Origin of the sequence: Phenylobacterium sp., assembly GCF_031181185.1 — a bacterium.
In the GTDB taxonomy this organism is placed as follows: Bacteria; Pseudomonadota; Alphaproteobacteria; order Caulobacterales; family Caulobacteraceae; genus Phenylobacterium.
Genome location: NZ_JAPSKZ010000001.1, coordinates 1 through 55,634, shown reverse-complemented (window position 1 = coordinate 55,634; position 55,634 = coordinate 1). Strand labels below are relative to the sequence as shown.

The 55,634-nt window shown below is 70.8% G+C and carries 46 protein-coding genes and 1 pseudogene; 23 read left to right on the top strand and 24 right to left on the bottom strand.

The window, feature by feature from the left end; genetic code table 11:
- Positions 1-708, bottom strand: a pseudogene (locus RIF93_RS00235) (cyanophycin synthetase); the annotation flags it as partial.
- 93 nt (positions 709-801) lie between these two features.
- On the bottom strand, positions 802-1,077 hold the full coding sequence (locus RIF93_RS00230) for a hypothetical protein (protein ID WP_309087263.1): 276 nt from the start codon (positions 1,075-1,077) through the stop codon (positions 802-804).
- A gap of 112 nt (positions 1,078-1,189) precedes the next feature.
- Between RIF93_RS00230 and RIF93_RS00225 the strand changes: the two genes are divergently transcribed.
- From RIF93_RS00225 to RIF93_RS00200, 6 genes are all read left to right on the top strand, one after another.
- Positions 1,190-2,152: a pepsin/retropepsin-like aspartic protease family protein gene (locus RIF93_RS00225; RefSeq protein ID WP_309087261.1), complete on the top strand. Its 963-nt coding sequence runs from the start codon at positions 1,190-1,192 to the stop codon at positions 2,150-2,152.
- A 45-nt stretch (positions 2,153-2,197) separates the two neighbouring features.
- On the top strand, positions 2,198-2,821 hold the full coding sequence (locus RIF93_RS00220; protein ID WP_309087259.1) for a DUF4142 domain-containing protein: 624 nt from the start codon (positions 2,198-2,200) through the stop codon (positions 2,819-2,821).
- Between the two features lie 148 nt (positions 2,822-2,969).
- Positions 2,970-3,539 carry a hypothetical protein gene (locus tag RIF93_RS00215; protein ID WP_309087257.1) on the top strand — a complete coding sequence of 190 codons (570 nt, stop codon included), beginning with the start codon at positions 2,970-2,972 and terminating at the stop codon, positions 3,537-3,539.
- 14 nt (positions 3,540-3,553) lie between these two features.
- The gene (locus tag RIF93_RS00210; RefSeq protein WP_309087255.1) at positions 3,554-4,729 is read left to right on the top strand and encodes a zinc-dependent alcohol dehydrogenase; all 1,176 of its coding nucleotides are present in this window, start codon (positions 3,554-3,556) and stop codon (positions 4,727-4,729) included.
- Between the two features lie 72 nt (positions 4,730-4,801).
- Positions 4,802-5,056, top strand: a complete 255-nt coding sequence (locus tag RIF93_RS00205) for a DUF378 domain-containing protein (RefSeq protein WP_309087253.1) — start codon at positions 4,802-4,804, stop codon at positions 5,054-5,056.
- A gap of 99 nt (positions 5,057-5,155) precedes the next feature.
- Entirely contained in the window at positions 5,156-6,382 is a 1,227-nt protein-coding gene (locus RIF93_RS00200) for an MFS transporter (RefSeq protein WP_309087251.1), read from the top strand.
- A gap of 6 nt (positions 6,383-6,388) precedes the next feature.
- Here the strand turns inward: RIF93_RS00200 and RIF93_RS00195 are convergent, their stop codons facing one another.
- The gene (locus RIF93_RS00195; protein ID WP_309087250.1) at positions 6,389-6,691 is read right to left on the bottom strand and encodes a hypothetical protein; all 303 of its coding nucleotides are present in this window, start codon (positions 6,689-6,691) and stop codon (positions 6,389-6,391) included.
- A gap of 58 nt (positions 6,692-6,749) precedes the next feature.
- Positions 6,750-9,143 carry a heavy metal translocating P-type ATPase gene (locus RIF93_RS00190; protein ID WP_309087248.1) on the bottom strand — a complete coding sequence of 798 codons (2,394 nt, stop codon included), beginning with the start codon at positions 9,141-9,143 and terminating at the stop codon, positions 6,750-6,752.
- A gap of 126 nt (positions 9,144-9,269) precedes the next feature.
- Between RIF93_RS00190 and RIF93_RS00185 the strand changes: the two genes are divergently transcribed.
- Both RIF93_RS00185 and RIF93_RS00180 read left to right on the top strand, forming a co-directional pair.
- Positions 9,270-9,545, top strand: a complete 276-nt coding sequence (locus RIF93_RS00185) for a metal-sensitive transcriptional regulator (protein ID WP_309087246.1) — start codon at positions 9,270-9,272, stop codon at positions 9,543-9,545.
- 72 nt (positions 9,546-9,617) lie between these two features.
- Positions 9,618-9,836 (top strand): ammonium transporter family protein, encoded by a 219-nt coding sequence (locus tag RIF93_RS00180; protein ID WP_309087244.1) that lies wholly within the window; start codon positions 9,618-9,620, stop codon positions 9,834-9,836.
- Positions 9,837-9,838: 2 nt separating this feature from the next.
- Here RIF93_RS00180 and RIF93_RS00175 read toward each other — a convergent pair whose 3' ends face one another.
- Positions 9,839-10,552: a PepSY domain-containing protein gene (locus RIF93_RS00175; RefSeq protein WP_309087242.1), complete on the bottom strand. Its 714-nt coding sequence runs from the start codon at positions 10,550-10,552 to the stop codon at positions 9,839-9,841.
- A gap of 34 nt (positions 10,553-10,586) precedes the next feature.
- On the opposite strand from RIF93_RS00175, the gene RIF93_RS00170 reads away from it, so the two are divergent.
- Together RIF93_RS00170 and RIF93_RS00165 are read left to right on the top strand one after the other, a co-directional pair.
- The gene (locus tag RIF93_RS00170; protein ID WP_309087240.1) at positions 10,587-12,362 is read left to right on the top strand and encodes a copper resistance system multicopper oxidase; all 1,776 of its coding nucleotides are present in this window, start codon (positions 10,587-10,589) and stop codon (positions 12,360-12,362) included.
- Positions 12,359-13,324: a copper resistance protein B gene (locus tag RIF93_RS00165; protein WP_309087238.1), complete on the top strand. Its 966-nt coding sequence runs from the start codon at positions 12,359-12,361 to the stop codon at positions 13,322-13,324. The genes RIF93_RS00170 and RIF93_RS00165 overlap by 4 nt, the downstream gene beginning before the upstream one ends.
- Before the next feature lie 166 nt (positions 13,325-13,490).
- Here the strand turns inward: RIF93_RS00165 and RIF93_RS00160 are convergent, their stop codons facing one another.
- Genes RIF93_RS00160 through RIF93_RS00150 form a run of 3 tightly spaced genes read right to left on the bottom strand, consistent with a single transcriptional unit; the run spans position 13,491 to position 15,535 of the window.
- Positions 13,491-14,357, bottom strand: coding sequence for a DUF3618 domain-containing protein (locus tag RIF93_RS00160; RefSeq protein ID WP_309087237.1), 867 nt, complete (start codon positions 14,355-14,357; stop codon positions 13,491-13,493).
- Position 14,358: 1 nt separating this feature from the next.
- Positions 14,359-14,754, bottom strand: coding sequence for a phage holin family protein (locus RIF93_RS00155; protein ID WP_309087235.1), 396 nt, complete (start codon positions 14,752-14,754; stop codon positions 14,359-14,361).
- A 4-nt stretch (positions 14,755-14,758) separates the two neighbouring features.
- Positions 14,759-15,535, bottom strand: coding sequence for a hypothetical protein (locus RIF93_RS00150; RefSeq protein ID WP_309087234.1), 777 nt, complete (start codon positions 15,533-15,535; stop codon positions 14,759-14,761).
- Between the two features lie 195 nt (positions 15,536-15,730).
- On the opposite strand from RIF93_RS00150, the gene RIF93_RS00145 reads away from it, so the two are divergent.
- The gene (locus RIF93_RS00145; RefSeq protein WP_309087232.1) at positions 15,731-17,404 is read left to right on the top strand and encodes a M28 family metallopeptidase; all 1,674 of its coding nucleotides are present in this window, start codon (positions 15,731-15,733) and stop codon (positions 17,402-17,404) included.
- Positions 17,405-17,495: 91 nt separating this feature from the next.
- On the top strand, positions 17,496-17,888 hold the full coding sequence (locus RIF93_RS00140) for a hypothetical protein (RefSeq protein WP_309087230.1): 393 nt from the start codon (positions 17,496-17,498) through the stop codon (positions 17,886-17,888).
- A gap of 413 nt (positions 17,889-18,301) precedes the next feature.
- Here the strand turns inward: RIF93_RS00140 and RIF93_RS00135 are convergent, their stop codons facing one another.
- Together RIF93_RS00135 and RIF93_RS00130 are read right to left on the bottom strand one after the other, a co-directional pair.
- Complete coding sequence (locus tag RIF93_RS00135) at positions 18,302-29,377, bottom strand: type I secretion C-terminal target domain-containing protein (protein ID WP_309087228.1); 11,076 nt, start codon at positions 29,375-29,377, stop codon at positions 18,302-18,304.
- A 209-nt stretch (positions 29,378-29,586) separates the two neighbouring features.
- Entirely contained in the window at positions 29,587-30,627 is a 1,041-nt protein-coding gene (locus RIF93_RS00130) for an alpha/beta hydrolase (protein ID WP_309087226.1), read from the bottom strand.
- A gap of 32 nt (positions 30,628-30,659) precedes the next feature.
- Between RIF93_RS00130 and RIF93_RS00125 the strand changes: the two genes are divergently transcribed.
- The gene (locus RIF93_RS00125; RefSeq protein ID WP_309087224.1) at positions 30,660-31,037 is read left to right on the top strand and encodes a helix-turn-helix transcriptional regulator; all 378 of its coding nucleotides are present in this window, start codon (positions 30,660-30,662) and stop codon (positions 31,035-31,037) included.
- A gap of 185 nt (positions 31,038-31,222) precedes the next feature.
- Positions 31,223-32,338, top strand: a complete 1,116-nt coding sequence (locus RIF93_RS00120; protein WP_309087222.1) for a LuxR C-terminal-related transcriptional regulator — start codon at positions 31,223-31,225, stop codon at positions 32,336-32,338.
- Here the strand turns inward: RIF93_RS00120 and RIF93_RS00115 are convergent.
- Genes RIF93_RS00115 through RIF93_RS00095 form a run of 5 tightly spaced genes read right to left on the bottom strand, consistent with a single transcriptional unit; the run spans position 32,335 to position 35,834 of the window.
- Positions 32,335-32,640: a hypothetical protein gene (locus tag RIF93_RS00115; protein ID WP_309087220.1), complete on the bottom strand. Its 306-nt coding sequence runs from the start codon at positions 32,638-32,640 to the stop codon at positions 32,335-32,337. The genes RIF93_RS00120 and RIF93_RS00115 overlap by 4 nt on opposite strands.
- 43 nt (positions 32,641-32,683) lie before the next feature.
- On the bottom strand, positions 32,684-33,541 hold the full coding sequence (locus RIF93_RS00110; protein WP_309087219.1) for a hypothetical protein: 858 nt from the start codon (positions 33,539-33,541) through the stop codon (positions 32,684-32,686).
- Complete coding sequence (locus RIF93_RS00105; protein WP_309087217.1) at positions 33,538-33,993, bottom strand: hypothetical protein; 456 nt, start codon at positions 33,991-33,993, stop codon at positions 33,538-33,540. The genes RIF93_RS00110 and RIF93_RS00105 overlap by 4 nt, the downstream gene beginning before the upstream one ends.
- Before the next feature lie 31 nt (positions 33,994-34,024).
- A complete protein-coding gene (locus tag RIF93_RS00100) occupies positions 34,025-35,176 on the bottom strand; it encodes a hypothetical protein (RefSeq protein ID WP_309087216.1) in 1,152 nt (383 codons plus the stop codon).
- Between the two features lie 10 nt (positions 35,177-35,186).
- A complete protein-coding gene (locus tag RIF93_RS00095; protein ID WP_309087214.1) occupies positions 35,187-35,834 on the bottom strand; it encodes a hypothetical protein in 648 nt (215 codons plus the stop codon).
- A 428-nt stretch (positions 35,835-36,262) separates the two neighbouring features.
- On the opposite strand from RIF93_RS00095, the gene RIF93_RS00090 reads away from it, so the two are divergent.
- The 4 genes from RIF93_RS00090 to cydB all read left to right on the top strand — a co-directional run bounded on the left by RIF93_RS00090 (position 36,263) and on the right by cydB (position 39,834).
- Positions 36,263-36,685, top strand: coding sequence for a response regulator (locus RIF93_RS00090; RefSeq protein WP_309087212.1), 423 nt, complete (start codon positions 36,263-36,265; stop codon positions 36,683-36,685).
- 139 nt (positions 36,686-36,824) lie between these two features.
- A complete protein-coding gene (locus tag RIF93_RS00085) occupies positions 36,825-37,406 on the top strand; it encodes a GbsR/MarR family transcriptional regulator (RefSeq protein WP_309087210.1) in 582 nt (193 codons plus the stop codon).
- A complete protein-coding gene (locus RIF93_RS00080; protein ID WP_309087209.1) occupies positions 37,406-38,830 on the top strand; it encodes a cytochrome ubiquinol oxidase subunit I in 1,425 nt (474 codons plus the stop codon). The genes RIF93_RS00085 and RIF93_RS00080 overlap by 1 nt, the downstream gene beginning before the upstream one ends.
- Positions 38,827-39,834 (top strand): cytochrome d ubiquinol oxidase subunit II, encoded by a 1,008-nt coding sequence (gene cydB / locus RIF93_RS00075; protein ID WP_309087207.1) that lies wholly within the window; start codon positions 38,827-38,829, stop codon positions 39,832-39,834. Before RIF93_RS00080 ends, cydB begins: the two co-directional genes overlap by 4 nt.
- 123 nt (positions 39,835-39,957) lie before the next feature.
- Here cydB and RIF93_RS00070 read toward each other — a convergent pair whose 3' ends face one another.
- Positions 39,958-41,286, bottom strand: coding sequence for a dicarboxylate/amino acid:cation symporter (locus RIF93_RS00070; protein WP_309087205.1), 1,329 nt, complete (start codon positions 41,284-41,286; stop codon positions 39,958-39,960).
- Positions 41,287-41,408: 122 nt separating this feature from the next.
- Between RIF93_RS00070 and RIF93_RS00065 the strand changes: the two genes are divergently transcribed.
- Together RIF93_RS00065 and RIF93_RS00060 are read left to right on the top strand one after the other, a co-directional pair.
- Positions 41,409-42,650, top strand: coding sequence for a serine hydrolase domain-containing protein (locus RIF93_RS00065; protein WP_309087203.1), 1,242 nt, complete (start codon positions 41,409-41,411; stop codon positions 42,648-42,650).
- Complete coding sequence (locus RIF93_RS00060; RefSeq protein WP_309087201.1) at positions 42,647-43,657, top strand: hypothetical protein; 1,011 nt, start codon at positions 42,647-42,649, stop codon at positions 43,655-43,657. The genes RIF93_RS00065 and RIF93_RS00060 overlap by 4 nt, the downstream gene beginning before the upstream one ends.
- Positions 43,658-43,673: 16 nt before the next feature.
- On the opposite strand, the gene RIF93_RS00055 is transcribed toward RIF93_RS00060, so the two are convergent.
- Complete coding sequence (locus tag RIF93_RS00055) at positions 43,674-44,915, bottom strand: hypothetical protein (protein WP_309087200.1); 1,242 nt, start codon at positions 44,913-44,915, stop codon at positions 43,674-43,676.
- Positions 44,916-45,272: 357 nt separating this feature from the next.
- On the opposite strand from RIF93_RS00055, the gene RIF93_RS00050 reads away from it, so the two are divergent.
- The gene (locus tag RIF93_RS00050) at positions 45,273-47,795 is read left to right on the top strand and encodes a TonB-dependent receptor domain-containing protein (RefSeq protein WP_309087198.1); all 2,523 of its coding nucleotides are present in this window, start codon (positions 45,273-45,275) and stop codon (positions 47,793-47,795) included.
- A gap of 155 nt (positions 47,796-47,950) precedes the next feature.
- On the top strand, positions 47,951-48,766 hold the full coding sequence (locus RIF93_RS00045) for a hypothetical protein (protein ID WP_309087196.1): 816 nt from the start codon (positions 47,951-47,953) through the stop codon (positions 48,764-48,766).
- On the opposite strand, the gene RIF93_RS00040 is transcribed toward RIF93_RS00045, so the two are convergent.
- A complete protein-coding gene (locus tag RIF93_RS00040; RefSeq protein ID WP_309087194.1) occupies positions 48,763-49,113 on the bottom strand; it encodes a hypothetical protein in 351 nt (116 codons plus the stop codon). The genes RIF93_RS00045 and RIF93_RS00040 overlap by 4 nt on opposite strands.
- Complete coding sequence (locus RIF93_RS00035) at positions 49,110-49,451, bottom strand: hypothetical protein (RefSeq protein WP_309087193.1); 342 nt, start codon at positions 49,449-49,451, stop codon at positions 49,110-49,112. Before RIF93_RS00035 ends, RIF93_RS00040 begins: the two co-directional genes overlap by 4 nt.
- A gap of 168 nt (positions 49,452-49,619) precedes the next feature.
- On the opposite strand from RIF93_RS00035, the gene RIF93_RS00030 reads away from it, so the two are divergent.
- Positions 49,620-49,778: a hypothetical protein gene (locus RIF93_RS00030; RefSeq protein ID WP_309087191.1), complete on the top strand. Its 159-nt coding sequence runs from the start codon at positions 49,620-49,622 to the stop codon at positions 49,776-49,778.
- A 25-nt stretch (positions 49,779-49,803) separates the two neighbouring features.
- Here RIF93_RS00030 and RIF93_RS00025 read toward each other — a convergent pair whose 3' ends face one another.
- The 5 genes from RIF93_RS00025 to RIF93_RS00005 all read right to left on the bottom strand — a co-directional run bounded on the left by RIF93_RS00025 (position 49,804) and on the right by RIF93_RS00005 (position 55,062).
- Positions 49,804-50,085: a hypothetical protein gene (locus RIF93_RS00025; protein ID WP_309087189.1), complete on the bottom strand. Its 282-nt coding sequence runs from the start codon at positions 50,083-50,085 to the stop codon at positions 49,804-49,806.
- 77 nt (positions 50,086-50,162) lie between these two features.
- Positions 50,163-51,938: a PAS domain-containing protein gene (locus tag RIF93_RS00020; RefSeq protein ID WP_309087187.1), complete on the bottom strand. Its 1,776-nt coding sequence runs from the start codon at positions 51,936-51,938 to the stop codon at positions 50,163-50,165.
- A gap of 49 nt (positions 51,939-51,987) precedes the next feature.
- On the bottom strand, positions 51,988-54,498 hold the full coding sequence (locus RIF93_RS00015) for an ATP-binding protein (protein ID WP_309087185.1): 2,511 nt from the start codon (positions 54,496-54,498) through the stop codon (positions 51,988-51,990).
- Between the two features lie 50 nt (positions 54,499-54,548).
- Positions 54,549-54,758: a hypothetical protein gene (locus RIF93_RS00010; RefSeq protein ID WP_309087183.1), complete on the bottom strand. Its 210-nt coding sequence runs from the start codon at positions 54,756-54,758 to the stop codon at positions 54,549-54,551.
- Between the two features lie 85 nt (positions 54,759-54,843).
- Entirely contained in the window at positions 54,844-55,062 is a 219-nt protein-coding gene (locus tag RIF93_RS00005; RefSeq protein ID WP_309087181.1) for a hypothetical protein, read from the bottom strand.
- Positions 55,063-55,634: the final 572 nt, after the last annotated feature.

Below are 55,634 nucleotides of genomic sequence, written 5' to 3'. Positions count from 1 at the left end.
GCCGATGAACGACGTCTTGCCGGTGATGCTGGCGCGAATCCGCTGCTGCTTGCGACCCCAGCCCAGCTGGATCAGCGACCGGTCGTCCAACCGGATCACCGGCACGTCTCGGCGGCGCGCCTCGGCCACGATCGAGCCCGTAGTGGGTCCCAGCCCGACACGGCGCTCCAGGCGCTTCAACTCCTCAACGGCGACGGCGAGCTGGAATGGCCTCTTCAGCCCCTCGTGCACGACGCTCAGGCCCTGGACGCCGGCCAGTTCCGCTGGCAGCAGACTGTCCACGAGCTCAAGGGCTAGACGGCCGGCGAGCAGCCCCACCTCTTCCTCATCGTAGGCGAAGAGCACGTCGTAGACGCCGGGCCGGCCTTTCACCGATCGGGTCTTTCCTCGGGTGACGTCCGCGCCGGCTTGCCGCTGCAGATCGATGGCCACATGTTCGGCCACGTGCCCTAGCCACGTGCCCTCGCGCAGCCGTTCGCCGAAACCGCCCCTGTGGCCCAGGCTGCAGGCGTGGTCGCCGACGGTCGGCAGCAGGTCCAGCAGCCGTTCGACGAACCCGGGCAGCGTGTGGCTGGGGTGCTCTTCGAGGCTGCCGAGGTCGACCCGGATGCGGACCATGGGCGTGTCGCCGAACACGTGCGGGCCGCGATAGACCGCACGCTCCAGCACGCGCATCGGCCGGAGCGTGGGCTGATTGTCGTTTGTCACAAGGGGTTCCCCGGTTTGTCTCCCGGCAGCTTCAACGTTGCAGCTGGGGCGACGTTTCCCAGACAAACAAATGAGATGGTTGAGGAATCGACCTCAGCCATAGCCGCGGTCGTCATAGTCGCCGTCGGGCCGATCCTGGTCGCCCTGCTGGCCCTCGCCGGCTGTGGGCTCGCCGCCCTCTTCCTGGCCGCGCCCGCTCATCGAGCCGCCGCCTTCACCCTCCGGCGCGGTATGGCCGGGCTCGCGCGGGGCGAAGCTGCGTTCGCCGGCCTGGCTGCCGCCGTTGGTGAGCGTGCCTTCGATCCGCTCGCCCTGCGGACCGCCGCCGGTGTGCTGGCCGCCGTCCGGTTGGCCGGTTTCCTGTCCCATGGTCGTCTCCTTCTGCTGACCTGGAGACCGGCGGGCCGGCGTCGGCGTTCCCGACCTGATCAAAAATGAGCCGGCCCTTCTTCCGCCCGAACCTTCCCGCTAGAGACCAGGCGTGATCTCCCGCCGCGCCCTTCTCTCCCGCCTGGGTCTCGTCGCCGCCGGCGGCGGCGCCCTCTGGCTCGTGCGCGACCGCATCCCCTGGCCGCCGCCGAAAGCGACCTTCGCGCGCGGCGACGCCACGCCCTGGATCCGGCTGCCGCGCGACGCCCGCCTGATCGAGATCGCTGGCGAAGCGGCGGGCGCGCCGGTCCGTATCGTGGTGGATTCCGGGGCCCAGTTCTCGGCCATCGACCGAGGCCTCGCCCAGCGGCTGGGCCTGCCCCAGTCCATGACCCTGCCGATGCTGGCCTATGGCGTCAGCGGTCAGCCCAGCCTGACCCACACCGTCCGCTTCGACCTGTCGCTGCCGGGACTGTCCGTCAGGGGCATGCGCGCCGCCGTGCTCGACATCGCCGGCCTCTCCGCGGCCACCGGCCGCGCGTTCCAGCTGCTGCTGGGCCGCGACGTCCTGCGCGAGCTGGTGCTGGACGCCGACTTCCCCCGCGATCGGGTTCGCTTCCACCGGCCCGACACCTTCGTAGCGCCGCCCGACGCTCGGGCCGTGCCCCTGAAACTCACCGGCGGCGCGCCGATGACCCCCGTACGCGTGGAAGGCTCCGCAGCCTTCGACGTCCTGGTCGACACCGGCGCCACCGGGGCCTTGGCGCTCTCGACCGAGGCCGCCCGCAACGCCGGCCTGCTGGCGCCCGGGCGGCCTGTCACGCGCGCCCACTCCGTCAGTCTGGGCGGCGTCAGCCTCGACCAGATGGTCCGCGCCCGCACGGTGGAGGCGGCCGGCATGACGCTGCGCGGCGTCGACGTGCAGATCTACGCCCCCAGCGCCCGCGGCCCGATCCCGCAGGGCCTGCTGGGCACGGGTCTCCTCGGACGGTTCCGGGTGATCCTGGACCTGGACGCGGGCCGTCTGCTGCTGGTCGCCCCCGGTCCCCTGCTGGTGCGGGAACCAAGGCCGTAGCGCGGCATTCCGACAGGACGACTTTCGGACAGGGAGATGCCGTCCATGAAACGCGCCTATTTGATCGCCGCTGCCGCCGTCTCGGCGCTGGCGCTCACCGCCTGCAGCCGCCAGGAGGCCGCCAACAACGAAGCCAACCCGGGCCAGAGCCAGCCTGTGAACGCCGCCCAGGACGCCGTCGGCGCGGCGGTCGGCCAAGTCTCCGCGTCCACCATGGGCGCGAACTCGACCGAAGCCTTCGTGGCCAACGCCGCGATGAGCGACATGTACGAGATCCAGGCCGGCAAGTTGGCTCAGGAGAAGGGCCAGTCGGCGGACGTGAAGGCGTTTGGCAAGATGATGGTCGCCGACCACACCGCCATGTCGAACGAGATGAAGGCGGCCGCCCAGGCCGCGGGCGTCACGCTGCCGACGGAACTCGACCAGCGCCGCAAGGGCATGATCGACAACCTGAACGCCGCCAACGGCGCCGACTTCGACAAGGTCTACATGGCCCAGCAGGACGCGGCGCACGCCGAGGCCCACACGCTGATGACCGGCTACGCCGAGAACGGCGACAACGCGACCCTGAAGGCGCTCGCCCAGAAGGCCGCGCCCAAGATCCAGGCCCACCACGACCGCGTGAAGCAACTGCAGCAGGGCGGCCAGGCCGCGCCCGCCAAGAAGTAGCGGTCGGGCACAGCCGACACTCCGACGCCCGCCGGTCCTCCGGCGGGCGTCTTCGCATGTGCGCGACAATCTTCCGAGGGGTCCGGGAACAGAAGCTGCGCCTCGCGGGTCTCAGTGTGGATCCCCACCAAGCGAGAGGAGCCCGGACGTGTCGCTCTCAGACTCCCTATCCGAGACGCCGTCGTCGCGCGGCGATGGCGGCCCCTCCGCCGCCGGCCGCCGCGAACCGCGTAGCTGGATGACCGGCGAGGCCTTCCAGAACTTCGCCCGTTCGCCGTCGGCCGCGATCGGCCTGCCCGGCGGCAAGCGGGCGCGCCTCAGCACCGACCGCGTCCGCGCCGCCCCGGCGCTGACGCCGACCCTTTCCGGAACGCTGGGCCAGAACGCCCTAGGGCTCGCGGTATGGGGGCTGGCGGCGCCCAACAGCGTCAACCGGTTCCTGGGCATGAACGCCAACCCGCAGGCGATCCAGCTGCTGTTCGGCGCCCGCGAGCTCGCCACCGGCCTGCGCCTGGTCAGCGACCCCACCTGCAAGATGACCCTGTGGGCACGCGTCGCCGGCGACATCTTCGACATCGCCGTCCTGCGCTCGCTGGACAAGCCCGAGAACCCCAAGCGCCGCAACGTGCGCACCGCGCTCGGCGTCGTGCTCGCCGTCACTGCCCTCGATGCGCTCGCCGCCGTGCGGATGAGCACCGTCAAGCGCACCTGCGACTAGGAGGAGGACCCGCAATGAAAGCCATCTGCTGGCAAGGCAAGAAGGACCTCCGCTGCGAGGAGGTGCCCGACCCGATCATCGAGGATCCGAAGGACGCGATCATCAGGGTCACCTCGACCTGCATCTGCGGCTCGGACCTGCACCTGATGAACGGTTTCGTGCCGACCATGTGCAAGGGCGACGTCCTGGGCCACGAACCCATGGGCGAGGTCGTGGAGGTCGGACCTGAGGCCCGCGCGCTCGGCCTGAACGTCGGCGACCGGGTCGTGGTCCCGTTCCAGATGACCTGCGGCCAGTGCGAGCAGTGCCGGGCCGGCAACTTCTCGGTCTGCCAGGTGACCAACCGCAACGCCGATCTGGCCAAGGCCTTCTTCGGCGACACGACCGCGGGCCTGTTCGGCTATTCCCACATCACTGGCGGCTACGCCGGCGGCCAGGCGGAGTACCTGCGCGTGCCCTACGCGGCCACCACCGTCATCAAGGTGCCGAAGGGCGACCCGGACGAGAAGTACCTGTTCCTGTCCGACATCCTGCCCACCGGCTGGCAGGCGGCGGCCTTCGCCGACATCCAGCCGACGGACACGGTGGCGGTCTGGGGCTGCGGGCCCGTCGGCCTCTTCACCATCCTGTCGGCCATCGTCATGGGCGCCGAGCGCGTCATCGCCATCGACGACGTGCCCGAACGGCTGGAGATGGCCGCGAGCCTCGGCGCCCAGGTGCTGGACCGCCGCGGGACCAACGTCCTGCAGGCGCTGAAGGACATGACCGGCGGCCACGGCCCCGAAAAGTGCATCGACGCCGTCGGCATCGAGGCGCACGGCCCCACCGCCGTGCTCGAGCTGATCGACCGCGTGCAGACCGCCTTCAAGCTCGAGACCGAGCGGCCCATCGTGCTGCGCGAGGCGATCATGGCCTGCAAGGCCGCCGGCACAGTCTCGATCCCCGGGGTCTACGGCGGCATGTCCAACATGATCCCGATGGGCGCGGTGATGAACAAGGGCCTGACCATCCGCACCGGCCAGACGCACGTCCGCCGCTGGGCCGACGACCTGCTGCGCCGGATCGAGGAGGGCGAGATCGATCCCACCTTCGTGGTCACCCACACGGCGCCGCTTGGACAGGGCCCCGAGCTCTACAAGATGTTCCGCGACAAGCAGGACGGCTGCGTGAAGGTGGTGCTGAAGCCCTGAACTCGCATTTGAGTGTTCGGGAAACTTTGTTGTCCGCCGCCGGGTTGAGCTGGACCAATCCAGGAGACGAAAATGAAGTGGCTCAACGTGATTACCCTGGCCCTGGTCATCATCGGTGGCCTGAACTGGGGCCTGGTCGCCCTGGGTGGCCCTGAGATGGACCTGGTGGCCAATCTCTTCGGCGGTCAGGACTCGGCGATGTCTCGCGTGGTCTATGGCCTGGTGGGTCTGTCGGCGCTCTGGCAGCTCATGCCCTTCTTCAAGGCCATGCGGATCGGCGAAGTCGACGCCGAGGCCAACCGCCACGGCCACATGACGACCCGCTAAGCCGTCCCGCCTTGGCGGAAAGACGAGGCTCCGGCTCCGGCCGGGGCCTCGTTTGCTTTTGGGGTGGAGGGCGCGGGCTCCCGGCGGTAATCCCACCCCATGGCGCCCTCCGAACCCCAGCAGACGACCACAGCGGCGCCGAAGGGCGCCCTGCCCGTCCTGCTGCTCCTGGTGTTCCTCAGCCTGATCGGCTTCGGCGTGGTCATCCCGCTGCTGCCGTTCTTCGCCACGGTCTTCGAGGCCGAGGCGTGGCAGGTCACCCTGCTGTTCTCGGTCTTCTCGGCCGGCCAGTTCCTGGGCGAGCTCACCTGGGGTCGCCTGTCGGACCGGATCGGCCGCCGGCCGGTGCTGCTGATCACCATCATCGCCTCGGCCCTGGGCTATGTGGCCCTGGCCTTCGCGCCGAACATCTGGCTGGCCGTCGCCGCACGCGCCTTCGCCGGCTTCTTCTCGGGCAACATGTCGGCCATCCAGGGCTACATCGTTGACGTCTCCCCGCCCGAGCGGCTGGCCGGACGGCTCGGCCTGGTGGGTTCGGCCTTCGGGGTCGGCTTCGTGGTGGGGCCCGCCATCAGGCCGCCGATGGCCCGGCCCGAACTCGGCGCCGCAGGCTTCCGTCCGCCGCTCCTGCTGGCCGCCGGCCTCTGCTTGGTCGCGGTGGTCGGCATCCTCGTCTTCGTCCGCGAGTTCCGCCAGCCGGACCGCTCCCCAAAGGTGCGCCGCAGCCCGCTCGCGGGGCTCAAGGAAGTCGCCGGCCACCCCGTCCTGACGCTGGTCTTCGCCACCATCTTCTTCGGCTTCTTCGCAGGCTCGGGCCTCTGGGCGGTGCTGGGCCTGTGGCTGGACGCCCGGTTCGACTGGGGTCCGCGCCAGGTGGGTCTGGCCTTCGCCCTGACCGGCGTCGCCGCGGCCCTCACTCAGGGCGTGTTCTCCGGCATGATGGTCCGCCGCATCGGCGCCGGCGCGACGATCGCCGTGGGCCTCGTGACCTCTGCGGTCGCCACCATCGCCATGGCCGGCGCGCCGTTCGGCTGGATCGCCACCATCCTGCTCCTGGCCTCGGTGACCGGCCACGCAGCCTGGCAGCCGGCCGCCATGTCCCTGGCCTCGCGCTCGACCACCGCCGACCGCCAGGGCGCGGTGCTGGGCGCCGCCACAGCCTCAGGCTCGCTAGCGCGCGTCATGGGCCCGCTGCTGGGCGGGGCCCTCTTCTCGGAAGTGGGATCCTGGGCGCCCATCGTCGCCGCGGGCGCGCTGATGCTGCCCGGCGCCTGGCTGGGCTGGCGTGCGGCGGCGGCGCTCCGGGCGTGGAGCGCCGCACGCTAATCGGTCTTACTGGGGCGTCGTCGCGCCGCCGGTCGTCGTCCCGCTGGCGGCGTTGCCGGTCGTGGGCGGCGGGGTCACGACCACCGAGGTGTTCGAACCCTGCGGCGTCTCGGCCACCGCAGCCGCGCCCTCGGCGGCGGCCTTCAGTTGCGCGTCGCTCACCTGGCTCTCGGGAAGGTCGGTGCTGACCTCGGCCTGCGCCGTGCCCGTGTCGACCTCGGCTTCGCGCTCCCCGCTGCAGGCGGTGATCAGTCCCGCGCTGGCCAGCAGGGCCGCGGCGGCGACCGCGGTGTTCCGCATCCTCGTCATAGGTCCCTCCTGAGTTGGACCGAACGCTGAAGCCGCTGCCCCCGCCTCGGGTTCCGCCTCAGAGCCGCACCGCCCGCAGACGCAGGGCGTTGGCCACGACGCTGACGCTGGAAAGCGCCATGGCGCCGGCCGCCACCGCCGGCGACAGCAGCCAGCCGAACAGCGGATAGAGCATCCCCGCCGCCAGCGGCACGCCGGCCGCGTTGTAGGCGAAGGCGAAGAACAGGTTTTGCCGGATGTTCGCCATCACCGCCCGCGACAGCCGCCGCGCCTTCACCAGGCCCTGCAGGTCGCCCTTCAGCAGGGTCACGCCGGCGCTCTCGATGGCGACGTCCGCGCCGGCGCCCATCGCGACGCCCACGTCTGCGGCGGCCAAAGCCGGCGCATCGTTGACGCCGTCGCCCGCCATGGCCACGCGACGGCCCTCGCCCCGCAGCTTCTCGACCACGGCGGCCTTGTCCTGCGGCAGCACCTCGGCCTCGACCTCATCGATGCCCAGCTTGCGCGCCACCGCCAGCGCCGTCGTGCGATTGTCGCCGGTCATCATCACCAGCCGCAGCCCGTCCGCCTTCAGCGCCCGGATCGCCTCGGCCGTGGTCGCCTTGATCGGATCGGCGATGGCGAACACCCCGGCCGCCTTCCCGTCCACGGCCATGAAGATCGCCGTGGCGCCGTCGGCCCGCAGCGCCTCGGCCTCGGCGTCCAACGCGGTCGTGTCCACGCCCTGCTCGGCCAGGAAGCGGCCCGAACCCAGCATCACGCGGCGGCCGTCCACGACGCCCAACACGCCCTTGCCCACCGGCGAGTCGAAGTCGGCCGGCTCCGAGAGCGCCAGTTCCCGCTCGCGCGCCGCCCGAAGGATCGCCTCGGCGAGGGGATGCTCGCTGCCGCGCTCGAGGCTGGCGGCCAGCCGGAGCGCCTCGGCCTCGTCCATCCCCTGCGTGCGGATCGCCGTCACCGCCGGCCGGCCTTCCGTCAGGGTGCCGGTCTTGTCGACCACCAGGGTGTCGATCGTCTCGAAGCGCTCCAGCGCCTCGGCGTTCTTGATCAGCACGCCCGCCTGGGCGCCGCGGCCCACGCCCACCATGATCGACAGCGGCGTCGCCAGCCCCAGCGCACAGGGACAGGCGATGATCAGCACCGACACCGCCGCCACCAGGGCGTAGCCCAGCCGCGGCTCGGGTCCCCACGCCGCCCAGCCGGCGAAAGCCAGGCCCGCGGCCACGATCACCGCCGGCACGAACCAGCCCGAGACCAGGTCGGCCAGCCGCTGGATCGGCGCCCGGCTCCGCTGCGCCTGGGCCACCATCTGCACGATCTGCGACAGCAGGGTCTCGGCGCCGACCTTCTCGGCCCGCATGACGAACGAGCCGGTCTTGTTGATCGAGCCGCCGATCACACGGTCGCCGGCCGTCTTGGTCACGGGCATGGACTCGCCCGTCACCATCGACTCGTCGATCGCCACGCGGCCGTCCAGCACCTCGCCGTCGACGGGGATCTTCTCGCCCGGCCGCACCCGCAGCCGGTCGCCGACCTGCACCTGGTCCAGGCCCACCTCCTCGTCGGCGCCGTCGTTGCGCACCCGTCGCGCGGTCTTGGGCGCCAGGTCCAGCAGCGCCTTGATCGCGCCCGAGGTCTGGTCCCGGGCCCGCAGCTCCAGCACCTGGCCCAGCAGCACCAGCACCGTGATCACCGCCGCGGCCTCGAAGTAGATCGGGACCGCCCCGTCCGGCCCGCGGAACGCCGCCGGGAACACCTGCGGCGCCAGCGTCGCCACCAGGCTGTAGGTCCACGCCACCCCGACGCCCATGGCGATCAGCGTGAACATGTTGAGGTTGCGCGTGACCAGCGAACGCCAGCCGCGCTCGAAGAACGGCCAGCCCGCCCACAGCACCACGGGCGTGGCGAGCGCCAGCTGGATCCAGTTGGACGCCGTGGCCGAGACATAGTGGTGCAGGTTCGGGACGAGGTGCCCGCCCATCTCCAGCGCGAACACCGGCAGGGCCAGCACCAGGCCGATCCAGAACCGCCGGCTCATGTCCGCCAGCTCCGGGTTCGGCCCGGAGTCGGCGGTGACCAGCTCGGGCTCCAGCGCCATGCCGCAGATCGGGCAGCTCCCCGGCCCCTCCTGCCTCACCTCCGGGTGCATCGGGCAGGTGTAGATCGTTCCCGGCGGCGGGGGCGGCTCGGCCGCACGCTTGTCCTTCTCCAGGTACTTGGCCGGGTCGGCCTGGAACTTCGTCCGGCACCCCGCGGAGCAGAAATGGAAGGCCTCCCCAGCATGTTGGGCATGGTGCGGCGTCGTCGCCGGATCGACGGTCATCCCGCAGACGGGGTCCAGCGCCTTGCCCTCGGGCGCGCCCTGGCCCTGGTCGCCGTGACAGCAGGCGTGGCCGGACCCGTGAGCGTGGCCCGCGTGCGAGCCGTGGTGATGTTCGTGCGCCTTGGCCATCGTTCGGCCTCCATCCTTCTTATACCCCGGCGGGGCATCGGTTTGTGCGCTGCAGATATACCCCCGACGGGCATATTGCAATTACCGTCTGGGGGTATATGTTCCGGTCACGTCCTGGAGCGCCTGATGGAACGCGAGAACAAGCCCCGCCTGCTCAACCGCCTGAACCGCATCGAAGGTCAGGTCCGCGGCATCGCCCGCATGGTCGAGGAGGACCGCTACTGCATTGATGTGCTGACGCAGCTGCAGGCCGTCCGCGCCGCGCTCGCCAAGGTCGAGACCGAGATGCTGCGCGACCACCTGGGCCACTGCATCGAAGGCGCCATCATCGCCGGCGACAAGGACGAGCAGCGCAAGAAGGCGTCCGAGCTGATCCAGCTCCTGGAACGCACGGCCCGCTAGGCGCCGCGCCCTTCGCCGCCGCGGCCCCTTCCGCTATGATCCCGTTCAGCTCAACCCCTGGAGAGACCGAGCATGATGAAGCTCCTGAAGTCGGCCGCCGTCGGCCTGACCCTCAGCCTGATGGCCGCCGGCGCCGTGGCGGCCGCCGAGGAAATGGCCTGCTGCAAGGACAAGAAGCCCTGCTGCGACCAGATGAAGGACGGCAAGCCGATGCCGTGCTGCGATGGCCACAAGGCCCAGCCGAAGCCGGATGCGCCGAAGCCTGCGCCCGAGCCCCAGCACCAGCACTGACGTCAGGCGGCCCGCCGCCGCGCCCGAGCCGCGGCCAGGTCGCGTCTCAGCCGGATCCACAGCAGGACGAAGCCGGTGACCACCATCGGCAGGGTCAGGGCCGCGGCCCCGATCAGCAGCGGGTGGTTGAAGTCCTCGCCGTCCTTGAAGTCCAGGATGTGGATCCGCCAGAAGAAGTCGTAGAAGCGCCAGACGTTGGACCGGCGGCTCAAGAGCTCGCCGGTTTCCGGCGAAAGGTAGAAGGCCGTGCCCTCGGGGTCGTCGAAGTCGATCCGCCACAGCGGTCCTTCCTTCCCGGTCTCCTGGGGCGCCTCGTCATACCAGCGCGCAGCGACCGCCCGGCCGGGGCCCTGGTAGAGCGAGCCCGCGATCCGCACGGCCTCGTCCTTCGTCAGGCGCGGCATCGGCCGACCGGTGGCGGCGTCGACCGCGCGGGTCTCGCCACCTGCGTCCTTCAGCACCCAGAACGTCCCGCGCGGGGTCTGCTTCAGCGCCGCCTCAACCGGCTGCACACCCGCGGCGCGCCCCGCGGCGGCATGGTCCAGCAGGCCGCCCACCGGCAGCGGCGGCTTCGCCGCTTCCATCAGGCGGTGCTCGCTTCGCACGATCTCGATCGGTATGGCGGTCATCACCAGCCCGCCCAGGACCCAGCCCAGCACCTGCAGACCCACGACCAGCGCCAGCCATTTATGGATCTGGGTCGACCAGCGAAGCATCCGAATCCCCCGTCTCTCGTCCAGGACAGTACCCATGCGTTCGCCGCCCCGTGAAATCGACCGCCGCCGGCTGCTGCGGGCCGCCGTCGCCGGCGGAGGGCTGGCGCTGTCAGGCCTGCTGCCGGCCTGGGCGCGCAGCGCGAGCGCGGGTCTCCAGACCCTCTCGGGCGAGGACATCCGCCTCACCATCGGGCATGCGCACCACACGGTGCACGGCCGGTCAGGTCACGCGGTGACTATCAACGGCACGGTCCCGGGCCCGCTGATCCGCCTGAAGGAGGGCCAGAAGGTCCGCCTGCACGTGACCAACACCCTCGCCGAGGACACCTCGATCCACTGGCATGGCTTGCTGGTGCCCTTCCAGATGGACGGCGTGCCGGGCGTCAGCTTCCCGGGCATCCGGCCGGGCGAGACCTTCACCTACGAGTTCCCGGTCATCCAGAGCGGGACCTACTGGTACCACAGCCATTCGGGCCTGCAGGAGCCGATGGGGCACTACGCGCCGATGGTCATCGACCCCGCGGGCGCCGAGCCGCACCCGTACGACCGCGAGCACGTCCTGGTCCTCTCGGACTTCAGCTTCGTCCACCCGCACACGATCTTCCGACGCATGAAGGCCCAGGGCGGCGTCTTCAACTTCCAGAAGCAGACGCTGGCCGGACTGCTGGCCGGCAAGGACCAGACCCTGGCCGAGCGGCTCGAATGGGCGAAGATGCGCATGGACCCGACCGACATCTCGGACGTGACCGGCGCGGTCTACACCTACCTGATCAACGGCCACGGCCCCGACGACAACTGGACCGCGCTGTTCCAGCCAGGCGAGCGCGTGCGGCTGCGGATCGTCAACGCCGCCGCCCAGACGATCTTCAACATCCGCGTGCCGGGCCTGAAGCTGACGGTCGTGGCCTCCGACGGCCAGGACGTCCGTCCGGTCCAGGTGGACGAGCTGCAGATCGGCAACGCCGAGACCTACGACCTGATCGTCACGCCGACCGAGGACCGCGCCTTCACCTTCGTGGCCGAGGCGGTGGACCGCTCGGGCCTCGCCCGCGCCACCCTGGCCCCGCGGCCCGGCATGAGCGCCGAGGTCCCGCCGCTCCGCGAGCGGCCGCTGGGGACCATGAAGGACATGGGCATGGACATGGCCGCGCACGCCGGTCACGGCGGCGGCTCCGCCACGGGCCATGAGGGTCACGGTCCGCCGGCCGCCGCGCCCGGCATGGCCCCGCCGCGCGTCCGCGGCTCGGACGTGATGGGCCACGAGATGGACATGCTGGACTTCTCGAAGGCCCCCCAGGTGAAGCCCGGGCCCGGCGTCCAGTCGATCGCGCCCCTGCCCCAGGATCGCACCGGCGAGCCGGGCCAGGGCCTGGAAAGCGTCGGCCACCGCGTGCTGACCTACCGCGACCTCGTCGCCCTGCACCCGAACCCCGACACCCGCGCGCCCGACCGCGCGCTGGAGATCCGCCTCACCGGCAACATGGAGCGGTTCATGTGGGGCTTCGACGGGAAGAAGTATTCCGAGGGACCGTCGCCCTACACGTTCCGGGCCGGCGAGCGGGTGCGCGTCACCCTGGTCAACGACACCATGATGACCCACCCCATCCACCTGCACGGCCACTTCTTCGAGCTGGTGCACGGGCCGGTCGGCCACATGCCGCGCAAGCACACGGTCAACGTGGCGCCCGGCGGCAAGGTCGCCTTCGACTTCACGCCCGAGGCCGGCGACTGGGCCTTCCACTGCCACATGATGTTCCACATGCACGCTGGCATGTTCCAGGTGTTCGCGGTGCGCGGAGACGCTCGATGAGCCGCCCTGTCCTCCTGGCCCTGCCGCTCCTTGCAATGGCTTCGGCCGCCCACGCCCAGGACCCGCACGCCAACCACCACGCCCCGCCGACGGCCGCGCCAGCGCCTAAACCCGCGCACGCGCCGGCGGCCGATCCGCACGCGCACCATCAGGCCCCAGCCGCAGCGGCCGACCCGCACGCCGGCCATGCCGTGGGCCAGACCGGCGCCGACCTGCCGGTCGGGTCTTCGCCCGCCCCGCCGCCGCCCACCGACAAGCTGGCCGACGGCGTCTGGGACAAGGCCGCCATGGACCGCTCGCGGGCGATCCTCGCCGCCGAGCACGGCGGCATGCGCCACTGGATGCTGCGGATCGACCAGCTGGAGCTGCGCCCGGCCTCCGGCCCGGACGGCTTCGCTTGGCAGGCGGAATACCGCTACGGCGGCGACGTGGACCGGCTAGCCCTGAAGACCGAGGGCGAAGGGGAGACCGGCGGCCATCTCGAGGCCGCCGAGGTCCAGGCCCTGTGGTCGCACGCCATCGGTCCTTATTTCGACGTCCAGGCGGGCGTGCGCCAGGACTTCCAGCCCCGCCCGCGGCGCACCTATGCGGCGCTCGGCTTCGAGGGTCTCGCCCCCTACTGGTTCGAGCTGGAAGGCGCGCTCTTCCTCTCGCACAAGGGCGACCTGTCGGCCCGCCTGGAAGGTTCTTACGATCTGCGGCTGACCAACCGCCTGATCTTGGAGCCGTCGGCCGAGCTGAGTCTGGCAGCCGGCGATGATCCGGCCGTCGGCGTGGGCTCCGGCCTCTCCGACGTCGAGCTGGGCCTTCGCCTGCGCTACGACCTGGGCCTGCGAGAGGTCTCGCCCTACGTCGGCGTCCACTACGAGCGGAAGTTCGGCGACACCGCCGACTACGCCCGCGCTGCCGGCGAAGACGTGGAAGACACCCGTCTGGTCGTGGGCCTACGGGCGTTCTTCTGACCTTCTCCGCTTGCGGAAGAAGGTGGCCGGCGCAGCGGGTCGGATGAGGGGTTTCTCCACGCTCGCGCGCGAACGAAGAGGGGCCGCACAGACGCGCCGTGCGACCCCTCGTTCCTCAGCTTCCAGCTGACACCTTCTCCCGCGGGGAGAGGAGGATCACCCCGCGCTAGTGCGCCAGCCGGCCGTCCACTTCTTCGCGGACGGTCGAGACGCCGGCGTCGGCGAGCGCCTTGGCCTTGTCCTTCAGGGTCGAGCCCTCGCCTTCCGGACCGGTCTGGCGGTGCAGCTCTTCCTTCACCTGGCCATAGGCGCGCTCGGCCACCGACCGGGCTTCCTCCAGGGAGGTCTTGGCCATCTCGCGGCCGCGGCCCACGAGCTTGTCGCGGTGCGGGCCGATGTAGCGGTTCTCGGTGCGGGTCGCCGGGAACGAGGCGCCGATGGCCATGCCCACGGCCACCCCGATGGCGCCCAGGATCAGCGGCTCGGTGTCCAGCGTCTGCTGGTAGCGTTGCTGGGCGCGCAGGCGCAGCTCGTCGGCCCGGGCCTGCGCCTGGGCCGTCAGGCCCGACGCCTTCATCTTGGCCGTGCCGACGCCGTCGGCCGTGCTGGTCCGCGCGCCTTCGACGGCGCCCGAGACCTTCTCCTTGGCGGTCGAGATGCCGGACTTGGCCGCTTGGACGGCGTCGCGGGCCTTCGATCTGATCTTGCCCTTCATGCCGCCGCTTTCGTCATAGCCTTCGTAGGTCTCGTAGTAGCCCTGGCCCGAATAGGGGTCGTACGCAGGCTTCCGCTTCGACTGGCTCAGCGCCAGCCACGCGATCCCCGCGCCGATCAGCGCGATCGGGATCGGGTTTTCCTTGGCCTGCTCCACCACCGTGGTCAGGACCTTGTTGCTCGTTCCGCCCATGATCCTCGTCGCCTCGTCGAACAGTTCCTTGGGTTGCATCTTTTCCTTCAAGGCCTCGACCGTCCGGTCGATCTGCCCGCGCGTGGCCTCGACCTCGCGCTCCACGTCTGCCGATGACTTGGCCATTCTATTTTCCCTTCACAAGCTGGGCGTCTTTTTGGAGCTGCCGGGTCGAGCGGTTCGGCTTCAGGTGTTCGGGCGTCATCATCTTGAGCCCGGCGCGGATCAGCACGATGCCGATGACCGCCACCACCACGCCCACGATAAGCGCGGCGAAGGCCGGGTGCATATACTCGGACAGGCCGGCCACCACCGCGGCCAGCAGCACGCCCAGCGCGGCCAGCACGAAGATGCCGCCGGCCAGGATCTCGCCCGCCGCCTTGCCGGCGACGTGCAGCTTCTCGGTCATCTCGGTGCGGACCAGCTCCGATTCCTTGCGCACCAGGGTGGCGAGGTCGGTCGTCAGCTGGGACACCAGTTCGGGCAGGCTCCGTGGATCCTGCCGCATGGAAGCATCGTCCATCGGGTTAGGTCCCCTGGAAGCCGGGGCGGCCCGTGGCGCCCGGCGCCGTGCTCGTCTCGTCGGCGTCGGACGGAGTCAGATCGCCCAGATCGTCCCCGAGACCGTCGCCCGCCAGGCTGTCATCGCCCGTCGCCGCCTCGACGCCGGACTGCACCTCGGCGTCAGTGCCGGTGGCGCCCAGCTGCTCGGCGCCGGTCAGGCCTGAGGCCATGCTGGTGGTCGGCACGCTGGCGAACCCGCCGGCGGCGCCCACTTCCAGGTCGTCCGAACCCGCCGCGCCCGAATAGTCGGTCGTGGCCAGCGGATAGGCGCCGCCGCCCACCTCGCTGCTGAAGCCCGAGGCCTCCTCGCTCGCCCGCACGAAGCGGCCCAGCGCGATGCCGGCCAGAACGGCGCCGCCGATAAACGCCGCCGGGTGCCGACGGCCGAAGTCGCGGACCGCGTCCAGCAGCTCTTCGGGCTGCTTGCCCGCCAGGTTGCGGGACAGGTTCTCCAGCCCGTCGGCGGCCTGGCCGATCAGGCGGGCGGCCGGGCTCTGGTTGGCCTCGGCCAGCTCGTCGCCGGCGCGGCGGATGGCGTTGGCGAAGTCGCCCAGCGTCTTGGTCGCCGTCTCGGCGCGCCGTTGCGCCTCGGTTCGCGCCTTCTCCTGGGCGGCGCTCGCGAAGGTCTGGGCCTCCTGCTTCAGCGCCTGGCTCGCCTGGCTGACGGCGGCCTTGGCCTTCGCCTTCGTGCCGGTCGTGTCCGTGGCGGTCAGGTCGCCGGTGGTGTCGATGTCGCTCATGAAAACTCTCCGCAAGCCGCACGCCAGTCCCACCCACGCTGGGGCAGGCGAAATCCCCGCGCGCAGCGTCCTTCGCCGCACGCTCCCGGTTAACGCGCCGGAACGCCGATCGGTCCGGCCGGGCGCGGCGAAAACCGCAAAAATCTGCATAGGTTCCCCTCCTCGACCTGCGCGCGAGATTGGTAAGGTGGGGAAATGCGCCGTCTCAGCTTGCTCGCCGCCCTGGCCGTCCTCGCCGCCGCCCCCGCCGCCGCCCGGCAGCAGGCGCCCGACACCGGCCCCATCTCGGCCCAGCGGATCTCGGACATCACCCGCGAGCTCGCCAGCGACCCCTACGCCGGCCGCGCGCCGGGCGGCCCCGGCGAGGCGAAGACCATCGACTACCTGGTCGCCCAGTTCAGAGCGCTCGGCCTCGAGCCCGCCGGCGACAACGGCGCCTTCACCCAGGAGGTCCAGCTCTATCGCTTCCAGACGCAAGCCGGCGGGACCTACGCCCTGAAGGCGCCGGGCCTGTCGAAGGCCCTCCAGACCCAGACCGACCTGCGCATCGAGACCCAGCGCCCCGTCGAGCGCGTGCAGATCCAGGACGCTCCGCTGGTCTTCGTCGGCTACGGCGTCACCGCGCCTGAGCGTGGCTGGGACGACTTCAAAGGCGTCGACCTCAAGGGCAAAATCGCCCTCTTCCTGATCAACGACCCGGACTTCGAGGCCAAGGACGGCGAGGCCGTCGCCGGCAAGTTCGGCGGCCGCGCGGCCACCTACTACGCCCGCTGGACCTACAAGTATGAAGAGGCCGTGCGGCGCGGGGCCCTGGGCGCCCTGATCGTGCATGAGACGGCCGGCGCCGCCTATCCGTGGAGCGTCGTCGCGGCCAGCGGCGGCGAGAGCTACGACGTGGTGCGCAAGGACCCCGCCTCGGCCCGCCTCCTGTTGCAGGGCTGGATCCAGCGTCCCCTGACCGTCGAGCTCTTCAAGGCCGCAGGCCTCGACTTCGAGGCCGAGAAGGCCCGCGCCCGCACTGCCGCCTTCCGGCCCGTGCCGCTGAAGGGCGCGACCTTCTCCGCCGACTACAGGAACGCCTTCACCCAGCTGATGAGCCGCAACGTCGTCGGCGCCATCCGAGGCTCGAGATATCCCGACGAGACGATCATGTACGCCTCGCACTGGGACGCCTACGGGATCGGCGCGCCGGACGCCGCGGGCGCCACGATCCGCCCCGGCGCGCTGGACAGCGCCACCGGCGTCGCCGCGGTCATCGAGACGGCCCGCGCCTTCAAGGCCGGCCCCCGCCCCGAGCGCACCATCCTCTTCGCCCAGTGGACCGGCGAGGAGCGCGGCCTGCTGGGCTCGGAATTCTATGCCCAGGGCTCGCCCTATCCGGCCGGCAAGATGGTCGCCAGCATCGCCTACGACACCCTGCACCCGCTGGGCCCGACCCGCGACGTGGTGCTGATCGGCTCGGGCCAGAACCAGCTGGAGGACCTCTTGAAGGCCGCCGCCGCCAAGCGCGGCCGGACCGTCACGCCCGATCCGCGCCCCGAGCGCGCGCTGAACTACCGCGCCGACCACTTCTCCTTCGGCCGCCGCGGCGTGCCGACCCTGTTGTTGATGGCGCTGGCCGGCGGCCCGGACGTGGTCGACGGCGGCCGCGCCAAGGGGGACAAGTGGGTCGAGGACTTCACCGCCCGCTGCTACCACCAGACCTGCGACCGGTGGGAGCCGTGGCACGACTACTCGGGCGCCGCGGCCGACGTGAACCTGGCCTTTGAGATCGGCCGCGATCTCGCCAACTCGCGGGCCTGGCCCGACTGGAACGAAGGCTCCGAGCTGAAGCCGATACGCGCCCAGACTGGCAGCCAGCGGAAGTAGCGGCCGAACACGCAAAACCCTGACTGCGGTGTTCAGCCGCGGTTCAGGCGACGAGGCGGAGCATGGCCTGCAAGATCAGGAGGCCCTGTCCATGCGCAAGTTCCTCACCGCCTCTCTCGCCGGCGTGACCGCCGCGGCCGCCGTAGCTGCGACCGCCGGTTCCGCCCAGGCCGGCGACTATCGCCGCTATCATCGCCGCGGGAACGACGACGCCGCGGCCGCCGCCATTGTGGCCGGCGTCGCCGGCCTCGCCCTGGGCGCCGCCCTCGCCGGCAACAGCAACAGCCGCGGCTACTACAACTACGGCTACGCCCCGCGCGGCTACGGCTATGGCTACGCCCCGCGGTACGGCTACGGCTACGGCTACGCGCCCAGCTACGGTTACGGCCCCGGTTACGGCTACCGGACCTGCACCCGCAAGGAGCGGTTCTGGGATCCCTACGTGGGCGGCTACGTCACCGTGAAGCGCCGCTACGCCTGCTAGGCCACAGGTTCAACCTAGCCTCCGACCGATGGCGCTCCCCGCTCTCCCCCGAGCGGGGAGCGCTGTCGTTTTGGGCGCAATCCGGCCGCATCCGCGCTTGACGCTGAGTCCAGTTTAAACTAAACACGAAACCACTGGATGAGCCGGTTCTCGTCACCCGGGCTAGGGCCAGCGACGCGCCCCCGTCGCGCACCCGAAGCGTCTCACCCCTCCCCCCCGAGGACGCGATCGCCCGGGTGACGAGCACTCCTTGAAGCGTCGAAGTGCAGCCATGCGTGTGCGTTACGAGATCCGCTGGTCCCGCGTGCCGGAGACCCTCGCCCTCACCGCCTCGGCGATCGCCCTGCTGGCGGTCCTGGCCGGCGCCATCTGACAGGCGGGCGGCCGGGCGTCGCCGCCCGGCCGCTTCAGCCCTAGCCCACCGTGATCCAGCCGTCCGTCAGGCTGGAAAGCTGCACGCCCACCAGCGTCATCTGCGCGCCGCCAGTCATGGTGATGACCGTGTCCGCGCCCGCCTGAGCCACCGTGTAGGTGGTCCCGGCCACGAGGTTCACCCGGTCGCCTTGGGCGAAGTTGAAGTCCAGCACGCGGTCGATCCCCGCCTCGCCGAAGCTGTGGAACAGGTCCGCGCCGGCGCCGCCCGAGAGCGTGTCGTCGCCGCGGTCGCCCGCCAGCCAGTCGTCGCCATCGCCGCCGTTGACGATGTCGTTCGCCTGGCCGCCGCGCACCCAGTCGTTGCCGACACCGCCGTTGACGGTGTCCTCGCCCAGGTTGCCGTAGACCACGTCGTGGCCGTCGTCGCCGAAGAGCATGTCCTGCCCCTGGCCGCCGACGACCCAGTCGCCGCCGCCGCCGCCCGACACCGTGTCGTTGCCGATGTTGCCGTGGGCGTCGTCGAAGTCGGCCCCGCCGCGGAGGACGTCGTTGTCGTCGCCGCCGCGCAGGAAGTTCGCCCCGTCGCCGCCCTCGATCACGTCGTCGCCGGCGCCGCCGAACACCTGGTCGTCGCCCAGGTCGCCGAACAGCAGGTCCGAACCGGACTCGCCCTGCAGCGCGTCAGCGCCCTGGCCGCCGCGCAGCGTGTCGTTGCCGCCGCCGCCCGTGAGGCTGTCGTCGCCGGTGTTGCCGTGGACGAAGTCGTCGCCGTCGCCCGCGTGAACGGTGTCGGCGCCGCCGCCCGCCTGGAAGCTTTCGGCCCCGGCGCTCAGCAACACCATGTCCGGACCGGCGGTGCCGGCCGTCGGAGAGCCGCCGCCGCCGCCGCCGCCACCATCGCCGCCGCCGCCGAGGGCGTTGCCGCTGGCGTCGGTGGTGATGTCGGCGAACTGCAGCCGCTCGATGTTCGTGAGCGTGTCGACGCCATCCGAGCCGCCGCCGACGTGGGTGACGGTGACGGTGCCGCTCGCGTTGACGACGGTGTAGTCCGCCCGGTTGCCCGTGAAGACCGCCACGTCGACCGAGCCGTCGCCGCCGTCGAGGACGTCGTTGCCGGCGCCGCCGACCAGGGTGTCGTTGTCGCCGCGGCCGGACAGGCTGTCCTCGCCGTCGCCGCCTTCGAGCCGGTCGTTGCCGTTGGCGCCGATCAGCGTGTCCTTGCCGGCGAGACCCTTGGCGTCGATCGACTCCGTCGAGGTCATGGCCGTGCCGTCGAGCGTGTTGTCCTCGGGCACGCCGCCGGCGTCGCCGACGTAGTGGATCGTGTCCTGCGCCAGGCCGGTGCCCGAGAAGTCGCCGGACAGGATCAGCTTCAGGATGCTGATCACCAGTTCCTCGACGTTGGTGATCTTCAGGTCCGGCGTGCCGTCGCCGTTCAGGTCGAGGACAAGGTTGTTGCCGTCCTTGGTGATCGTCGGGTTGTCCGAGATCGTGATCGTCGGAACCTCGATTTCCACCTCGTCCACGCCGGCGCCGCCGTCGACCTCCTCGGCCGGGCTGTCCGGCGTCCAGCCGAACGCGTCCCCGCTCGAGCCGCCGACGATCTTGGCGGCCGGCACGAGGGCCGCGTGGCCGAGATTCGCCGCGGTGATGCTCAGGCTGCTGGTGTTCTCCAGCCGCATGAAGTCGGTCCAGGCGTCGGTCGCGGTGTTGTCGATCTGGATGACCGTCGCGGTCCCGTCCTGCACGAGGCGGATATAGCCCTCCTCGAAGGGGTTGTCGGTCCCGTTCCAGGCCGGCAGCCGCGCCTGCAGGACGGCCATGATGTCCAGCACGTCGCCGCTCGCGCCCGCCTCGAAGTCGGTCGTGGTGACCAGGCCGCGGGTGCTCGCGTCGAGGCGCAAGGTGTCCGCGCCGGCGCCGAGGGTGACGCGCGCCGACTGGCCCGACGCTGTGGCGACCGTGATCTGGTCCGCGCCGGCCCCCCCGTCGAGGGTGGCCGAGGCCGCGCCGGCGGTCAGGGTGTCGGCGTGGGCCGAACCGATGACGCCTTCGATGCTGACCCACGTATCCGTGCCCAGCCCCGCGACGGTCTGCGTCGTCTGCGCCAGGTCGATGTTCACCCCGGCGCTGGCCCCGGCGTAGGACGCCAGGTCGTTGCCGGCCCCACCATCCAGAGTGTCGTTGCCGGCGCCGCCTTCCAGGACGTTCGTATTGCCGTCGCCGGTCAGCGCGTCGTGGTCGCTCGAGCCGATCAGGCCCTCGATGCTGGTCAACGTGTCCGTGCCCAGGCCAGCCACCGTGACCTGACCGGTCGCAAGGTTGGCGGTGACCGCCGCGCCGGCGTCCGCGTAGGATGCGGTGTCGATCCCCAGACCGCCGTCTAGGCTGTCGTTCCCGGCGCCCCCGATCAGCAGGTCGTTCTCCGTCCCGCCGCTCAGCGTGTCGTTGCCGACTTCGCCGCGCAGGACGTCGGCTCCGGCTTGACCGGCCAGCAGGTCATCGCCGTCGCCGCCCGCCACCGTGTCGGCGCCGCCGCCGGCGAACAGGCTGTTGGCGCCGGTCGAACCGGTGATCGTGTCGCCGAAGTTCGAGCCGTTCAGGTTCTCGACGCCCGTCAGGGTGTCCGAACCCGCCCCGCCCGTGGCCACGCCGGTCGCGAGGTTCACCGTCACCGCCGCCGTCGCGTCGGCATAGACCGCCACGTCGACGCCGTCGCCGCCGTCGATGGAGTCGTCGCCGGCGCCGCCGCTCAGCTGGTCGCCGCCGCCGCCGCCGATCAACGTGTCCGCTCCGGCCCCGCCGTTCAGCGTGTCCGAGCCCTGGACGATCGTCGGGTCAGTGTCGACGTCATAGGTGGTGATGACCCCAGACGCGTTCGGGAAGATCACACCGTCGCCCAGCAGGCGGTCGTTCCCGCCGCCGCCCGACAGGCTGTCCGAACCACCCCAGCCGCCCAGCACATTGGCCGCGGCGTCGCCCGTGAGCGTGTCCGCGCCGATCATCGTCCCGACCACGTTCTCGACGCCGGTGATGGTCATCGAGCCCTGGAAGGTGTTCTGCGCCGTCGTGTGGCCCAGGTTCACCGCCGCGCCGTTCGGCAGCAGCGTCTCCGAGTAGAGCAGCAGGGTGTCGTTGCCCGCGCCGCCCGCGATGGTGTGGGCGCCGAAGCCGACGGCCAGCAGGTCGTGGCCGTTGCCGCCGGAAACGCTGTCCGTGCCGCCGGTCGTCCAGATCCAGTTGTCGCCGTCGTTGCCCGTCAGGGTGTCGTTGTGGTTCGAGCCGGTCAGGTGCTCGATCGACACCAGGGTGTCGGACCCCCAGCCGGTGACTTGAGCGCCGGTGGCCGCGAGGCTGACGTTCACGCCGTTGGTCGCGTCGAAGTACGACGCACGGTCGACGCCGTCCCCGCCGTCCAGCGAGTCGTTCCCGGCCCCGCCGGTCAGCAGGTCCGTCCCGTTGCCGCCCGAAAGGGTGTCGGCGCCGGCCTCGCCGCGCACGGTGTCGTTGTCGTCGCCGGCCGCAATGCTGTCGTTGCCCGCGCCGCCGTACAGCGTGTCCGCGCCCGCCTGGCCCTGGAAGGTGTCGGCGCCATTGCCGCCCTGCCAGCTGTCGGCGCCGCTGCCGCCCGTCAGGTTCTCGCCGCCGTCGGCCGCGACCGTCCCGTCGCTGAACTGCAGCAGTTCGACGCCGGTCAGGGTGTCGACGCCGTCCGCGCCGCCGCTGTTGTGGGTGACGGTGATGACGCCGTTGGCCGCGATGCTGATCGTGTAGGCCGAGCGCGCGCCGCTGAAGACGGCCACGTCCGCGCCGGCTCCGCCGACGATGGTGTCGTTGCCGCCGCCGCCCGTCAGGGTGTCGTTGTAGGTGACCGTGGACGGCGGGTTCGCCAGGATCGCGTACTCGTCGTACGCCGTGATCACGCCGTTGGCGTCGGTGTAGAACGCGCCGTCGCCCAGCAGGCGGTCATGGCCCCCGCCGCCCGACAGGACGTCCGAGCCGCCCCAGCCGGCCAGCACGTTGGCATTGCCGTCCCCCGTCAGGGTGTCGCCGCCCCAGGTGGTGCCGGACAGGTTCTCGAAGCCCGTGAGCGTCATCGAGCCGTTGCCCGTGGTCTGCGGGCCGCCTTGCGCGGCCAGCGAGACCTGGATCGGGTAAACCAGGCTCATGGCGTAGAAGCCCAGCGTATCGCCGGTCCCCGCGCCGCCATCCAGCACATGCGCGCCGGCGCCCACGAACACCAGGTCATTGCCGCCGCCGCCGTTGATGGTCTCGGTCCCCTGGTCGAGGCCCCAGAGCCAGTTGTCGCCGTCGTTGCCGGTGATGTTGTCGCTGCCGTTCGAGCCGGTGACGTGCTCGATCGAGATCAGCGTGTCCGTGCCTTCGCCGACGGTGTTCTGGCCCGTCGCCGTCGTCAGGTTCACCGTCACGCCGACGGCGGAGTTGCCGTAGCTGACCCGGTCGATGCCGGCGCCACCGTCCATCGTGTCGTCGCCCGCCGCGCCGACCAGCAGGTCCGCGCCGCTGCCGCCCGACAGGCTGTCGTTGGCGTCCTGGCCGCGCAGGATGTCGTTCCCGTCGCCGCCCAGCAGCTGGTCGGCCGCGCCGCCGCCTTCCAGCACGTCATTGCCGCCGAGGCCCGACAGCGTGTCCGGGCCGACGCCGCCGACGATCGTGTCGTTGCCGGCCGTGCCCGTCTGGCCGATGGCTCCGGTCGGATTGTAGCCGTCCAGGTTGTAGGCCGTGAACGCGCTCGCCGTGGTGTTCTGGAAGGTGATCACCGTCACCCAGCTGTCGCCGCCGCCGTTGGCGTCCAGCTGCAGCAGGGTGTCGCCGCCGCTCTGGCTCAGCCGCAGGTGACCGGTCGCGAACGGGTTGGCCCCGCCGTCCAGCAGGCCCGGCGCGTGATGGTCGATCAGGTCCTCGAAGTCGACCTTGTCGCCCCCGGCGCCGGTCGCGAAGTCGGTGACCACGACCGACCCGGCCAGCGCCCCCGAGGTCTCGATGGTGTCGACGCCCGCGCCCAGGGTGACGGTCAGGGTCTGGCCGCTCGCCTGCTCGGCGAAGACCAGGTCGTTCCCGTCGCCCCCGGTCACGCTGTCGTTGCCGGTCCCGGTCTCGATCTCGTCCGCGCCGGCCCCGCCGTTCAGCGTGTTGTCGCCGGAGTTGCCGATCAGGATGTCGTTGTGGTTGCCGCCGACCACGCCCTCGATGCTGATCAGCGTGTCCTGGCCGCCCCAGCCGGTGTTCTGCGCGCCACTGACCGAGAGGTCCACGACCACGCTGCCCGTCGCGTCGGAGTACACGGCGAAGTCGAGGCCATCGCCGCCGTCCAGCGTGTCGTTGCCCAGGCCGCCGAACAGCAGGTCATTGCCGCCCGCCCCCGACAGGATGTCGTGGCCTGTCGCGCCGCCGGTCAGCAGGTTCGCGCCCGAATCGCCGGTGATCGTGTCGTTGCCGAAGCCGCCGCCGACGTTCTCGACGTTGGTGATCGTGTCCGAACCATGCGCGGTGTTGATCGTCTGCGGACCCGCCGTCGACAGGTTGACGGTCAGCGCCTCGTTGCCGCCGAACACCACCATGTCGACGCCGTCGCCGCCGTCGACGGCGTCGTCGCCGCCGCCGCCGTTCAGGGTGTCGTTGCCGAGGCCGCCCGACAGAGTGTCGGCGCCGCCGTCACCCGCCAGGTTGTCGTTGCCGTTCCCCCCGACCAGGCTGTCCAGACCCGCGACGCCGTTGATGGTGTCGTCGCCGGCCAGACCGTCGATCAGGTCGTTGCCGCCGGTCCCGACCAGGCTGTCGTTGCCGCTGGTGGCGGTCGGGCTCACGAAGTTCGGGTCGAAGCCCTCGTCGAAGTTGGCCGCCGTGAACGCGCTCGCGGTGGTGTTCTGCAGGGTGACGATGGTCGTCCAGCTGTTCCCGCCGCCGTCGGCGTCGAACTGCAGCAGGGTGTCCGGACCGGACTGGGTGAGCCGCAGGTGGCCCGTCGCGAACGGGTTCAGCGCCTCGGACCAATTGGTGGTGTCGAGCAGGTCCTCCAGGTCCAGCACGTCGCCGCCGGCGCCCGCCACGAAGTCGGTGACCACCACCGCGCCGGCGAAGGTCGCCGCGATCTCGATCGTATCGACGCCCCCGCCCAGGGTCGCGGTCAGGGTCTGGCCGGAGGCCTGCTGCACGACCACCAGGTCGTCGCCCGCGCCGCCGTTCAGGGTGTTTGCGCCGGTGCTGCCGGTCAGCGTGTCGTTGAAGTTGCCGCCGACCACCGCCTCGACGTTCACCAGGGTGTCCTGGCCGCCCCAGCCGGTCATCTGCGGACCGCTCGCCGAGAGGTCCACGCTCACGCTGCCGGTCGCATCCGTGTAGAGCGCGAAGTCGACGCCGTCGCCGCCGTCCATGGTGTCGTTGCCGACCCCGCCGAACAGCAGGTCGTCGCCGTCCGCGCCCGACAGGCTGTCGTTGCCCGTTGCGCCGCCCGTCAGCACGTTGGCGCTCGAATTGCCGATGATCGTGTCGTCGCCGAAGCTGCCGCCGACGTTTTCGACGTTCGTGATCGTGTCCGTGCCGTGCGCGGCGTTGATGGTCTGCGGGCCCGTCGTCGACAAGTTGACCGTCAGCGGGTCGTTGCCGCCGAAGACCACCATGTCGACGCCGTCGCCGCCGTCGATCAGGTCATTGTCGGCGCCGCCGTTCAGGGTGTCGTTGCCCAGCCCGCCCGAGACGCTGTCGGCCCCACCGCCGCCGGCCAGGTTGTCGTTCCCCTCGCCGCCGAGGAGCGTGTCGTCGCCCATCTGGCCGGCGATGGTGTCGGCGCCGCCCAGGCCGTCGATGTTGTCGCCGCTGGCCGTGCCGGTCAGGCTGTCGGCGCCGCTAGTGGGCGTGCCGCTGGCGGTGGCCGTCGGGTCGAAGCCGTCAAAGTTGGAGGGGTGGAAGCTGCCGACCGTGGTGTTCTGCAGGACCGCGATTGTGGTCCAGGCGTCGCCGCCGCCGTTGGCGTCGAACTGCAGCTCGGTGTTCGGGCCGTTCTGGTGGATCCGGATGTGGCCGCTGGCGAACGGATTCGCGCCCTCGGTGTAGCCGGTCGCGTACGCCGCGAGAAAGTCCTCCAGCACCAGGTCGTCGCCGCCGTCGCCCGCCACGAAGTCGGTCACGACCACGACGCCGTCGTGCTCGTCGGTGAAGATGATGGCGTCCCGGCCGCCGCCCATGGTGACGGTCGCCGTCTGGCCCGCGCCCTGCCCGACCAGGATGGAGTCGTCCCCGCCGCCGGCCACGATGGAGTCCGCGCCCGTGCCGGTCTCGATCACGTCGCGATAGTCGCTGCCGGTGATCGTGTCGGCGCCGCTCACGCCCTGGATGAAGATGCCGACGGTGGCGCCGCCCTCGATGACCAGGCCGGACATGTCGAAGGCTTCGCCCGCGAACATCTGGATGTTGATCTGGCCGTTGCCGCGGACGGTGACGTCGCCCGAGTCGCTGCCGCCGAAGTTGAAGTCGAAGGCGTTCGACATCATCGTCAGGACCGGCGGGGCCGCGCTCACGACGGTGCCGTTCGGCAGGGTCGTGGTCGGGAAGGCCAGGAAGGAGATGCCCTCCATGTCCTCCAGCTCGCCCTGGAAGAACACTTGGCCGTTCACGCCCAGGTAGTCGAGGCCCGCGCCGCCGTCCAAGACGGTGCTGGCGAAGTCGGCCGACGCCACCGTGGTCACCCCGCCGGTGACGCTCGTCAGGTTGCCGGCGATCAGCAGGTCGTTGCCGTTGCCGCCCCTCAGCTGGTCGACGCCGCTGGCCGCACCCTGGCCGAAGGTCTGCAGGACGTCGTCGCCGTCGTCGCCCTCCAGCTCGTCGTCGCCCGCCCCGCCCAGCAGGGTGTCGGCGCCCACGCCGCCCGAGATCGTGTCGTTCCCGGCGTCCCCAGCCAGGTTGTCGTTCCCGTCACCGCCCAGGATGTCGTCGTTCCCGTCGCCGCCCGAGACCGTGTCGTTGCCGTTGCTCTCGTTGTCGAAGGTGTCGATCAGGCCGCCGTTGCCGACCTCGTTGGTCGGTGAGGTCAGGCCATCGCCCAGCAGCACGTCGTTGCCGGCGCCGCCAACTAGGCTGTCGTTGCCGGCGAAGCCCGCCAGAACGTTGGCGCCCGCGTCACCGGTCAGGGTGTCCCCATGGGTGGAGCCGGAGAGGTTCTCGATGCTGGCGCCGACGATCGTGACAGTGACGCCGCCGGAGCCCTGTGCTGAGCTCACCGCCAACGAGACAGCCACGCCGCCCGAGACGTCGTTGCTCGTTTCAGTGGGGTTGCCGTTGAAGCTTAGCGTGTCGATGCCGGCGCCGCCGTCGACGGTGTGATTGCCGTTGCCGACCTGCAGCAGGTCGTTGCCGTTGCCGCCGGACAGGCTGTCGTTGCCCGTGACGCCCGAGCCGTTCGAGCCGCCCCACACCCAGTTGTCGCCGTCGTTGCCGGCCAGGGTGTCGTTGTAGATGGTTCCCGAGACGTGCTCGATGCCGATCAGGGTGTCCTGGCCCTGGTTGGTGTTCTGGGCCACGCCCTGCGTCATTAGGGTGACGTTCACCCCCGTCGTCGCGCCCGAGCTGAAAGCCGCGCGGTCGAGGCCCGCCCCGCCGTCCAGGATGTCGTCGCCGGCGCCGCCCGAGAGGAAGTCGTCCTCGCTCCCCGCCACCAGCGTGTCGGCGCCTGCATGTCCGTAAAGGCCGTCGTGACCGGCCCCGCCCGACAGGCTGTTCGCCCCGCCGTCGCCTTCCAGACGGTCCCAGCCGCCGCCCGCGACCACGTGCTCGATGCCGCTCAGCGTGTCTTCGTTGACGAACGTGGAGCCGTTGTAGACGGCTCCCACGCCGGTCGTCAGGTTGACGCTCACGGATGCGCCGGCGGTCGTGTAGTCGGCCGTGTCGCTGCCCGCGCCGCCGGCCATCGTGTCCGCGCCTGCGCCGCCGACGAGCCGGTCGTCATTGTCGCCGCCCGCGAGGCTGTCGGCGCCGCCGCCGCCGTCGAGCGTGTCGTTCCCGGCCAACCCTTCGAGGGTGTCGGAGCCGCTCGTGCCCGCCAGGCTGTCGGCGCCTGCGGTGCCGCCGCTCGCCGGAGCGTTCGGGTCAACCACGCCGTCCGAGAAGCTCAGGAACTCGATGTTCGTCAGGGTGTCGACGCCGTCGGCGCCGCCGTTGTTGTGGGTGACGGTGATCGTCCCGCCATTGACGCTCACGGTGTAGTCCGCGCGCGCGCCCGAGAACGTCGCCGTGTCCGAGCCCGCGCCGCCGTCCAGCGTGTCGTTGCCGCCGCCGCCGGTCAGGGTGTCGGCGCCGTTGCCGCCATTCGCGAAGATCGTGATGGGCCCGGCGTTCTCGACCGGGTTGTCGATGTACAGGTAGGCGTCGCCCAGCAGGGTGTCGGCGCCGTTGCCGCCCGCCAGGGAGTCGGCGCCCGCGTCGCCCGCCAGCAGGTTGGCGTTGCTGTCGCCGGTCAGGGTGTCGGCATAGGACGAACCCGCCAGGTTCTCGAAGTTGGTCGCGGTGATCGTGCCCTGGCCCGTCACCTGCCCCGCCCCGCCCGCCAGCGAGAAGGCGACGCCGCCCGCCGCGAAGCCGAGGCTGAACGTGTCGGTCCCGTCGCCGCCGTCGGCCGTATGCGAGCCGCTGGCGACCATCACCAGGTCGTTGCCGTTCCCGCCGGCCAGGCTGTCGCTTCCGCCGGCGCCGCCGGAGATGAAGTTGTCGCCGTTGTCGCCCGTGAGCGTGTCGTTGTGGCTGCTGCCCGAGACCTGCTCGATGCCGATCAGCGTGTCGACGCCGGCGCCGCCGGTGTCCTGGGTCGCGCCCTGGATCCGCAGGTCGACGTTCACGCCCGCGCCGGCGCCCGTGTAGGAGACCCGGTCGATGTCGGCGCCGCCGTCGATCACGTCGTCGCCGGCTCCGCCGACGAGGTAGTCCTGGCCGTCGCCGCCGCGCAGGGTGTCGTTGCCGCCATCGCCCACAAGAGCGTCGTGGCCGCCGCCCGCCGACAGGCTGTTGGCCGCGCCGTCGCCGTAGAGCGCGTCCCAGACGTCGGCCGTGCCGGTCACCACGTTCTCGACGCCGGTGATCGTGCCATGCGCGGTCCAGGTCGAGCCGTTCCACAGCTCCACCGTGCCGTTGGCGAGACGCACGCGCACCGCCGCCGGCGCGGGCGCGAAGTTTGCGGTGTCGTTGCCGGCGCCGCCGTCGAGGGCGTCCGCGCCCAGGCCGGCGATCAGCAGGTCGTCGCCGCCGCCACCCACCAGGGTGTCCACGCCATTGCCGCCGTTGAGGGTGTCATTCGCGTTGGCGCCGTCGTCTTGGTAGACCGTCACCACCCCGTTCACGTCAGGGTGGATCACGCCGTCGCCCAGCAGGGTGTCGGCGCCGTCGCCGCCCGAAAGCGAGTCCGCGCCGTCCCAGCCGGCCAGCACGTTCGCGCCGTCGTTGCCGGTCAGGGTGTCACCACCGACGAGGTTGGCCACACCGGACAGGTTCTCGATGCCGGTCAGGGTCATCGTGCCCTGCAGGGTGTTCTGCGGGCCCGACTGGTTGGCGAGGGTGACGTTCACCGGACCGGTCAGCGTCTCGGAATAGAATCCGAGCGTGTCCACGCCGTCGCCGCCGTCCACGGTGTGGCTCCCGTTGCCCACGTGCAGCAGGTCGTTGCCGCCGCCGCCCGCGATGCTGTCCGTCCCCCCGGTGGCCCAGATCCAGTTGTCGCCATCGTCCCCAACCAGCGTGTCGTTGTGGTTCGAGCCGGTCAGGTTCTCGATGTTGCTGAGCGCGTCGACGCCCCAGCCCGTCGCCGTGCCCGCGGCCAGGCTCACGCTCACGCCGCCGACCGCGCCGAAGTAGGTCACCTGGTCACGGCCCGCGCCGCCGTCGAGCGTGTCGTTGCCGTCGCCGCCGCGAATGTAGTCCGTGTCGGCGCCGCCGCTGATGGAGTCGTGGCCGTCTTCGCCGAGCAGCCGGTCGTTTCCCTCGTCGCCGGATAGGGTGTCGTTTCCAGCGGCGCCGTCCAACGTATCGTTGCCGGCCAGGCCCGAAATCAGGTCGTCTTGACCGTCGCCGACGTGATTATCCGCGCCCGGCGTCCCGTTGAAATCAGCCATCTGCCCCACCCACTACCGATTGAGCGCGCGCAAGATCGCCTCGCCGCGCGCGAGTTACTGAGAGAACGCCGGTTTTTTTGGCGAAACTCTCCCCCTTGAGAGCGACGTTATTGGAGCAATACAGGCCCCGCCTCCCCCATTTGGGGGAGGTGCGACAGTTCGGCGGAGGGGGACAGCAACCGGCGGCTGAAGCCGCTCGCCTGCGACAGTCAGTTCAGCGCCGCGTCCAGGCGGCGACGGATGAAGTCGGCCGCCAGCAGGATCGACTCCTTGGCCTTGGGCGTGTTCATCCGCTCCCACACGTGGGTCTCGTCGGTCCACAGCCGCACGGTCAGATCGCCGCCGGCGTCGCGCACCTTCTCGGCCAGGCGCACGGCGTCGTCGTAGAGGATGTCGCCCTTGCTGGCGTGGATCAGCATCGGCGGAAAGCCCTCGAACGAGCCGAACAGCGGCGAGGCCAGCGGATCGGTCGCGCTCATACCGTCCAGGTAGAAGCGCGCCACCAGCGCCAGGCTCTCCATGGTGTAGGGCGTGGTCCCGGCCAGCGAGGCCGCCGTCACGCTCCAGCTCTGCAGCGACAAATCGACCCACGGCGACAGCAGGACGATCCCGGCCGGCAGGCCGAGGCCCTTCTCCCGCGCCTGCTGCAGCGCCGACAGCAGCACCGCGGTCCCGGCGGACTCCGCCAGGGCCACGACCGGCTCGTCGGGGTACTGATCGAGGAACCATGCCCAGGCCGCGACGATGTCGTCCACCGCGGCGGGACAGGGGTGCTCGGGCGCGAGGCGATAGCTGGGCGCGAACACCTGGGCCTCGGCGGTGGCGGCGAACCGCGCGACCAGCTGGGTGATCCTCGGGCTGCGCTCGGCCACGAACGAACCGCCGTGGACGTAGAACACATGGCCCCGCGGCTTGCGGCTCTTCGGCGCGAACCACTCGGAAGGCGCCGGCGGCGACGACAGGACGCCCGGCCCCGCCACCCGCACGGCCTCGGCCTCCATCATCGGCAGGATCGGCGCGTCGGTCAGATAGTGCATCCGCCGCTGGCGCTCGACGTAGGCCAGGAACGCGTCGCGTCCCTCGGCATGCGCCCGGACGCCCTGCCGCATCGAGCGCGTCACCAGCCACTGCATGGTGCGGTTGGCCCACCGGCGGGCCGCGGACTTCAGCCCCAATCCGCCGCCGCGGTCCATGCTCTGGACCTCCAGGCGCCCGACACAGGACTCGCCAACGCCGTACGCTACGCTCATTACTACCCCCAACTCCCCACTGGAGCGGGACAATGAGCGACGACGAGGCTTTCGACCAGCGCCTGCTGAAGCCGGCCGCCGCGTACGCCAAGCTCTATCCCAGCATCATCCCACGCTTGAAGGCCGCCTACGACTCGGGCCACCCGACGGTCCGCGCCGTCGCCCGCGCCATGGGTCTGGCGCTGGAACGCGCCGGCGGCGCCCGCGAGGACCTCCTGCGCGAGACCCACCGGCTCTCGCCCCAGGAGACCCGGATCGCGCTGCACCTGATCGACGGCGGCTCGGTCGCCACCTGCGCCCAGACGCTGGGCGTGGCCGAAAGCACGGTGCGCACGCACCTGAAGTCGATCTTCACGAAGACCGGCGTGCGCCGGCAGGCCGAGCTCCGGACACTGCTGCCAAATCGCTAGGCGCTCCATGCATCGGCCAGCCTAGCTAGGCGCCGCCGGCCCCTGCTTCCCCCAAAAGGGTGACGTCACCGTTGACGGCTCGGCATTCGTCGAACACGTTACGCCCGCTTTTGGGGGCTTAAGCACATGTATTTGTGGCGTTCCGGCCGGGTTTCCGGCCGGCGGAGGCGTGCGGGTCGGCGTTCGTGATCCCACGTGGCGAGGAATGGCTGTCGATCGCCGACGGCTTCAGCCAGGCGGCGCTCGGCGGCGACTGGCTGCAGGCCCTCGGGCGCCTGGCCGAAGCGTGTGGAGCTGACCGGGGTCAGCTGATCGGGATCGGCGCGGACAAGGCGGTGCCTTTCAACTGGATCTACGGCATGCCGCCCGAGCCGCTCGCCGAGTTCGTAGCCATGGGCGGCGGCGATCCAGCGCGCAATCCGCGCGTCCGGCACGGGATCACCGCGCCGCTCCTGAAGGCCTGGCACGACCTGGACTGTCTGAGCGAGGCTGAGCAACGGCGCGCGCCGGAGTACTGCGAACTCGCCATCCGCTACGACTTCCCCTTCGGCAGCCAGGCGACGCTGATGCGCGACAGCGAGATGCTGATCGGCATGTCCACCCTGCGGGGCGCCAGCCGGGGCCTGCCTTCCCCCGACGATCGTCGCGCCTTCGAATCCCTCGTCCCCCACGTCCGCGACGCCGTGCGGCTGCAGATGACGCTGGAGGGCCAGGGCGCCGCCCTCATGGCCGGCGCCCTCGAGGCCGTCGGCGCGGCGGCCTTTGTCTGCGACGCCTCGGGCCGTGTCCGGGCCATGACCCCGGCCGCCGAGGCTGCGCTTTCCGCCGGTCCGGTGCGCCTGCGCGACCAGCGTCTGGCCGCGGCCCGCCACGAAGACGGCCGCGCGCTCGAGATCGCCTTCGACGGCCTGCTCCGCGCCCGGCATTCCGCGCGCCCGCGCGCCAGCCGCACGCTCGTCCTGCGCCGCGAGGAAGACCCGCTCTCGCCCGTGCTGGTCGACCTGATGTCCCTGCCCGCCCGCGAGCACGCCCTGGGCTTTCAGCCCGCCGTGCTGGCCACCCTGCGCGGAGTCTCGCGTCAGGACGTGGCCTTCTCCCAGCACCTGCGGGCCGCCTTCGGGCTCACCGAGTCCGAGGCCGACGTGGCCCTGCGTCTGGCCGAAGGCGACAGCCGCGAAGCCATCGCCGCCGGCCGCGGCGCCTCGGTGGAGACCGTCCGCAGCCAGGTGAAGAGCCTGTTCGCCAAGCTGGGCGTCCGCCGGACCGGCGAACTCGCCGCCAAGCTCAACCGCCTGCGCTAGGCTAGCCAGCGCCTCGGATGGTTGACGCCCAACGCGCGGACCTCGCCGTTCGCGAGCCCCAGTGTCTTCATGCGTTGCGCCGTCAGCGCCTTCAGCGCCTGCACCGGCTCGATGCCGCCGATCGGGCTCGTGGTGACGCGCCCCACGGTGATCGCCCGGTCGACCGCCGTCCATTCGGCCCGGCCCTGGTCGGCGTGTCCCACGGCGAAGTAGTGGCGCAGCGGCGCGCGCTCGCCCTCGATCTCGAGCATCACCCCCACGAGCCAGCCCGTGGTCACCGTCTTCGCGTCCGCCGCCTGCATCCCCGCTAGGTAGCGGGTTCGGAGGCCGCCGCAAGCGCGCGCGTCAGCGCAGCCGCCCCATCGCCTCGTAGGCCACCTGGGCGCCGATCAGCTCGGGCGTGGCGCGGCCCTCGGCCGCTCGGCGCTCGAAGCCCGAGGGGCCGGCGACCAGCCGGGTCGGGCCGCGCGGCGGCTCGCCCGTGGTGACGAATTGCCCGCGCACCGTCGACGTGGGCAGGTGGGTGATCTTCACCGTGAAGCTGACGCCCGTCGCCGAGGCCGCCGAATTGTCCGGCAGCACCTCCACCAGGTACTTCACACCCTGCTTCAGCGCGACGGTCTCCAGGTGCTGGATGTCCAGCCGCTCGTCCCGCGACTTGCCCGCCGACAGGTTCCGGATCAGCGACTCGCGGTCCATCACCCGCGCCCCGGCGGAGAGGAACGTCCCCAGCATCGCCGACTCCACCTGCTTGGCGAAGACGTCGTCGCGGAAGCCGTAGCGGCTGTCGGTCGTGCGTTCCTGATAGGTGCGGGTCTCGGACGTCACCGTCGCGGCCGCCGCCGATCCCGCCACCGTCACCCCGCGGCCGCGGGCGACGAAGGCGCCCTTCTCGGCGGAGCCGTCGGCCCGCGTGGCCGTGACGCTGTCGTGCAGCGTCGTCCCGTCCTCGGTCAGCTCGCGGTTCCAGAACACCAGGATGCTGGGCCGCCCGTTGCGGGCGTTCCAGTCCGAGAAGGCGCCCGCCGCGCCATGGTTCGGCGCGTCCGGATCGACCCTGGGCGCCGCCGGGTTCACGGCCGGCATGTTCGACCGGTAGCCCGGATCGGGCGCAGCGGCCCGCGGCTGGCTGGCCGCCGGGGCCGCCAGCACCACCGCCAGCGCCAGCGTGATCAGCCCGAACGGGATCAGGATCTTGGTCATTGGGCGCCCCGCACCTCGACGTAGTACTGCGCCGAGGCCGGCTTGATGGACGAGGTCTCGAAGGTGACCATCGCCTGCGGCTGGGCGAACAGCTTGGTCCACGAGGCGGCCGCATCCGTCGGCGCGCCGTTCGCGTCGAACCACGAGGCGCGCACCTCCAGCGGGATCGCGTAGTTGGTCTTGTTGCGCAGTTGGACGGTCAGCTTGGACAGCCCCGTGGGGCCCGGCGTCACATAGGTCCCTTCCACGTCCAGCGCGCTGTCCACCTTGGCGTTGCGGCCGATGTAGCGGGCCAGCGACCCGTCGATCACCCGCACAGAGTTCAGCGCCGGGCGGACGTTGTTCTGCTGGTCGATCCGCACGCCGCCTTCGGGGCCTTGGGTCGTGGCGCAGCCGGCCAGCGCGCCCAGAGCGACGAGGGCGGCGGCGGCGCGAAGGGCGTTGGTCTTCATCGGGATCATGCCTTTCTGGGCCGGACGCGGGCTAGTAGGCGCGCGCCAGGCAGAGGTGTTTGCGGGTCTCGAAGCTTTCGCAGGCGATCGGCGTCTCGGGCGTGGCGGCCGGCTGCCCGTCCTTCAGGAAGCGCGCCGAGAGCGGCGGCGGCTTGCCCTTGGACGCGAAGGTCAGCACGTGCACGGCGTCGGGCAGCGAGGACCAGTAGCGCGTGTCGGCCTGAGGCTTGGTGCTGGACGACACGATCAGGAACACGCCCGCCACGGCGCCCACCGCCGCGCCCGCCGTGCTCGCGCCGGCCACGTCGTTGTAGGCGCTGACCCCGTCGGCGAGCACCGAGCCCACCGCGCCGGTCCCGGCCTTGAACTGCGCCTTGCCCTGCAGGATCTTGTCCACCTCGCGGCCGCCGCGGGTCGAGGCCTGCCAGTAGATGTCCTCCATCCGGTAGGCGGCGATCGGCTGGCCCGCCTTGATCACCTCGGCGCCGTTCGCCGCGATCGTCTTGCCCCGGCGATAGACGAAGTAGCTGTGGTCCAGCCCGTCTCCCAGCTTGCGGGGGCTGGTCCCGGTTTCGATCAGCACCAGGGTGTCGTGGTCCTTGCCGATGCCGGGATAGTCCGGCCGCAGCTTCTTGAGCTGCTCCAGGGCCTGGTCGCGCAGGTCCTCGTCGCCGTTCTGGTGGCTGGCCCAGGCTTCCAGGAACACCAGCAGGCCGAAGTCCGCCCGGTTCTGGCTCTCCTCGGCGAAGGCGTCCTGCATCTGACCCTGGCGGAACGCCGCCCGGGCGTTCTCGAAGTCGCCGTCGCGCAGGTAACCCAGGCCCCGATAGAGGAAGACCATCGCCCGCTCGTAGGGCTCGCCCTTGAAGGTCTTCGAGCCCTCGTCGTACCAGAGCTGCCGGGCCTTCGCCGCGTCGGGATTGCTGCCGAACACCGCCCCGATCTGGCCGATGGCGTCGTCCAGCGCCGCCTTCGACGCGGCGTGGTCGCCCTTCCAGAACGACCGCGCGCCGATCTCCATCTGGTTCAGCACCCGGTCGCGGTCGCCGTAGGTCGCGAGGCGCTCGCGATAGGCGTCAGGCCCGGCGTCGATGGGCAGCACGGGCGGGGCCGGCGGCGGCTTGGCGGCCAGTGCGGGGCCCGCGGCCACCAGGGCCGCCAGCAGGATCGGCAGCGATCGCATCGTCCCTGGCCTACCGGTAGACGACGTCGTCGCGGTTCTCCTTCTTGAACTCGTAGAGGTTCGACCAGACGATCGCCCCGTACTCCAGGTCCACGAGTTCGAAGGTGTATTGCGAGAAGCGGCTGGTGACGCCGGTGCGGGTGTCCACCGCGTCGCGCGTCCCGATCCGGCCCACCAGGCGGTAGTCGGCGCCGGCCTGGGCGCGCGTGCGGCCCGTGGTGCCCACGTCCACCTTGCCCTCGGTCTTCAGGTCGCGCTCCAGCTCGACCATCTCGGCGTATTCGCGGCCGATGAACATCATCCGCCCGGTGGCGGCGCGGTTCAGGCCCACGCGGATGCGGTCGGTGATCAGCGACTTGTCGATGATCTCGCTGCTCTCGTTGCGGAAGTACTTGCTGTCGACGATCACCCGCGGCGGCGTCGGCTGGTTCATCAGCGCGGGCACCTGCAGCAGGTCGCGCACCATGGTATCGGCCATCGAGACGATGTCCTGGCTTTCGGTGCCGACGCCCTTCACCCCGTCGGGCGAGGTGGTGTCGCGGTAGACCGTGGCCGACGGCCCCGCCCGCTTCTCCCGGCGCTGGGCCTCGGCGGCCCCGGCCGCGGACAGGCCGACGGCGGCGGCCATCAAGGCCGTGACGATGTGCTTGCTGCGCAAGATGAGATCCCCCTTCGACAGACGCCGGCTCCGCCCCCGACGGAAACCGGCGCCCTGAAGCCCGTCCAGCGCCGCCCCCACGGCGCCCCCCGAACAAGCTCGGCCTTAAGGGACCACATCGCAGGGGCCCCAACATCCCCCAGATGGGGGAGGTCGCGGAGGTTGCGGGCGGCGGCGCAGCCGCGCGCCATACGGGAACTGCGTTCGCCGCCAAGTCGTCGGGCGCGGCTTAACTCTTCTCGACTGACTGACAGCTGAGGTGGGCTCAGGGAAATCTGTCGGGCCGCTGCCGACAGCGGGCGCCCGCCCTTGCCGTTGCTTCCGTTCAGCGAACTTAACGGCGGTTAGCCACGTCCGTCAGTCATACCTTAGCTTCTCCACGCCACTTTTTGGCCTCAATCGGGCGGGGTCCCGATGGAGTATCCGCCGTGAGCGCCACGAACGCCGGCCGTCCTTTGAAGGTCCTGCACGTCGACGACGACCCGATGAACTTGCGCGTCGTGCAGGAGATCCTCACCGCCTTTGGTCACGCCGCGGTCATGGCCTCGTCGGGCCGCGAAGCGCTGGAGCGCCTGGCCACCGAAGCCTTCGACGTCGTGCTTCTCGACATCCACATGCCCGAGATGAGCGGCCTTGAGGTGATCGAGCGCCTGCGCGCCTCGCCCGGCCCCGAGCGCGGCACCCCGGTTATCGCGCTCACCGCCGACGTGCTCTCGCGCCGGCCGCAGGACTACACCGCGCTTGGCTTCGACGACTTCGTCTCCAAGCCGATCCTCGTCTCGGGCCTGATGGCCTCGGTCCGGCGCGCGGCGGGTCTCTCGGCCCCCCGACGCTTCTCCCACGCGAGCTGACGTCGGCTTCTGCTGAGCCTACAGGCGGTCCAGCAGGAGCCGGTTCAAGAACTCGTATCGTGGCCGTCGCTCCCGCCGTTGACAGGACGAGCGCGGCATCCCATCTCGTATTTTCAGAAATTTCTGAAAGTTCGAACATATGGAACTTCCGCCGCTCATTCAGGCCTTCGTGCTCCACTTCGGGGAGATGGGCGGTCGCTGGGGCGTGAACCGCACCGTCGGGCAGATCTACGCCCTCCTGTTCGTCTCGGACCGTCCGCTCAACGCCGAGGAAATCAGCGTCGCCCTGGGGATCTCCCGCTCGAACGTCAGCATGGGTCTGAAGGAGCTGGAATCCTGGAGGCTCATCCGCAAGCGACATCTGCCGGGGGACCGGCGCGAGTACATCGAGGCGCCCGACGACATCTGGCAGATCGTCCGGACCCTCGCCGAGGAGCGCCGCAAGCGTGAGATCGACCCGACCCTCACCTTGCTGCGCGACATCCTGATGGAGCCGGCCGGCAGCGCCGAGGAGCGTCACGCTCAGGCGCGGATGCGGGAGATGCACGACCTGATCGAGCTTCTGACCGGCTGGGCCGACGACGTTCAGAAGCTCGACAACGAGAGCCTCATGCGCTTGCTCGCGCTGGGCGCCGGCGTGTCGAAGATCCTCGACTTCAAGAACAAGATCCCCGTCTTCGGCGCGAAGGACCGGCGGACGGCTGACGAGGCGGGAAGCTGATGGACGCCATCCTGCTTGCGCGGATTCAGTTCGCCTTCACCGTCTCGTTCCACTTCATCTTCCCGGCCTTCTCGATCGGGCTCGCCAGCTACCTAGCCGTCCTGAACGGTCTGTGGCTCTGGAAGAAGGACGAGGTCTACCTCAACCTCTTCAAGTACTGGCTGAAGATCTTCGCCCTGGCGTTCGCCATGGGCGTCGTGTCGGGCATCGTCATGTCCTACCAGTTCGGCACGAACTGGTCGGTCTTCTCCGACAAGGCCGGCCCGATCATCGGACCGCTCATGGCCTACGAGGTGATGACCGCCTTCTTCCTGGAGGCCGGCTTCCTGGGCGTCATGCTCTTCGGCATGAACCGCGTCGGTCCCAAGCTCCATTTCGCCGCCACCGTGGCGGTCGCGGTCGGCACCTTCATCTCCGCCTTCTGGATCCTCTCGGCCAACAGCTGGATGCACACGCCGGCCGGCCACACGGTCAATGCGGCGGGGCAGTTCACGCCGCAGAACTGGCTGCAGATCGTCTTCAACCCATCGTTCCCCTATCGGCTCACCCACACCGTGCTTGCGGCCTACCTGACCACCGCCCTCGTCGTGGGCGGCGTCGCGGCTTGGCACCTCCTGCGCGACCGGTCGAACCGCGGGGCCCGGGTGATGTTCTCCATGGCGATGGGCATGGTCACGGTGACCGCGCCCCTCCAGATCCTTGCGGGCGATCTGCACGGCCTCAACACGCTCGAGCACCAGCCGGCCAAGGTCATGGCCATGGAGGGCCACTTCCAAAGCCACCCGGACGGCGCGCCGCTGATTCTTTTCGGCCTACCGGACCCCGACCAAGGCAAGGTGCACGCCGAGATCTCAGTGCCCAAGGCTTCGTCGCTGATCCTGAAGCACGATCCGAACGCCCCATTGGCCGGCCTCGACACCATCCCGCGCGAGAACTGGCCGGTCGTGCCGGTGGTCTTCTGGTCGTTCCGCGTGATGGTGGGTCTGGGCCTGCTGATGCTGGCGCTTGGCGCCTTCAGCCTCCTCGCCCGGGTTCGCCGCAAGCTCTTCGACTGGCCCCTGCTGCATCGCTTCGCCGTCGCCATGGGACCGGCCGGCTTCGTGGCGGTGATCGCCGGCTGGATCACGACGGAGGTCGGCCGCCAGCCGTTCACGGTCTATGGCCTGTTGCGCACCGCCCACTCCGCGGCCCCGCTCGACGCCCCAGCCGTCGGCGCCTCCCTCCTGGCCTTCATCTGCGTCTACTTCGTCGTGTTCGGCGCCGGCACGGCCTACATCCTGAAGCTCATGGGCCATGCCCCGCATCCCGGCGAGCCGGGCCTCGACACCGGTCCTGGCGCGCCGATCCGCACCGCCGGCATCACGCCTGCGCCGGCGGTCGCTCCGCGCCGCGCCATGTCGGGCCTCGAGGAGGGCGATCGATGAGCATCGACCTCGATCTGGCGACGGCCTGGGCCTTCATCATCGCCTTCGCGGTGTTCGCCTATGTCGTGATGGATGGGTTTGACCTGGGCATCGGCATTCTCTTCCCGGCCTTCAAGCCGGGCCCCCATCGCGACAGCGCCATGAACTCGGTCGCGCCGGTGTGGGACGGCAACGAGACCTGGCTGGTGCTCGGCGGCGGCGGACTGATGGCGGCCTTCCCGCTGGCCTATTCGATCATCCTGCCCGCCCTCTATGCGCCGCTCGTCGCCATGCTGCTGGCCCTCATCTTCCGCGGCGTGGCGTTCGAGTTCCGCTGGCGCGATCCAGCCCATCGACCGTTCTGGGATCTCGCCTTCACAGGCGGGTCGGTCCTGGCGGCGTTCGCCCAGGGCGTGGCGCTCGGCGGTCTTCTGCAGGGCGTGACGGTCGAGGGCCGGGCCTACGCCGGCGGCTGGTGGGACTGGCTTTCCCCCTTCAGCCTGCTCACGGGCGCGAGCGTCGTGTCGGGCTACGCGCTGCTAGGGGCCGGCTGGCTCATCATGAAGACCGAGGGCGAGATGCAGGAAAAGGCCTATCGGCTCGCCACCTGGCTGGGCGCCTCGACCATCGCGTGCATCGCCGCCGTCAGCGCCGCGACGCCGTTGCTCGAGGTGGCCTACTGGGAGCGCTGGTTCTCGATGCCCAACGTGCTCTTCGCCGCCCAGGTGCCGCTGCTGGTCGCGGTGGGCTCGGTGCTGTTCTTCCTGAGCCTGCGCAAGCGCCGGCAGGTGGCCCCCTTCCTCCTGACGCTCGGCCTCTTCGCCCTGACTTTCACCGGCCTCGGGATCAGCATGTTCCCGTACATCGTGCCCCAGGAAGTGACGATCTGGGCCGCGGCCGCGCCGGCCGCCAGCCAGTCCTTCATGCTGGTGGGCGCCGTCGTGCTGATCCCGATCATCCTCGGCTACACGGGCTATTCCTACTGGGTGTTCAGGGGCAAGGTCGGCCACGAGGGCTACCATTGATGCGCTTGCGATCTTCGCTCGCCCGGCAGCTGCTCTGGTTCGTCGGGCTCTGGGCCGCCGGGGTGGCTTCGGTCACGGCCGTGGGCCTGGTCATCAAGCTCGTGCTTCGCTGACCGGCCGGGGCTAGTCCGCGTCGGCCTCCACCGGCCGGGCCGCGATCGGCCGCGGGCCCGCATCCAGCGCCCGGTCCAGGGCCGCGCGGTCCAGCTGGCCCTCCCAGCGGCTGACCACCAGGGTCGCCACCGCATTGCCGATGAAGTTGGTCAGCGCCCGGCACTCGCTCATGAACCGGTCGACGCCCAGGATCAGCGCCATGCCGGCCACCGGCACGCTGGGAACGACCGACAGCGTCGCCGCAAGGGTGATGAAGCCCGCCCCGGTCACGCCCGCCGCGCCCTTCGAGCTCAGCATGGCCACCGCCAGCAGCAGCAGCTGTTCGCCCAGCGAAAGGTCGATCCCCACCGCCTGGGCGATGAACAGCGCCGCCAGCGTCATGTAGATGTTCGTGCCGTCCAGGTTGAAGCTGTAGCCGGTGGGAACCACCAGCCCGACCACCGTCTTGGGCGCCCCGGCCTTCTCCATCTTCTCCAGCAGCGAGGGCAGCGCCGCCTCCGAGGACGAGGTCCCCAGCACCAGCAGCAGCTCCTCCTTCAGGTAGCGGATCAGCTTCAGCACCGAGAAGCCGTTCAGCCGCGCGATCAGCCCCAGCACCACCAGCACGAACAGCAGCGAGGTGGCGTAGAACGTGCCGACCAGCGCCGCGAGGCTGACGATCGAGTCGATGCCGTACTTGCCGATGGTGAAGGCGAACGCCCCCAGCGCCCCGATCGGCGCCGCGCGCATGAAGATCGCCACCAGCTTGAAGAACGCCTCGGCCGTCGCGTTCAGCACCCGCAGCAGCGGCTCGCCGCGGTCGCCCACCATGGCCAGCGCCACGCCGAACGGGATCGCGAAGAACAGCACCTGCAGGATGTTGCCGCTGACGAAGGCGCCGGCCACCGTCTGCGGGATGATGTCCAACAGGAAGCCGGTGATGGTCATCTCGTGCGACTTGGCCGCGTAGTCCTCGACCGCGCTCACGTCGAGCGTCGCGGGGTCGACGTTCATGCCCGCGCCCGGCCGCACCACATTGGCCACCACCAGGCCCACCACCAGGGCGAAGCTCGACACCGCCAGGAAGTAGGCAAAGGCCTTGGCCGCCACCGTCCCCACCTTGCCGATGTCGCGCATGCCGGCGATGCCGGTCGTCACCGTCAGGAAGATCACCGGGGCGATGATCATCTTCACCAGCTTGATGAAGGCGTCGCCCAGCGGCTTCAGCGCCTCGCCGGTCGCAGGCCAGAAGTGCCCGATCACCGCGCCCAGGACGATGGCCGCCAACACCTGCACATAGAGATGCGCCCACCACGGCGTGCGGCGCGGCGCGGCCGCGGCTTCGGGTGCTCTCGCCAATGAATCCCCCTGACGTGTCGCTTCGACCGTAGCCGAAGAATGTCGGCATCGAAATGAGTGGCCGAAAGTTCGAAGATCGGGAATCCTCCGGCCCAACGAGAACAGGTTCTGGGGAGGACCACATGACCTTCAGCCGACGCGGCCTCTTGGCTGCCGGCGCGGCGTTCGCCGCGTCACCCGCCTTTGCCAAGATCACCGTCCAGCCGCCGCCATCGGCCGGCTTCTCGGCGGCGGGCGTGGCCGCGCTGAACGCCCACATGCGCGGCCTGGTCGACCAGCAGAAGCTGGCCGGCGTCGTCACCCTGCTGGCCCGCAAGGGCAAGGTCGTGAACTTCGACGCCTACGGGAAGAAGAACGCCGGGGCGGCCGATCCCATGACCCGCGACGCCATCTTCCGCATCGCCTCCATGACCAAGCCGGTCACGGGCGTGGCGATGATGCAGCTCTACGAGAAGGGCCTCTGGAAGCTGGACGACCCCGTCGCCAAGCACATCCCGGAGTTCGCCGGCCTCAAGGTGAAGACCGCCGACGGCGCGCTCGTCGACCAGGTGCGGCCGATGACCATGGCCCAGCTGATGAGCCATACCGCCGGCTTCGGCGTCAGCGCGGTTTACGAGAAGGACAACCTTCGCGAAACCGACCTCCAGGGCATGGTCGACAAGCTGGCCAGGCTGCCGCTGGCCAGCCAGCCGGGAACCGACTGGGCCTACGGACCCGTCGTCGACCTCCAGGGCTACGTCGTCCAGAAGCTCTCGGGCCTCGACCTCGCCGAGTACATGCAGCGCCACATTTTCGACCCGCTGAAGATGGTCGACACCCAGTTCTGGGTCCCCGCCGCCAAGGCGAGCCGCGTCGTTCAGGTCCACACCTATGACGCCGCCGGCAAGATCGTCCCGACGGGCGATCCCTCGGTGCGCACCGAGAAGCCGCGCTTCCTGGCCGGCGGCGGCGGCCTGTTCTCCACGGCCGAGGACTACTTCCGCTTCTGCCAGGCCCTGCTGAACGGCGGCCAGCTGGACGGCGCCCGCATCCTCAAGCCCGAGACCGTCAAACTCATGCGCGCCGACGTGCTGCAGTCCGGCGTCGGCGTCGACCTCTACGGTCCCGTGCAAAAGGGCGTCGGCTTCGGCATGGACTTCGCCGTCCATCGCCGCCCGGCCGAGAGCGGCCTGCCCCAGGGTCTCGACACCTACTGGTGGGGCGGCGCCTTCGGCACCTGGTTCTGGATCGACCCGACCAACGACGTGATCTTCGTCGGCATGATCCAGAACCTGCGCGGCTCGGTCCCCGGCGCCGGCACGCCCGACGTCCGTGGCGAGTCCGCCCGCCTGGTCTACGCCGCCCTGCAGGAGCGCCGCGCATGAGGACCGCCCTGATCGCCGCCGTCCTGGCGCTCGCCTCGGCCGTCTCCGTCCAGGCCCAGGCCTACAAGGCGCCCCGCACCGCCTGGGGCGCCCCCGACATCCAGGGCGTGTGGACCAACGCCTCGCTGACCAGCCTCGAGCGGCCGCCGCAGTTCAAGTCGCTGGTGGTCTCCGAGGAACAGGCCCGCGCGCTCGAGCAGATGCGGGCCAAGGCAAGCGAAGCCCAGAACCGGCCTTCCGACCCGAACGCCGGCGCGCCCGCCGCCGGCGGCGATCCCGGCGGCTACAACAGCTTCTGGGTCGATCCCGGCACCACCATCGGCCGCATTCGCGGCGAGCCTCGCTCGTCCTGGCTGGTGGATCCGGCCGACGGCCGCCTGCCCTACACGCCCGAAGGCAGGCGCCTCTACGAGACCACCCTGCAGAAGGCCCGCAACACCTTCGATGGTCCCGAGGCCCGCCCGCTGGGCGAGCGCTGCATCCTGGGCTTCGGCTCCACCGCCGGCCCGCCGATGCTGAACGTCCTCTACAACAACCACTACCAGATCCAGCAGACGCCCGAGCACGTGGTCATCGTTGTCGAGATGAACCACGACGCCCGCATCATCCCGCTGAAGGATCACCGCGCGCCGCCCGGCACGCCCTGGATGGGCCATTCCGTCGGCCGCTGGGAGGGCGAGACCCTGGTCGTCGAGACCAGCCGCTTCAATCCGGGCGAGTCGCTGCGCCCCTACTTCGGGGCCAGCCTGTTCCTGTCGCCGAACGCCAAGGTGACCGAGCGCTTCACCCGCATCTCGCCGACGCAGATCCTCTACGAGTTCAGCGTCGACGACCCTACGGTCTATTCCAAGATCTGGCGGGCCGAGATGCCGCTCAACGCCGCCAAGGGCCCGGTCTACGAGTACGCCTGCCACGAGGGGAACTATTCCCTCCCCGGCATCCTGGCCGGCGCCCGCAAGGCCGAAGCGGAAGGCCGCAAGCCCGAGGAAGTCGGGCTAACGGAGTAGGAGCCCGCCGCGGCGGCTAGTCCTTCTTGCCGCCGCCCTTGCCCTCGCCGCCCTTGCCGCCGCCCTGACCGCCGCCGCCGCCGCGGTCAGGCTTCGAGCCGCCGTGGTCCTGGTGCTGCGGCTTGGCCTGATGCTGCGGACCGCCGCCACGCTCGGGCTTCCACCCGCCGCCGCCACGCTCGGGCCTCGGCCCGCGGTCCTCCTGGGCCCGCGCCTGGGCGGCGGCGTGACGAGCGTGGGACTCGGCGGCGCGCGCCTGCTCCCGCTGCGCCCGACGTTCGGCCTGGGCCCGCTGGCCCTCAGCACGCTGCGCCATCTGGCGTTCGGCCCGCCGCTGCTCGGCCTGGACGCGCCCGGCGTTGGCTTGACGCATCTCGCGCGCCTGTTCGCGTTGGGCCCGAAGCGCCTCGCGCTCGGCGCGGGCCAGGTCGCGCCGCACCGGCACGTCGCGAGGGGCCTCCCACCGCCGGTCGGCGGGGATCCGCTGCGGCTCCAGGCTGGCGACCTGGTGGGCGGAGATCGTCTGCCGGTCGCGTCGCCTGGCCTCCCGGGCGAAGCGCTCCAGCTCGCGGTCGCCGCGGCGATCACGCCAGGTGCGCCATTGCTGGTCGCTCTTCGCCGCGCGCAGCCACGGCTCCGAGGCCTCGCGCACCCGCGGCGCACGCTGCACCCAGACGTCCTGCGTCACCGGGATCCGCTGCGCCTGAACCGCGGCGTTCCGCAGGTCGCGGCCGTGCAGGTAGTAGCGCCCGGCCAGCGGCGCCGCCTCATAGAACCGCTCGGCCGGCAGGTAGTCGCCGTCGGCGTCGAACAAGGCCACCAGCATGCCGGCGGGATCGTAGCCGTAGCCGTAGTCCCCATCGCGCACGAAGTACGGATAGGCCGCGCCGGGCTCGTAGTAGTAATAGCGGTATCCGTCGTCCCACGGCTCGGCGTACATGCTCCAGTCGTCGGCGGTCTCCCAGACCCACGGCTGCACCCCGCCGTAATCGAAAGCGTAGTCCGGCGGCGCGTCATAGAACGCCTGCTCCAGCCCGTACGCCCGCTCGGCCCAGCGATAGCCGACGTCCCCGCCCGTCCAGTTCACCGGTGCGGGCTCGGCGTAGGGCAGCGCCATCGGGTCGGGCATCAGCCCGATCGGGGTCGGGTCGGGCACGGCGATCCGCCGGGCGCCGTCGTCCTCGCGGCACCCCGCCGCCGTCAGCGCCAGGGCGCAGGCCGCGGCCATCAGGCCGGTCTTCAGGCGAAACGTGATCATGTCCGTTCGTCCTTGCGTCGTGTTGCACGCCGTTCGGCGCTATCGGATCCGCCAGCTTGCGGGGCTGCGCCTGAATGGGGCGATGAGCCGAACGGTCAGGCGGGGTTCACGGTTGCGGCCGCATTGCGGCGCAGCGGCGCCGTGCCTCTCTCCGGCTGGGCGCCGACCGTACCGACCCTTCAACTCTTCGCCGAGAGGGTGGCCGCCAAACGGCTATACGGCGTCAATCTATCTCGGTTGTAGCGAAGCTGCCTTGACGCCCGGTCCGCCATGCTGGATTTTCGAATCTAAGCGCCGCAAAGGCGCGGTCCAAAACAGGCTTGGGGGAACGTCCAGATGCTATCCAGGAAGACTCTGTTGCTGTCGTGCGCCCTGGCGTCGACGGCCTTCGCGGGCTCCGCCTTCGCTCAGACGGCGCCCAGCAACACGATCGAAGAGCTCGTCGTCACCGCGGAAAAGCGCGAGCAGTCGCTGCAGGACGTCCCCGTGGCCGTTTCGGCCTACACGGACGAGCGCCGCGAACTCGTCGGCATCAACTCGGTGCAGGACCTGACGAACTTCACGCCGGGCCTCGCCTATTCGACCAACAACGACCGCATCAACATGCGGGGCATCGGCCGCTTCACGAACAACCGCTCCTCCGAGGGCGGCGTGGCCATGTACTCGGACGGCTTCTACACCTCGTCGGTGACGCAGTTCGCCAAGTCGACGCTGTTCATCGATCGGACGGAAGTCCTGCGGGGCCCGCAGGGCACCCTCTACGGCCGCAACTCGATCGGCGGCGCGATGAACATCATCTCCAAGCGCCCGACCGACGAATTCGAGGCCGAAGTCCGCGCCGGCCTCGGCAACTACGACACCTGGTTCACCGAGGCGATGATCTCGGGGCCGCTGTTCGGCAACATCCAGGGCCGCCTGGCCGGCACCTACAGCAGCCAGGGCGAGGGGTACTTCACCAACCTCAACCCGAACGGCAAGGACGAGGGCGGGATCGGCGACCAGTGGCAGGTCGAGGCCCAGCTGCAGGGCGAGCTCGGCGACGGCAAGCTGGAATGGTGGGTCCGCGGCGAAACCGTCGAATGGCACAACCTGGGCCGCGGTCCCGGCGGCCGCACGACCGCCCAGTACGGCCTGCGCGACATCACCACGATCGGCTCGCGCGCCGCGCTCACGCCGAACGCCGCCAACTACGGCATGCCGGACACCAATCTGCCGGCCAACCTCTGTCAGATGTGCTTCAACACGGATGACGGCAACTACATCAATCTCGAGAGCAACACCTACGTGGCGAACGTCACGCTGCATCTCGACAGCTTCGACATCAAGTACATCACGGGCCTGACCTACTACGACTATCGCCTCCAGACCGACCTGGACGGCACGTCGCGTCAGGCGCCGTTCCAGCTGCCCTACCTGGCCCAGGGCGCTCCGGTGCCGCAGCCGGCGGGCACCGAGCTCTACTATCCGCGGCAGCACAACCAGTACCAGGAAGAGGTCTGGTGGTTCTCGAACGAGCTGAACCTGGCCTCGACCTGGGACGGCCCGTTCCAGATGATCCTGGGGCTCTACCAGTTCCGCGAAGGTTCGAACTACACGCTGTCGGACGCGCGGTTCCCCGACGATCCGCGCTTCGAGACGCCGACCACCCAGGCGGGCGCCCCCATGGCGGCCAACCCGCTTCGCCGCTACGCCTACGGCAGCTCTGAGAACGTCAGCGAGTCCTACGCCGTCTTTGGCCAGGCCGAGTACGCGCTCACCGAACAGCTGAAGGTCACCGCTGGCCTGCGCTACACCCGGGACGAGAAGAAGTCGTTCGAAAGCGCCCGGCTGTTCTGCCTTTACACGGCGAGCTGCCCGATCACGCGCCTGACCAATCGGCCGGTGGACATCACCGACGCCGCCGCGCCCGGCTTCGCTGTCGTGAACGGCGTTCGGGTGTACGACCCTTCGGTCGTGGGCGACCTCGTCTACACCGATCCGACCACCGGCCTCCGTCACCGCCAACTGAAGAACAAGTGGAGCGGCGTCACCGGCACGCTGGGCATCGACTGGCAGCCGGATCCCGACACCCTCGCCTACGCCAAGTACACGCGCGGCTATAAGGCGGGCGGCTTCAACTCGGGCACCACGACGCTGGCCCCCAACGTCACGACCGAAGAAGAGACGATCGACGCCTACGAGGTCGGCCTGAAGAAGACCTTCGGCGGCAATTTCCAGGCGAACGCCTCGGCCTACTACTACGACTACCAGGACATCCAGATCCCGATCACCGGCCGTGATCCGGTGACCGACCTGAACGTCACGCGCTTCTTCAACATGCCGAAGGCGCGCATCGTCGGCTTCGAGCTGGAGACCATCTGGCAGCCGATCGACAACCTGCAGATTCTGGCCAACTACTCCTACCTGAACGCCGAACTGCGCGAGGCCTGCTGCTTCCAGGATCCGGAAGATCCGCTGGCGCGGGTTGAAGGCGCCACGCCCTCAGGCGCCGGCGGCGTCCAGGACCTGAAAGGCCAGAAGCTGCCATCTTCGACGCCGCACCGCTTCACGGTGAACGTCAACTACACCTGGGAATTCGACGTCGGCTCGCTGTCGGCCTCGCTGACCCACGTGTGGAAGGACGACACCTACTATTCGATCTTCAACCGCTACTACAACGAAGGTAAGGCCTGGAATCAGACCGACGCCCGCCTGCTCTTCAACGACGCCGACGACCGCTTCACGGTGATCGGCTACGTGAAGAACATCTTCAAACAGGAAGGCATCGCCGGCGCTGACGGCTCGCGGATCACCACCGGCCCGAACACCGGCTTCGTGAACCGCACCATCTCCTACGTTCCGCCGCGCACCTACGGGGTGGAGCTGCAGTACCGCTTCTAGGGCCTGGGCTCAGCCCGGACCTCGGAACGCCCCGGCCTCACCGCCGGGGCGTTTTCGTATCCGGCCACCCCGTCGAACGTCGTCGGACGAACGCCGCTCTTGCGGACAGGGGCGAGCGGGCCCAAGCTCGCCCCACGCTTCGGGGGAGACGGCGCATGCCCTATCGCAACGCCTACTGGTACGTGCTCGCACTGCTGCCGCTGGCGGCCCTGGCCTTCTGGCCCAGCTATCTCAGCCAGGTGGCCACCGCGCCGCTGCAGTTCCACGCCCACGGCGTCACCGCCACGCTCTGGGTCGTGCTGCTCGCCGTCCAGGGCTGGGCGATTCACGCCGGCCGCCGCGGCCTGCACCGCACCCTCGGCCTCGCCAGCCTGGGTCTCTTCCCTCTGTTCCTGGCGGGCGGCGTTTCGATCTTCATCGGGATGGCTCAGCGCTTCGCGGACGAGGCGTCGCCGTTCTACACCCTGTACGCGGCCCGCCTCGCGTGGCTGGACATCGTCGCCGTGGCCGGGTTCGCCCTCTTCTACTTCGAGGCCCTGCGCCGGCGACGGTCCGCCGCCCTGCACGCGGGCTACCTGCTCGCCACCACCATCTTCCTGCTGGGCCCGATCCTGGGACGCCTGTTCGGCGCGGTGCGGTTCGGCGTCGCCGGCGGCCCCGACTTCGCGCTGCTTCACGGCGCTTTCCAGGGCGCGAACCTCGTCATCGCGGCGCTGGCCTTCTTCATCGCCTGGCGCGTGCGGCCGTATGGCCGGCCCTTCGCGATCTCGGGCGCCCTGACGCTGCTGATGGCGCTGCTGTTCGAGTTCGTCGGCCCCGCCGCCTGGTGGGAGGCGCTCTACGCCCGCGCCGCGGCCTGGCCCACCCTGCCGCTCGCCGCGCTCGTGGCCGTGGCCGGGTTGCTGGTCGGATGGGCGGGCTGGACCGCCGGCCGCCGGCCCGTCCTGTCCGCCGCCGCCGCGCCCGCCTAGCGGCAGCCGGCGACCACGCGCTCCAGCTCCTCCAGCCGCCGCTGGCGCATCAGCCGGCCGGCCGCCATCAGCTGGTAGCGGTCGGCCGCGCCCGCGGCGTTGCGCAGCGCCGCGTCGCTGTCCGGATAGCGCGGCGCAGGTCCCAGGGTGCGCGGCACGCAACTCCGCTGCGGCCGCGGCCGGGCGTCGGGCGCCGGCGGCTCGACTCGGACCACCTCGGGCGGACGCAGCACCAGCACCGGCGGCTCGGGCGCCGGCTCCACCTTGCGGCCGCGCAGGGTCTCGCAGCCGGCCAGCCCAAGCGCCGCCGCCGTCAGCACGATCGCCGTCCCTCTTCGGCCGATCATTTCAGGGTCGACAGCACAGCCTGGTCGGCGCTTTCCATGCGCGCACACACGTCGATCCCCTCGGGCTGCTGGGTCAGCAGCCGGCGCGCGGCGTCCTTCGAATCCTGCGGCGTCTCATAGGCCGCCTCGGTCAGCCGTTCGGCGCCGGCCGCGGCGTGGCACGCCGACAGCTGCGCCCGCCACAGCGCCTGCGACCGGTCCGCCTGCTGGGTCAGCTCCGCGACCCGGCGCTCCAGCGCCGCCCGCTCCGCCTGCCAGCCGGTCCAGGAGACCGCCAGCAGAGCCGCCATCGCCAGGGCCGCCACGGATGCGAGCGGTCCGGCCGTCCGGCTGGTCAACGCCTGCCTCAGGGATCCAATCATCGTGTTCGCCCCGTGCGTCGCGGAGCGCCCGAAGCTCCGCCCTGACATTTCGACCCCGCACCCGTGGCGATTTCAAGACCGCAACAGACGGTCATGTCGCCGAGGCGGGGCGGAACGCGCCGGCGCCTTGGCCATTCCTTGCGCATGGGTAAATGGATCGCATTCCTGCTCGCAGCCGTCGTCGCCCTTGCGGTGGTGGGATTTCTGGTCGATGCGGCGCGCGCCATCGCGGGCTTCCTGCTCGTCATCTGCCTGATCGCCTTGGCGGTGCAGGTCTTCTGGAAACGGACGCGCAAGGGCTGAGCCCCCGAGCGCCCGTCTGGGCGCGTCAGCTCGCGACGATCGGGCGCTTCGTCCTGGAAGCGGGCGCCGGCTTCAGCGCTTCGGCCTCCTCCAGCGCCTCGACCACCAAGGCCAGGCGGTCCGGGATGGGCCGTCCCTCAACGTCGCGGTAGAGGTCCCGGAGGTCGCCCTCCAGCGCCGCCAGCCGGCGCTGGCGCTCGGCCGCCCGCGCCTTCGACCACAGCACCACGCCCAGGCCGGCCGCGAAGGGCCAGCCGATGGCCGCGGCGACGGCGGCGATCTGCAGCGACGGAGCGAGTGTGGCCATGGCGTTCGCGACCTTCTGACGCAGCTCTAAAAAACGCCACCGTGGCGAGCTTGACAACAGCAAATGATGGGAATGGTTCAGTTTGCCAGCTGGCGAGTCGCCGCCTCGGCCGGCAGCTCCATCTCGCAGACCAGCCCCTCCGGCCGCCAGTCCATGCGCGTGCTTCCGCCCAGCGACCCCGCCAGCGCCCGCGACAGGATCGCCGTGCCCAGCCCGCGCCGCCGCGGCCGCGCCACGCGCGGTCCGCCGCGTTCGGTCCAGGTCAGGCGCAACGGCTCGCATCCGCCGCCTCGCCAGGCGACGTCGACGCGGCCCTCGGGCTGGCTCAGCGCGCCGTACTTGGCCGCATTGGTGGCCAGCTCGTGCAGGGCCATGGCGATCGATTGCGCCGCCGCCGGCGGCAGGGCCAGGTCGGGTCCGCGGATGCTGACCCGCGTCGCCGTCCCCAGGCTGAAGGCCAGCAGCTCCTCCTCCACCAGCCGGCGCAGGTCCGCCCCCTCCCAACGCGTTTCCGACAGCAGCTGATGGGCGCGCGCCAGGGCGCTGACCCGGCCGACGATCACCGCCTTCAGGGCCTCGGGCGTCTCGGCCTGCGACAGCGACACCGTCCCCTGCACCACCGCCATCAGGTTGTTGGCGCGGTGGTCCACCTCGCGGGCCAGCAGCTTCAGCCGCTCCTCGTCGGCCTTGCGCTCGGTGATGTCCATGACGACGCCCAGCGCGCCCGTCGGCTGGCCGGCGTCGTTCAGGATGATCTCCGAGCGGTTCAGCAGCCAGCGCACGGCGCCGTCCTGCCGCCGGTGCCGGTAGGCCACCTCGAAGAAGCGCTCGCCCTTGGCCAAGGCCCCTTCGATCGCCGCCCGCATCCGGTCCTGCTCGCCCGGCAGGTAGCCGGCCAGCACCTCCTCCAGCGTCGGCCGGGCGTCGGCCGGAAAGCCCAGCAGCCGGTTCAGCTCCGGCGTCGGTTGCATCCCGCGGTTCAGGTCCACGCGCCACACCGCCATCCGGCCGGCCTCCAGCGCCAGCCTCAGGCGCTGTTCCGAGGCGCGGATGCTGTCCTCGGCCAGCTTGCGGTCGGTGATGTCCTGGATGGTGCCGACGTAGCGGGTGGCGACCGGCGCCCCGTCCACCGTCTCAAACACCGGCTCGCCGATGGCCCAGACCCAGCGCACCCGCCCGTCGTCGCGCCGGACGATGCGGTACTCATAGGGGCTCACGTCCCGCAGCGCCGGATCCAGGGCCCGCTGCACCTGCGCCCAGGCGCGGTCGCGGTCGGCGCGGTGGGTGGCCGAGACCACCTGGCCCCGCGTCACGGGCTGGCCGGCCGGCAGGCCCAGGATCGCCTTCGCCTGCTCCGAGCAGACCAAGGCGTTGGTGCGCAGGTCCCAATCCCAGACGCCGACCCCTGCGGCCCGGGTGGCTAGGTCCAGCCGCGCCTCGCTGTCGAACAGCGCCCGCCGCTGCCGCGACAGCGTGTGCGCCGCCCGCCGGTAGGCCTCGGCGAACGCGATGATCGCGCCGCCCGCCGCGGCGTACAGCACCAGGCTGACGACCGTCGCCGGCTCGCCCGGTTGCAGCATGCCGGTGGACCGGGTCGTCAGCTGCCACGTCAGAAGGCCCCCCAGCACAAGGGTCAGGGCGCCCGACTGCCAGCCGGCCAGCAGCGCCGCGCCCAGCATCGCCGGGAACAGCAGCGCGAAGGGGATCACGCCCGGGACCAGCAGCTCGATGATCGCCCGCAGGACGAGCGCCAGGGCGGTGGCCACCAGGGCGGCGCTGGTCTGCACCAGGCGCCGGGGCGCGCCCTCGCCCACGCTCGCCAACAGGTCGGTGTGGCTCGGCAGTCGAAACACGGTTCAGTCCCACGCGAACGAACACTGTTCGCGCCGGCGATTTGTGCGGTCAAGCCGCCGCGGTGTCTTCCGCCTCGTCGCCCTGGATCGTCGCCGGCTGCGTCCAGGTCAGGATCGCCTTCAGCAGCTCCAGGGGTTCGATCGGCTTGCGGACCAGGTCCTGGAACACGCCCATGGCCCCACGGCGGTCCGGCGCCACGTCGGCCGAGAACGCCAGGATCGGGGTGTCGCGGTTCGGCCCGTCCCCGTCGCGGATCGCCTGCGCCGCCGCCCAGCCGTCGACGCCGGGCATCCGCAGGTCCATCAGCACCAGGTCGAAGGCCGCAAGCCTCGCAGCCTCCACCGCCTGGGCGCCGTTGTTCGCCTCTGTGAGGTCGACGCCCATCGGCGCCAGGATCGAGCGCAGGATCTCCAGGTTCTGCGGATTGTCGTCGGCCGCCAGGACGCGCAGGCCCTCCAGCGCGCGCGCCTCGGGCGCCTCCTCGGTCTCGACCGCGGCCCCGCTCGCCGCCGGCGCCGGGATCTCGAACCAGAACGTCGAGCCCGCGCCCGGCCGGCTCTCGACGCCGATGCGACCGCCCATGGCCTCGACCAGGCCCTTGGAGATCGCCAGCCCCAGCCCGGTGCCGCCGTGGGCCCGCGTCGTGCCGCCGTCCACCTGGCTGAAGCGCTGGAACAGCTTGGCCCTGGCCTCGTCGTCCAGGCCCGGCCCGGTGTCCGAAACCCGGCAGGTCAGCCGCTCGGCCGCCGCATCCCAGACGCACGCGATCCGGACCGAGCCGGCCTGGGTGAACTTCACCGCATTGCCCGCCAGGTTCATCAGCACCTGCCGCAGCCGGTCGGGGTCGATCATGCTCAGGCCGCGTTCGCCGGTCTCCAGCCCGACGGACAGACCCTTGGCCTCGGCCTGCGGGCCGAACAGCTCCAGGACGTCGGCGGCGCATTCCACGGGGTCCGCCGGACGCGGCTTGATGGCCAGCTGCCCGGCCTCCAGCTTCGAGAAGTCCAGCACGTCGTTGACGATGGCCAGCAGGGTCCGGCTCGCGCTCACCACCTTGCCGGCATAGCCCTTGGCCGTGGGCTCCAGCGGCATCTCGTCCAGCATCGAGGCGAAGCCCAGCACCGACGTCAGCGGCGTGCGGATCTCGTGGCTCATGTTGGCCAGGAACTCGGACTTCACCCGGGCGGCCTGCTCGGCCTCGCCCAGCGCCTTGGCCAGGCGCGTCTCCAGCTCCACCCGCTCGGTCACGTCGCGCGAGACGTCCACGAACTCGACCGGGCCCCCGGCCTCGTCGCGCACCAGCGAGGGATTGCCCTCGACCCAGACCCAGCGGCCGTCCTTGTGCCGCACGCGGTAGCAGATCGGCGTCCCCGGGGCCCGCCGGCCGCTGATCATGTCCAGGTGGGCCTGGGCGAACTCGCCCCGGTCGTCCGGATGGACCATCTCGAACGAATTCTGGCCCACCAGTTCGTCCGGCCGGAAGCCCATGACCGCCTCGGCGCTCGGCGAGATGTAGGTCAGCTCGCCCGAGACGTCGGCCCGCGTCATCACATCGGTCACCCGCTCCGCCAGCTGGCGGTACTGGGCCTTGGCGGCCAGGGCCTCGGCCGCCTGGGCCTCGGCCTCGGCGCGGGCGTGCTCCAATTCCTCGCGCATCCGGCGGCGGTTGTGCAGCACGCCGGCGATCTGGAACGCCATGCCCGAGTTCACCAGCAGGAAGATCTGCAGCACAATCAGTCGGGCGGTCGATCCGCCCTGGGTCGCCGCCAGCGGCCCCAGGTCCTTGAACGTGAACGCCACCGCCACGGCGCTGGTCAGCAGGGCCGCGACGCCCGCGCCGAACACCTCCAGCGCCAGGCACACCAGCAGCACCGCGGGCGGCACGAGGAAGGTCAGGGGCCAGTCATTCTGGGCGAACACCCCGCCGAGCACCGCCACCAGCAGCGCCAGGGCCAGGACGCCGTTGCGCGTGATCGGCCGCTCCGCCAGCAGCCGGCGGCGCGCCAGCAGCACCTGCAGGCAAGGGGTCAGTATGATCAGGCCCAGGGCGTCGGCGACCGCCCACATCAGGAGGTTCGGCAGGAAGTCCGAACTGCCGATGATCAGATGCATCCAGCCCGAGGCCGAGGCCGCAGCGCCCGCGGCGACGAAACTGATCCCCATCCGCCAGGTCTGCCGGCCGTCCGAGTCTCCTCCCGCCAGCTTCGTCAGCAGCACAGCGCAGAGCCAGGTCTCGAAGACGTTGCAGAGCGCCAGTCCGACGCTCAGCAGCGGGGAGTCGGTCGCCAGGAAGTCGGCGACTAGGTTGCCCCCCAGTCCGGCGGCGAGCCAGACCCACCACTGCCCGCGCGGCGCACGGAGCAGGCAGGCCAGCACCGGGGCGTTGGCCAGCCAGATCGGCGCCACCCGTCCCACGTCCCGCGGAACCAGCATGCCGAAATAGGCCAGGCCGCCGACCAGCGTCGCCAGCGCCAGCATCCGCCACGCCAGCGAGACGCCCGCATAGCTGCGCGCGGAGGCGGTGGGGGCCAGTCCGGCCGACGGCGCTTCGGCTGCCATACCTGAAGTTGTGGCCCGCCGAACGCTCGCAATCCGTTAACGCGGCGGCGTCAGCTCGCGCGCGGCGCCAGCGCCAGCACGGGCCAGCCGTCGCCCGCCCGCTCCACGCCCGCCAGCTCGGCGCCTTCGAGGAAGATCTGCTGGGGCGCCGCCGCCAGCCCACGCTCGGCCGGGTCCGGCCGAAGGGTCGCCCCGGCCCGCGCCCCCGCCACGGCGGCCAGCAACGCCCCCGCCAAGACGAGGCGAGCCGTCGCGGTCATATGTCGGCTCTTGGACATGGGCGGCCAAACACACGGGGCCGCCGCGGGTTCCGAAGTTCCAGGCGCATGCCGGGGGTGAAAGGCGCTAAGCGTTCTTCTGCTCGCCGCCCTTGGAGGCGGCTTCGGGGAAGTCGTTGGCCGGCGAATGGCTGCGGGCGTCCTCCGCCAGCTGCAGCCAGATGGCGGCCAGCTCCAGGTAGCCGGCGGCCACGTCCGGGTCGGTGCTGCGCTGCGCCTGGGCGCGCAGTTGCGCCGCCATGGACAGGCACCGCTCCGCCCGCGCGGAAGAGGATTCGTCGCTCATGGTCGCCTAGCCGACGTTGCGTGCGCCGAACGCCAATTGGTTCCCACAGTTCCACCGCGCCTGCGAAAAAAATGCAAACTTTCGACTCCAAATCTGGGGGAACAACCGCCGTCGACCACCAGTTGTGGGCGGGCGACGAGAACCCGAGGGACGTCGACCAGCTTCCCCTCGTCGCCAGGGCCGCCACGAAGCTCCGAGCGTGGCGGCCCTTCTCGTTTGCGCGCAGCCTGAAAACGAAACGCGCCGCGGCTCACGCCGGGCAGCAACCGCTCGCTGTGTGGATCTGAAGGGGGAGTTGGCCGGCTCCGCTCGGGTCCAGGGGAATGCGAGGGGAGTGTGCGGAGCCGGCCGTTCCGACCGCGACGCAGGGGGGCTTCGTGCGGTCGGATCGGAAAACGCCGTTTCACGATGGCCGTTCCCACCGGTGAAGCTTTTTTCGGGCGGACGTTTCGGGCGGCTATTCGCCCCAGGGGCGCCGGGCTCCGCGCATGGCAAGTTGCGCGTCGGGAGAGACTGATTCCGCGCGGGGCCGCGGCTGGATTTTCGAGGGCGTATGCACGACCTTCCGCAGT

What these genes read in the sequence shown, in the direction of transcription:
- RIF93_RS00135 (WP_309087228.1), bottom strand. Translation starts at nt 29,377, where the DNA reads ATGGCTGATTTCAACGGGACGCCGGGCGCGGATAATCACGTCGGCGAC.
- RIF93_RS00030 (WP_309087191.1), top strand. Translation starts at nt 49,620, where the DNA reads ATGGGTAAATGGATCGCATTCCTGCTCGCAGCCGTCGTCGCCCTTGCG.
- RIF93_RS00130 (WP_309087226.1), bottom strand. Translation starts at nt 30,627, where the DNA reads ATGAGCGTAGCGTACGGCGTTGGCGAGTCCTGTGTCGGGCGCCTGGAG.
- cydB (WP_309087207.1), top strand. Translation starts at nt 38,827, where the DNA reads ATGAGCATCGACCTCGATCTGGCGACGGCCTGGGCCTTCATCATCGCC.
- RIF93_RS00110 (WP_309087219.1), bottom strand. Translation starts at nt 33,541, where the DNA reads ATGACCAAGATCCTGATCCCGTTCGGGCTGATCACGCTGGCGCTGGCG.
- RIF93_RS00185 (WP_309087246.1), top strand. Translation starts at nt 9,270, where the DNA reads ATGGAACGCGAGAACAAGCCCCGCCTGCTCAACCGCCTGAACCGCATC.
- RIF93_RS00175 (WP_309087242.1), bottom strand. Translation starts at nt 10,552, where the DNA reads ATGCTTCGCTGGTCGACCCAGATCCATAAATGGCTGGCGCTGGTCGTG.
- RIF93_RS00060 (WP_309087201.1), top strand. Translation starts at nt 42,647, where the DNA reads ATGAGGACCGCCCTGATCGCCGCCGTCCTGGCGCTCGCCTCGGCCGTC.
- RIF93_RS00190 (WP_309087248.1), bottom strand. Translation starts at nt 9,143, where the DNA reads ATGGCCAAGGCGCACGAACATCACCACGGCTCGCACGCGGGCCACGCT.
- RIF93_RS00045 (WP_309087196.1), top strand. Translation starts at nt 47,951, where the DNA reads ATGCCCTATCGCAACGCCTACTGGTACGTGCTCGCACTGCTGCCGCTG.
- RIF93_RS00005 (WP_309087181.1), bottom strand. Translation starts at nt 55,062, where the DNA reads ATGAGCGACGAATCCTCTTCCGCGCGGGCGGAGCGGTGCCTGTCCATG.
- RIF93_RS00025 (WP_309087189.1), bottom strand. Translation starts at nt 50,085, where the DNA reads ATGGCCACACTCGCTCCGTCGCTGCAGATCGCCGCCGTCGCCGCGGCC.
- RIF93_RS00010 (WP_309087183.1), bottom strand. Translation starts at nt 54,758, where the DNA reads ATGACCGCGACGGCTCGCCTCGTCTTGGCGGGGGCGTTGCTGGCCGCC.
- RIF93_RS00105 (WP_309087217.1), bottom strand. Translation starts at nt 33,993, where the DNA reads ATGAAGACCAACGCCCTTCGCGCCGCCGCCGCCCTCGTCGCTCTGGGC.
- RIF93_RS00015 (WP_309087185.1), bottom strand. Translation starts at nt 54,498, where the DNA reads ATGGCAGCCGAAGCGCCGTCGGCCGGACTGGCCCCCACCGCCTCCGCG.
- RIF93_RS00180 (WP_309087244.1), top strand. Translation starts at nt 9,618, where the DNA reads ATGATGAAGCTCCTGAAGTCGGCCGCCGTCGGCCTGACCCTCAGCCTG.
- RIF93_RS00115 (WP_309087220.1), bottom strand. Translation starts at nt 32,640, where the DNA reads ATGCAGGCGGCGGACGCGAAGACGGTGACCACGGGCTGGCTCGTGGGG.
- RIF93_RS00065 (WP_309087203.1), top strand. Translation starts at nt 41,409, where the DNA reads ATGACCTTCAGCCGACGCGGCCTCTTGGCTGCCGGCGCGGCGTTCGCC.
- RIF93_RS00195 (WP_309087250.1), bottom strand. Translation starts at nt 6,691, where the DNA reads ATGACGAGGATGCGGAACACCGCGGTCGCCGCCGCGGCCCTGCTGGCC.
- RIF93_RS00100 (WP_309087216.1), bottom strand. Translation starts at nt 35,176, where the DNA reads ATGCGATCGCTGCCGATCCTGCTGGCGGCCCTGGTGGCCGCGGGCCCC.
- RIF93_RS00155 (WP_309087235.1), bottom strand. Translation starts at nt 14,754, where the DNA reads ATGGACGATGCTTCCATGCGGCAGGATCCACGGAGCCTGCCCGAACTG.
- RIF93_RS00125 (WP_309087224.1), top strand. Translation starts at nt 30,660, where the DNA reads ATGAGCGACGACGAGGCTTTCGACCAGCGCCTGCTGAAGCCGGCCGCC.
- RIF93_RS00205 (WP_309087253.1), top strand. Translation starts at nt 4,802, where the DNA reads ATGAAGTGGCTCAACGTGATTACCCTGGCCCTGGTCATCATCGGTGGC.
- RIF93_RS00165 (WP_309087238.1), top strand. Translation starts at nt 12,359, where the DNA reads ATGAGCCGCCCTGTCCTCCTGGCCCTGCCGCTCCTTGCAATGGCTTCG.
- RIF93_RS00210 (WP_309087255.1), top strand. Translation starts at nt 3,554, where the DNA reads ATGAAAGCCATCTGCTGGCAAGGCAAGAAGGACCTCCGCTGCGAGGAG.
- RIF93_RS00055 (WP_309087200.1), bottom strand. Translation starts at nt 44,915, where the DNA reads ATGATCACGTTTCGCCTGAAGACCGGCCTGATGGCCGCGGCCTGCGCC.
- RIF93_RS00080 (WP_309087209.1), top strand. Translation starts at nt 37,406, where the DNA reads ATGGACGCCATCCTGCTTGCGCGGATTCAGTTCGCCTTCACCGTCTCG.
- RIF93_RS00150 (WP_309087234.1), bottom strand. Translation starts at nt 15,535, where the DNA reads ATGAGCGACATCGACACCACCGGCGACCTGACCGCCACGGACACGACC.
- RIF93_RS00230 (WP_309087263.1), bottom strand. Translation starts at nt 1,077, where the DNA reads ATGGGACAGGAAACCGGCCAACCGGACGGCGGCCAGCACACCGGCGGC.
- RIF93_RS00170 (WP_309087240.1), top strand. Translation starts at nt 10,587, where the DNA reads ATGCGTTCGCCGCCCCGTGAAATCGACCGCCGCCGGCTGCTGCGGGCC.
- RIF93_RS00145 (WP_309087232.1), top strand. Translation starts at nt 15,731, where the DNA reads ATGCGCCGTCTCAGCTTGCTCGCCGCCCTGGCCGTCCTCGCCGCCGCC.
- RIF93_RS00040 (WP_309087194.1), bottom strand. Translation starts at nt 49,113, where the DNA reads ATGATCGGCCGAAGAGGGACGGCGATCGTGCTGACGGCGGCGGCGCTT.
- RIF93_RS00140 (WP_309087230.1), top strand. Translation starts at nt 17,496, where the DNA reads ATGCGCAAGTTCCTCACCGCCTCTCTCGCCGGCGTGACCGCCGCGGCC.
- RIF93_RS00160 (WP_309087237.1), bottom strand. Translation starts at nt 14,357, where the DNA reads ATGGCCAAGTCATCGGCAGACGTGGAGCGCGAGGTCGAGGCCACGCGC.
- RIF93_RS00220 (WP_309087259.1), top strand. Translation starts at nt 2,198, where the DNA reads ATGAAACGCGCCTATTTGATCGCCGCTGCCGCCGTCTCGGCGCTGGCG.
- RIF93_RS00085 (WP_309087210.1), top strand. Translation starts at nt 36,825, where the DNA reads ATGGAACTTCCGCCGCTCATTCAGGCCTTCGTGCTCCACTTCGGGGAG.
- RIF93_RS00200 (WP_309087251.1), top strand. Translation starts at nt 5,156, where the DNA reads ATGGCGCCCTCCGAACCCCAGCAGACGACCACAGCGGCGCCGAAGGGC.